At 41.1% G+C, this 57,671-nt stretch carries 54 protein-coding genes, 1 pseudogene and 1 riboswitch (1 of these 56 running past the window's edge); of the genes and pseudogenes, 33 read left to right on the top strand and 22 right to left on the bottom strand.

What is annotated here, in order from left to right; translation table 11 throughout:
- Positions 1 to 675 carry the final stretch of an O-antigen ligase gene (locus CXF81_RS09825; protein ID WP_101181192.1) on the top strand. 717 nt of this gene lie to the left of the window's left edge, so 675 of the gene's 1,392 nt are visible here — the last part of the coding sequence; its start codon lies beyond the left edge, outside the window; it ends in the stop codon at positions 673 to 675.
- A 1-nt stretch (position 676) separates the two neighbouring features.
- On the opposite strand, the gene CXF81_RS09820 is transcribed toward CXF81_RS09825, so the two are convergent.
- From CXF81_RS09820 to CXF81_RS09800, 5 genes are all read right to left on the bottom strand, one after another.
- A complete protein-coding gene (locus tag CXF81_RS09820) occupies positions 677 to 1,408 on the bottom strand; it encodes a VpsP family polysaccharide biosynthesis protein (RefSeq protein WP_157825544.1) in 732 nt (243 codons plus the stop codon).
- Positions 1,409 to 1,483: 75 nt separating this feature from the next.
- Entirely contained in the window at positions 1,484 to 2,212 is a 729-nt protein-coding gene (locus tag CXF81_RS09815; protein ID WP_101181190.1) for a tyrosine-protein phosphatase, read from the bottom strand.
- Entirely contained in the window at positions 2,209 to 4,458 is a 2,250-nt protein-coding gene (locus tag CXF81_RS09810; protein WP_101181189.1) for a polysaccharide biosynthesis tyrosine autokinase, read from the bottom strand. The genes CXF81_RS09815 and CXF81_RS09810 overlap by 4 nt, the downstream gene beginning before the upstream one ends.
- 14 nt (positions 4,459 to 4,472) lie before the next feature.
- Entirely contained in the window at positions 4,473 to 5,033 is a 561-nt protein-coding gene (locus CXF81_RS09805; RefSeq protein ID WP_101181188.1) for a polysaccharide biosynthesis/export family protein, read from the bottom strand.
- Between the two features lie 21 nt (positions 5,034 to 5,054).
- On the bottom strand, positions 5,055 to 6,266 hold the full coding sequence (locus CXF81_RS09800; protein WP_101181187.1) for an outer membrane beta-barrel protein: 1,212 nt from the start codon (positions 6,264 to 6,266) through the stop codon (positions 5,055 to 5,057).
- A 458-nt stretch (positions 6,267 to 6,724) separates the two neighbouring features.
- Between CXF81_RS09800 and CXF81_RS09795 the strand changes: the two genes are divergently transcribed.
- The 18 genes from CXF81_RS09795 (at position 6,725) to CXF81_RS09710 (ending at position 25,552) form a co-directional block, all read left to right on the top strand.
- Positions 6,725 to 8,152 (top strand): undecaprenyl-phosphate glucose phosphotransferase, encoded by a 1,428-nt coding sequence (locus CXF81_RS09795; protein ID WP_101181186.1) that lies wholly within the window; start codon positions 6,725 to 6,727, stop codon positions 8,150 to 8,152.
- Between the two features lie 248 nt (positions 8,153 to 8,400).
- Positions 8,401 to 8,922, top strand: a complete 522-nt coding sequence (locus tag CXF81_RS09790) for a TRAP transporter small permease subunit (RefSeq protein ID WP_101181185.1) — start codon at positions 8,401 to 8,403, stop codon at positions 8,920 to 8,922.
- The gene (locus tag CXF81_RS09785) at positions 8,922 to 10,295 is read left to right on the top strand and encodes a TRAP transporter large permease subunit (RefSeq protein ID WP_101181184.1); all 1,374 of its coding nucleotides are present in this window, start codon (positions 8,922 to 8,924) and stop codon (positions 10,293 to 10,295) included. Before CXF81_RS09790 ends, CXF81_RS09785 begins: the two co-directional genes overlap by 1 nt.
- A gap of 23 nt (positions 10,296 to 10,318) precedes the next feature.
- A complete protein-coding gene (locus CXF81_RS09780; RefSeq protein WP_101181183.1) occupies positions 10,319 to 11,416 on the top strand; it encodes a TRAP transporter substrate-binding protein in 1,098 nt (365 codons plus the stop codon).
- A 165-nt stretch (positions 11,417 to 11,581) separates the two neighbouring features.
- Complete coding sequence (fabV, locus tag CXF81_RS09775; RefSeq protein WP_101181182.1) at positions 11,582 to 12,775, top strand: enoyl-ACP reductase FabV; 1,194 nt, start codon at positions 11,582 to 11,584, stop codon at positions 12,773 to 12,775.
- Between the two features lie 541 nt (positions 12,776 to 13,316).
- Positions 13,317 to 14,657 carry a Na(+)-translocating NADH-quinone reductase subunit A gene (locus CXF81_RS09770; protein WP_101181181.1) on the top strand — a complete coding sequence of 447 codons (1,341 nt, stop codon included), beginning with the start codon at positions 13,317 to 13,319 and terminating at the stop codon, positions 14,655 to 14,657.
- Positions 14,658 to 14,660: 3 nt separating this feature from the next.
- The gene (locus CXF81_RS09765) at positions 14,661 to 15,941 is read left to right on the top strand and encodes an NADH:ubiquinone reductase (Na(+)-transporting) subunit B (RefSeq protein ID WP_101181180.1); all 1,281 of its coding nucleotides are present in this window, start codon (positions 14,661 to 14,663) and stop codon (positions 15,939 to 15,941) included.
- Positions 15,931 to 16,710 (top strand): Na(+)-translocating NADH-quinone reductase subunit C, encoded by a 780-nt coding sequence (locus CXF81_RS09760; protein ID WP_101181179.1) that lies wholly within the window; start codon positions 15,931 to 15,933, stop codon positions 16,708 to 16,710. The genes CXF81_RS09765 and CXF81_RS09760 overlap by 11 nt, the downstream gene beginning before the upstream one ends.
- Positions 16,711 to 16,719: 9 nt before the next feature.
- Positions 16,720 to 17,352, top strand: coding sequence for an NADH:ubiquinone reductase (Na(+)-transporting) subunit D (locus CXF81_RS09755; protein ID WP_101181178.1), 633 nt, complete (start codon positions 16,720 to 16,722; stop codon positions 17,350 to 17,352).
- Positions 17,353 to 17,354: 2 nt separating this feature from the next.
- Positions 17,355 to 17,963 carry an NADH:ubiquinone reductase (Na(+)-transporting) subunit E gene (nqrE, locus tag CXF81_RS09750; protein WP_101181177.1) on the top strand — a complete coding sequence of 203 codons (609 nt, stop codon included), beginning with the start codon at positions 17,355 to 17,357 and terminating at the stop codon, positions 17,961 to 17,963.
- 22 nt (positions 17,964 to 17,985) lie between these two features.
- Entirely contained in the window at positions 17,986 to 19,218 is a 1,233-nt protein-coding gene (nqrF, locus tag CXF81_RS09745; RefSeq protein ID WP_101181176.1) for an NADH:ubiquinone reductase (Na(+)-transporting) subunit F, read from the top strand.
- 300 nt (positions 19,219 to 19,518) lie between these two features.
- Complete coding sequence (locus CXF81_RS09740) at positions 19,519 to 20,526, top strand: FAD:protein FMN transferase (RefSeq protein ID WP_232771873.1); 1,008 nt, start codon at positions 19,519 to 19,521, stop codon at positions 20,524 to 20,526.
- 73 nt (positions 20,527 to 20,599) lie between these two features.
- The gene (gene nqrM / locus CXF81_RS09735) at positions 20,600 to 20,833 is read left to right on the top strand and encodes a (Na+)-NQR maturation NqrM (protein ID WP_101181174.1); all 234 of its coding nucleotides are present in this window, start codon (positions 20,600 to 20,602) and stop codon (positions 20,831 to 20,833) included.
- Between the two features lie 331 nt (positions 20,834 to 21,164).
- A complete protein-coding gene (gene dinB, locus CXF81_RS09730) occupies positions 21,165 to 22,226 on the top strand; it encodes a DNA polymerase IV (RefSeq protein WP_101181173.1) in 1,062 nt (353 codons plus the stop codon).
- Between the two features lie 108 nt (positions 22,227 to 22,334).
- Positions 22,335 to 23,885: a leucyl aminopeptidase family protein gene (locus CXF81_RS09725; protein ID WP_101181172.1), complete on the top strand. Its 1,551-nt coding sequence runs from the start codon at positions 22,335 to 22,337 to the stop codon at positions 23,883 to 23,885.
- A gap of 8 nt (positions 23,886 to 23,893) precedes the next feature.
- The gene (locus CXF81_RS09720; RefSeq protein WP_198556374.1) at positions 23,894 to 24,103 is read left to right on the top strand and encodes a DUF1653 domain-containing protein; all 210 of its coding nucleotides are present in this window, start codon (positions 23,894 to 23,896) and stop codon (positions 24,101 to 24,103) included.
- A gap of 88 nt (positions 24,104 to 24,191) precedes the next feature.
- Positions 24,192 to 25,055, top strand: coding sequence for an MBL fold metallo-hydrolase (locus CXF81_RS09715; RefSeq protein ID WP_101181170.1), 864 nt, complete (start codon positions 24,192 to 24,194; stop codon positions 25,053 to 25,055).
- A complete protein-coding gene (locus CXF81_RS09710) occupies positions 25,031 to 25,552 on the top strand; it encodes an N-acetyltransferase (RefSeq protein WP_101181169.1) in 522 nt (173 codons plus the stop codon). Before CXF81_RS09715 ends, CXF81_RS09710 begins: the two co-directional genes overlap by 25 nt.
- Positions 25,553 to 25,558: 6 nt before the next feature.
- Here the strand turns inward: CXF81_RS09710 and CXF81_RS09705 are convergent, their stop codons facing one another.
- The 3 genes from CXF81_RS09705 to CXF81_RS09695 form a co-directional block, all read right to left on the bottom strand.
- A complete protein-coding gene (locus CXF81_RS09705; protein ID WP_198556373.1) occupies positions 25,559 to 27,244 on the bottom strand; it encodes an amidohydrolase in 1,686 nt (561 codons plus the stop codon).
- Positions 27,245 to 27,286: 42 nt separating this feature from the next.
- A complete protein-coding gene (locus CXF81_RS09700) occupies positions 27,287 to 28,294 on the bottom strand; it encodes a serine/threonine dehydratase (protein WP_101181167.1) in 1,008 nt (335 codons plus the stop codon).
- A 128-nt stretch (positions 28,295 to 28,422) separates the two neighbouring features.
- On the bottom strand, positions 28,423 to 30,648 hold the full coding sequence (locus CXF81_RS09695) for a S9 family peptidase (RefSeq protein ID WP_198556372.1): 2,226 nt from the start codon (positions 30,646 to 30,648) through the stop codon (positions 28,423 to 28,425).
- A gap of 70 nt (positions 30,649 to 30,718) precedes the next feature.
- Between CXF81_RS09695 and CXF81_RS09690 the strand changes: the two genes are divergently transcribed.
- The 3 genes from CXF81_RS09690 to CXF81_RS09680 all read left to right on the top strand — a co-directional run bounded on the left by CXF81_RS09690 (position 30,719) and on the right by CXF81_RS09680 (position 32,481).
- On the top strand, positions 30,719 to 31,348 hold the full coding sequence (locus CXF81_RS09690; RefSeq protein WP_101181166.1) for an NAD(P)H-binding protein: 630 nt from the start codon (positions 30,719 to 30,721) through the stop codon (positions 31,346 to 31,348).
- 139 nt (positions 31,349 to 31,487) lie between these two features.
- A complete protein-coding gene (locus CXF81_RS09685) occupies positions 31,488 to 31,856 on the top strand; it encodes a hypothetical protein (protein WP_101181165.1) in 369 nt (122 codons plus the stop codon).
- Positions 31,857 to 31,941: 85 nt separating this feature from the next.
- Entirely contained in the window at positions 31,942 to 32,481 is a 540-nt protein-coding gene (locus CXF81_RS09680; protein WP_101181164.1) for a YgjV family protein, read from the top strand.
- A gap of 137 nt (positions 32,482 to 32,618) precedes the next feature.
- Here the strand turns inward: CXF81_RS09680 and CXF81_RS09675 are convergent, their stop codons facing one another.
- The 7 genes from CXF81_RS09675 to CXF81_RS20305 all read right to left on the bottom strand — a co-directional run bounded on the left by CXF81_RS09675 (position 32,619) and on the right by CXF81_RS20305 (position 41,160).
- Entirely contained in the window at positions 32,619 to 33,851 is a 1,233-nt protein-coding gene (locus tag CXF81_RS09675) for a PAS domain-containing sensor histidine kinase (protein WP_369828678.1), read from the bottom strand.
- Positions 33,852 to 33,919: 68 nt separating this feature from the next.
- Positions 33,920 to 35,332: a sigma-54 dependent transcriptional regulator gene (locus CXF81_RS09670; protein WP_101181162.1), complete on the bottom strand. Its 1,413-nt coding sequence runs from the start codon at positions 35,330 to 35,332 to the stop codon at positions 33,920 to 33,922.
- 82 nt (positions 35,333 to 35,414) lie between these two features.
- Entirely contained in the window at positions 35,415 to 36,620 is a 1,206-nt protein-coding gene (locus tag CXF81_RS09665; RefSeq protein ID WP_101181161.1) for an ABC transporter permease, read from the bottom strand.
- 8 nt (positions 36,621 to 36,628) lie between these two features.
- Positions 36,629 to 37,942: an ABC transporter permease gene (locus CXF81_RS09660; RefSeq protein ID WP_101181160.1), complete on the bottom strand. Its 1,314-nt coding sequence runs from the start codon at positions 37,940 to 37,942 to the stop codon at positions 36,629 to 36,631.
- Between the two features lies 1 nt (position 37,943).
- Positions 37,944 to 38,675 carry an ABC transporter ATP-binding protein gene (locus CXF81_RS09655; protein WP_101181159.1) on the bottom strand — a complete coding sequence of 244 codons (732 nt, stop codon included), beginning with the start codon at positions 38,673 to 38,675 and terminating at the stop codon, positions 37,944 to 37,946.
- A 125-nt stretch (positions 38,676 to 38,800) separates the two neighbouring features.
- A complete protein-coding gene (locus CXF81_RS09650; protein WP_101181158.1) occupies positions 38,801 to 40,057 on the bottom strand; it encodes an efflux RND transporter periplasmic adaptor subunit in 1,257 nt (418 codons plus the stop codon).
- A gap of 527 nt (positions 40,058 to 40,584) precedes the next feature.
- Positions 40,585 to 41,160, bottom strand: a complete 576-nt coding sequence (locus CXF81_RS20305) for a PEP-CTERM sorting domain-containing protein (RefSeq protein WP_101181157.1) — start codon at positions 41,158 to 41,160, stop codon at positions 40,585 to 40,587.
- A 19-nt stretch (positions 41,161 to 41,179) separates the two neighbouring features.
- A riboswitch (cyclic di-GMP riboswitch) is annotated at positions 41,180 to 41,259 on the bottom strand.
- A gap of 182 nt (positions 41,260 to 41,441) precedes the next feature.
- On the opposite strand from CXF81_RS20305, the pseudogene CXF81_RS09640 reads away from it, so the two are divergent.
- The 3 genes and pseudogenes from CXF81_RS09640 to CXF81_RS19885 all read left to right on the top strand — a co-directional run.
- Positions 41,442 to 41,789, top strand: a pseudogene (locus CXF81_RS09640) (transposase); the annotation flags it as partial.
- A 575-nt stretch (positions 41,790 to 42,364) separates the two neighbouring features.
- On the top strand, positions 42,365 to 42,529 hold the full coding sequence (locus tag CXF81_RS20675; protein WP_101181259.1) for a DUF2798 domain-containing protein: 165 nt from the start codon (positions 42,365 to 42,367) through the stop codon (positions 42,527 to 42,529).
- A gap of 161 nt (positions 42,530 to 42,690) precedes the next feature.
- A complete protein-coding gene (locus tag CXF81_RS19885; RefSeq protein ID WP_157825543.1) occupies positions 42,691 to 42,852 on the top strand; it encodes a hypothetical protein in 162 nt (53 codons plus the stop codon).
- A gap of 165 nt (positions 42,853 to 43,017) precedes the next feature.
- Here the strand turns inward: CXF81_RS19885 and CXF81_RS09630 are convergent, their stop codons facing one another.
- Together CXF81_RS09630 and CXF81_RS09625 are read right to left on the bottom strand one after the other, a co-directional pair.
- The gene (locus CXF81_RS09630) at positions 43,018 to 43,422 is read right to left on the bottom strand and encodes a biopolymer transporter ExbD (protein WP_101181156.1); all 405 of its coding nucleotides are present in this window, start codon (positions 43,420 to 43,422) and stop codon (positions 43,018 to 43,020) included.
- A gap of 184 nt (positions 43,423 to 43,606) precedes the next feature.
- Entirely contained in the window at positions 43,607 to 44,440 is an 834-nt protein-coding gene (locus CXF81_RS09625; protein ID WP_101181155.1) for a CLCA_X family protein, read from the bottom strand.
- Positions 44,441 to 44,634: 194 nt separating this feature from the next.
- Between CXF81_RS09625 and CXF81_RS09620 the strand changes: the two genes are divergently transcribed.
- Complete coding sequence (locus tag CXF81_RS09620) at positions 44,635 to 45,942, top strand: mechanosensitive ion channel family protein (protein WP_101181154.1); 1,308 nt, start codon at positions 44,635 to 44,637, stop codon at positions 45,940 to 45,942.
- Between the two features lie 70 nt (positions 45,943 to 46,012).
- Here the strand turns inward: CXF81_RS09620 and fldB are convergent, their stop codons facing one another.
- Positions 46,013 to 46,567 carry a flavodoxin FldB gene (gene fldB, locus CXF81_RS09615; protein WP_101181153.1) on the bottom strand — a complete coding sequence of 185 codons (555 nt, stop codon included), beginning with the start codon at positions 46,565 to 46,567 and terminating at the stop codon, positions 46,013 to 46,015.
- Positions 46,567 to 48,582, bottom strand: coding sequence for a hypothetical protein (locus CXF81_RS09610; RefSeq protein WP_101181152.1), 2,016 nt, complete (start codon positions 48,580 to 48,582; stop codon positions 46,567 to 46,569). The genes fldB and CXF81_RS09610 overlap by 1 nt, the downstream gene beginning before the upstream one ends.
- A 201-nt stretch (positions 48,583 to 48,783) precedes the next feature.
- Here CXF81_RS09610 and CXF81_RS09605 point away from each other — a divergent pair, with 201 nt between their 5' ends.
- The 4 genes from CXF81_RS09605 (at position 48,784) to CXF81_RS09590 (ending at position 52,987) form a co-directional block, all read left to right on the top strand.
- A complete protein-coding gene (locus CXF81_RS09605; RefSeq protein WP_101181151.1) occupies positions 48,784 to 49,941 on the top strand; it encodes a hypothetical protein in 1,158 nt (385 codons plus the stop codon).
- Between the two features lie 237 nt (positions 49,942 to 50,178).
- Entirely contained in the window at positions 50,179 to 50,568 is a 390-nt protein-coding gene (locus CXF81_RS09600; protein WP_101181150.1) for a thiol-disulfide oxidoreductase DCC family protein, read from the top strand.
- 58 nt (positions 50,569 to 50,626) lie between these two features.
- On the top strand, positions 50,627 to 51,412 hold the full coding sequence (locus CXF81_RS09595; RefSeq protein WP_101181149.1) for an SDR family NAD(P)-dependent oxidoreductase: 786 nt from the start codon (positions 50,627 to 50,629) through the stop codon (positions 51,410 to 51,412).
- A gap of 144 nt (positions 51,413 to 51,556) precedes the next feature.
- A complete protein-coding gene (locus CXF81_RS09590) occupies positions 51,557 to 52,987 on the top strand; it encodes a sodium-dependent transporter (protein ID WP_101181258.1) in 1,431 nt (476 codons plus the stop codon).
- A 294-nt stretch (positions 52,988 to 53,281) separates the two neighbouring features.
- Here the strand turns inward: CXF81_RS09590 and CXF81_RS09585 are convergent, their stop codons facing one another.
- Both CXF81_RS09585 and CXF81_RS09580 read right to left on the bottom strand, forming a co-directional pair.
- Positions 53,282 to 54,010 (bottom strand): glycosyltransferase, encoded by a 729-nt coding sequence (locus CXF81_RS09585; protein ID WP_101181148.1) that lies wholly within the window; start codon positions 54,008 to 54,010, stop codon positions 53,282 to 53,284.
- Between the two features lie 158 nt (positions 54,011 to 54,168).
- The gene (locus tag CXF81_RS09580; RefSeq protein ID WP_198556371.1) at positions 54,169 to 54,579 is read right to left on the bottom strand and encodes an aminotransferase class I/II-fold pyridoxal phosphate-dependent enzyme; all 411 of its coding nucleotides are present in this window, start codon (positions 54,577 to 54,579) and stop codon (positions 54,169 to 54,171) included.
- Positions 54,580 to 55,389: 810 nt separating this feature from the next.
- On the opposite strand from CXF81_RS09580, the gene CXF81_RS09575 reads away from it, so the two are divergent.
- Both CXF81_RS09575 and CXF81_RS09570 read left to right on the top strand, forming a co-directional pair.
- Entirely contained in the window at positions 55,390 to 55,614 is a 225-nt protein-coding gene (locus tag CXF81_RS09575) for a hypothetical protein (RefSeq protein ID WP_101181147.1), read from the top strand.
- Between the two features lie 36 nt (positions 55,615 to 55,650).
- Positions 55,651 to 56,289: a reverse transcriptase domain-containing protein gene (locus CXF81_RS09570; protein WP_157825542.1), complete on the top strand. Its 639-nt coding sequence runs from the start codon at positions 55,651 to 55,653 to the stop codon at positions 56,287 to 56,289.
- A gap of 73 nt (positions 56,290 to 56,362) precedes the next feature.
- Here CXF81_RS09570 and CXF81_RS09565 read toward each other — a convergent pair whose 3' ends face one another.
- Positions 56,363 to 56,914 (bottom strand): PEP-CTERM sorting domain-containing protein, encoded by a 552-nt coding sequence (locus tag CXF81_RS09565; protein ID WP_157825541.1) that lies wholly within the window; start codon positions 56,912 to 56,914, stop codon positions 56,363 to 56,365.
- A 471-nt stretch (positions 56,915 to 57,385) separates the two neighbouring features.
- On the opposite strand from CXF81_RS09565, the gene CXF81_RS09560 reads away from it, so the two are divergent.
- Entirely contained in the window at positions 57,386 to 57,625 is a 240-nt protein-coding gene (locus CXF81_RS09560; protein ID WP_101181144.1) for a hypothetical protein, read from the top strand.
- Positions 57,626 to 57,671 lie beyond the last annotated feature (46 nt).

Below are 57,671 nucleotides of genomic sequence, written 5' to 3'. Positions count from 1 at the left end.
AGTTTAGTCATCATGGTTATCGCCCTAGTTATGTCTCGTTCAAGAATGGGTAATACGGCGTTTTTCGTTGCTATGAGCATCGTGGGCTTAATCGCACTGGTTTTAGTGAAGCAGAGAAGTAAAGGCCTAACAATCTTGATAATGAGTATGTTTGTTATCGATCTTCTTATTGTAAGTACTTGGTTTGGTTTAGAAAAAGTACAGCAACGTTTGGCCGAAACGTCACTACAACAAGAAAGTAGGGATGAAGTAATACGAGATGCTCTGCCTATGGTGCTCGACTTTCCGATTACAGGCACCGGAGCCGGCAGTTTTTACAGTACCTTCCCAGCTTATAAAACAACCGACGTTCATGCTTTTTATGACCAAGCTCATAACGATTTTTTGCAAATGACAATAGAATATGGCGTTCCAAGTGTCAGCATTCTGGCTTTTTTAGTCAGCTTTGCATTCTATCAGTCAGCAAGAGCGATGCGACATAGACGCAATTCAATTTTCAAAGGAACGTCATTTGCCTGTTGTATGGTGATAATAGGGATGCTGCTGCATATGACGGTTGATTTTCCGTTACAAGCGTTTGCGAATGCGAGTTATTTTGTTATATTCATCAGTCTGAGTCTGATTATAAATAGTTTACAACTACGTCAGCGTCGAAGAGCTTACAGTAGTCGCTAAATTAACTTTTAACGCACTTTAAGATACGGTTGCTCACTGCCGCGTCCGATTCTCTCATCCATCTGCATACTGTTCTTTTGGCTGCATAATGCTCAATAGCGGCTAACACTCTGGTCTGGCTTTGAGAATTGTGAATGCCCTGCGATATTCGTTGTTTTATGTATGGCCTGAGTTCAACATAAAATGGTTTATTACTCTGATATAAAGCCAAGCCCATTTCTACAAATAAGATATTTACTTCTGCTTTTTTTGGACCGTATTTATTGGCTAACGTTAAGTAATTAATCAATTCGGCATCAAATTCATTTGAACGCCACTTATTCATCGCAAGGGAAGCATATGTTACGGGCCAAGTCGGTCGCATTTTAGCTGCTTTGATATACAAGTCTTTTGAGCTTGCAAGTGCAACTGACGCATCTTCATAACCCCCTATTGCACCCCATTCATATATTTGTGCTGAAAGGTCAGTATACAACGGATGTGCGGGGTGGAGATTGCTGGCTTTATAGGCAGACTGTGCAGCGATGTTGTAGCTTGCTTCATTCTGCAAATGGTTATCAGCGTGCCATGCTGAAACGGCATTTTGTGCAGAGTAAAAATGCAAACTAGCCAAGCCGTAGTTAGTTGCATTGTATAAACCGAGCAGCCCGATAAAACCAAATGCACACGCAAAACGGTACTTACGATACATAAACAGTATATATTTGATCCGTTGAATTAGTTTTGTTCGCACTTTATTTGTTTGCACTATATTTGTTTGCACTATATTTGTTCGCACTATGTTTTTTTGCTCTATTCATCAACAGATTTACTGCCAATTTAAGTTTTTAGAAATTATTAACGGTACATCATAAACTAGCGCATTTGCGATGTCGCTGTTGGCTATTTGTATAATCGCTTGTTTACAGGCCAACATATCATTAGGCCGACGATGCAAGTTATGCATGTCGGAGGCAACATAGGTGATGAGGTCGTCGGCAAGCAAGCGCTCTGCGACCAGTTGTACTTTTTCATTAAAGCGACCTATAAAAGCGCCAGCAGTGACTTGAAACAAACAGCCGATGCGCTTAAGCATATGTATTTTATTGTAGTCGGCAATAATATCGCGATTACGTTCAGGATGAGGAATAATGGTCTGAATGTTGTTCTTAAATAACCAGCGCACTAAATTTTCTACACCAGGGGGAATGTGGCTATGAGGCAATTCTAATAAAAGTGCTTTTTTACCTTCCCATTCACCTATAAAAGGCAAAGATTCTGCATTTATCCACTGTAGTATGTCTGGAGTGACTCTGACTTCGCAACTAAACGCCAATTTCAAATGCACTTTTTGTTCTTTAAGTGCTGACACTAGTTGCGCATAAGCGGGTGTAATAGTGGCTAAGTTGTTGTCAAATACGCCTTGATGAATATGCGGAGTGCATACCATGTGTGTTACGCCAAATTCAACAGAATGCTTCGCCATCGCGACGGCATCCTCAAGCGTTTTCGCGCCATCATCAATCCCATGCAATATATGGCTGTGCAGGTCAATCACGATTTGTGTGAATCCGTTGGATAGCTCTGGTATCCGTATTGGTCGTAAAAGCCGGAATATTCGCCAGTCTTTTTAGCCTTTTTCAAGTCAACTTGGTTTAACACAACACCATCAACTCTATGTCCAATTTGCATAAAGCGAGATAAACCGTTGTTGATTATCTTATAGCTCGTACTGTCACTTCGGACTACGTAAACTACTGAGTCACAAACCTTAGAGACAATAACAGCGTCACTTACTGCTTGGGTTGGTGCACTATCGACAATAATATGTTCGTATTTAGTTTTGAGCGTTACCATCAATATCTTGAATTGTTCAGAGGCAAGTAATTCTTGTGGATTAGGTGGCAAACTTCCCGCACATATTAAATCAATGCCTGATTTTTGGTCGGTCACAATACATTCTTCAAGCGTATGAGTACCTGCAATTAAATTTGAAAGCCCAGGTTGAAAACCGGGTAAGTCGAATTGTTTAGCCAGAGTAGGTCGGCGTAAGTCGGTATCAAGAAGCAATACTTTGCTAAGTTGGCCCATGGCAAATGCTAAGTTAATTGAAACGGTGCTCTTACCCTCATGAGGCACGCTAGAAGTGACCAAGATTGTTTGCGAAGGCTTGTCTAAATTCAACAACTGTAGGCTTGTTCTTAAGGTCCTCACTGACTCGCTGAACATATGATGATTGTTGTCGAAGAAATGACGTAATGGTAACTTTTGTTTTTTCCTAAGTGTTTGCCATGGGATGATACCCAGCATACGCTGACCGAGTTTTCGCTCAACATCATCAACTGACCGAATACCACTATTCAGTGCCTCGAGCGACAGTGCTAAGAATACACCTAAAGCTAAACTCATCACAAAAGCAGCAGCGATAATTAACCCTTTTTTAGGTTTCGCAGGATTATCAGGAAACGTGGCGGCATCAAGTACTCGGGCATTTGCCGATTCAAAACCGCCTAGTTGGTCGGTTTCTTTTAAACGTGTAAAAAACGAATTATATAATTGCTGGTTGATATCAACATCACGCTGTAGTGTCTTACGTTGATTCTCTAAGCTAGATAACTTACGAAACTCACTCTTTGCAGCCTCAACGTCTTTTTTAAGCCCAGCAACTTTTTTTTCAGCAATGCGAAATTCGGTAGTGATCCCTGATATTAAAACCGTAATTTGGTTACGAGCACTATTTTTAATTGAATTAAGTTCGGCGTTAGCTGCAATCATTATGGGGTGTTTCTGGCCGTACACTTCTTTAAGTTCAGATACTTTACTTTCAGCGACCACTTCTTCTCGTTTGATATTTTGAATTGAAGGGTGGTTTAGCACTTCTGGCAAGCTAGAGAGTAACGTAAAATCGGCTCCTGACTGGTTGACTTGCCCGTAAATAGTAATGTTTCTTTGCAACATTACTTGTGCATCAATAAGTTGGTCACTGAGTTGCTGAAGTTGTTCTGAAGCCAAACCTACAACACCATCAATATCGACAAGTTGCTCACGCTCATAAAATTCAGCTAAGCTTTTTTCAGCGCTATCTAGCTTTGTGCGTAAGCCTTGTAAACTTTCATTTAGCCAAGTTGTTGCCTTTGCGGTCATGTCCAACTTACTTTCCAAGTAGTTTTCTATATACACGTCAGATAAGGTATTCGCTACGACTGAAGCAAGCTTACGGTCCGGACTTTCAAATGAGATATTTACTACCTGTGTGTTTCTCAGTGGAGTAATACTTGAAAATTCCATTACTTGAGATACAGCATAAGAGCGTCTTGCCAAGAGTCGCTCCTGTTCGGTTTTTACTTCTTCTAGTTGTTGCGGTAAAAAGGGTAATGAATTTTTTAAAAAATCTATTGCTGCATCAACTGACTCAACGAAACTGCTTCTATTTGCTTTACTAATATCTAGGTTATAGAGATCGTTGTCGTACAAACTAAGCTCATCAACTACTTTCTCGGCTATATGACGGGAGCGCAATATTTCGTATTGTGTTTCAAAGTATTCTTTTCTACTTGAATCCAATCCATACACTTCTTCAATAGAGAGCACATTAGCCTGCTCGGCTTCAATCAGAAGAGACGCTGTCGCAATATAACGCGGTGTCATAGACAACACGATAAGCGAAGCTAATGTGGTTAGCAGAAGAGCCAAACCGATAATCCGCCAGAGGTAGCTCTTAACCGTGCCCCAATACTGAACAACATCGATGATGTCCGTATCATTTGATTTTACTTCAATTTGTTCGTTTGCGTGCAAGGTCATATAGGTCTCTATATTTAGAAAAAGCGTTCTTGCACAGTCACGATATCGCCGGGCAATATGACATCTGAGGCATCAGCTTCAATGGTGGTTTCAACGCCAATAATTTTTCTAACGATGATAATTTTTTCTCGTGACGCACGCTCAGTAAAACCACCAGCCAATGCTGCTGCTTTATTCACCGACAACCCAGGTTGATATGGGTAGCCACCCGGGCGATTTACAGCGCCATCAATAAAGAAAGGCCTATATTCAAGCACAGTCACCGATACTGACGGGTTCACTAAGTAATCGCCACGCAGTCCGTCGTCAATTCTATTCTCAACTTCGTTGACCGTGAGCCCAACTAAATTAATGTCACCGAGGAAGGGGTAGTTAATAGCACCGATATTTGATAGTCGAGTTTGCACGGACAAGTCCTTTTGACCAAATACCGTTATTTTTACTACGTCACCCGAACCCAATTTGTATTGGCTTAGGTCCGCGTTACCTTGCGCCCGGGCAGTCGCACATACAACAAAGATATAAACAACAAGCAGTGTTAAATATCTTAACAGTGACGGTAACTTTAACGTCATAAACACCTCACTTTTTTAGCACTATAGCGTGAATAATGCGCTGATTATAAACTGATTTCGGTCGTACTCAATGGCAGTTCGGTTACTGTCACGTTCGTCATAAATATAACCTACTTCGATGTTCATATAACGACGAAACTGATAGTACAAAGAAGCTCTAAATCTAACGAGGTCATCTTCACGAATACCAACATCACTTATTTGACCTTCATAACGGTCAGTACCCCAAGTATAGGAAGTTGAGCTTCTTAATTTATCTGCTAACCAAACATGGCGCCATTCTAAAGCGTAATCGCGGCCTCGAATAAAGTTGCCCTCACCATTTGTTTCATCCGTATCGTTGCTTGCCGTGAAGTTGAATGTAGAGTAAGTAACAGGTTCCCACAAAATACCAGCAGCCCAATCTATGCCTTCAAAATCTTCACGCAAAGGCGAGTCAAAGTTCTTTTCTTGATAACCAATTTTAGCAAATCCAGAAGTTCGAGCGGTTGCCTCCCACTCTAGACCAACAAGGTAAGAGATTTCCTCACTGTCTAATAGTGACATCGCATTTAAATCGAATTTGTAATTAACATCTCTATAAATAATATCAAAAGTAGCGTCAGTAACCGCCCCAATACGATAAAAGAATGTACCACCAACATTAGTAAACGATCTATCGCGTGCGCGATACTCAGGTGTATCTATATCGTAATCGCGATTAGTAATATTGAAGTTAATATCCAAACGACCGTCTGCATTAAAAGCCCCATATGAATACAGCATATCAAATTCGCTATGCTTAAAACTATCAGGCCTACTTAAAGGTTCAGCGTTACCAATTGAAAAGCCAGTACCTCGGTCCTCGTGACCGTCGGTGAAGTCGATACCTACATCGAACCGATTGCGTGAATTAAGCTCAAAATCAACGGCTGCATTGAAAAAGTGATCAGTGTAGTTGTCTTCTGAACTACTAAAAAAACGCTCGTTACGCAAACGATAACCAACCCGCACTTGGCTTGCTCCAAAGCTGTCTAACATAACGATTTGTGGTGAAACTATTTGCGACCAACTGTTTATTTTATTCACGTTTGAGCGAATGACGTTATCGTCATAACGCAAGCCAAAATCGACAGTTGGAGTGACGTCGAAACTACCGAACTCCACACTCGCCGGATTTTGAAACTGTTGTGCACTAATATTTATGCTACTAATTACCAACACAATTACGCAAGTAACTTTTAATACTTTCATTCCGTTGTCCTTTTTGGTGTAGTTATTTATAGAATCCAAATAAATATAAAGTAACGCTATTTTTTAGCTCGTTTTTAAGTTCTTTTGCTGCCTGCAAAAAGACCATTTCTATGGTCTTTATCAATTCTTTGCAGGCCATCTTTTCTTATGCTTATATTATTGCTCGTGTGTAAAGACAACTTATACGATAATATTGTATCCTATGTATTATGTCTAAAACAATGAACAAATACTAACCACCTAAAATTGTGCGCAATGTATCTGCTGCGAAGATGTTGTCAATTTTTATTCAAGGTGACCGTGATATGTTAAGTAATAAATCTGAGCTTGGCTGCTTGATGTGAAATTGCAAAAGCAAAAAGCACATCGCTAAACTAATAAAGAACACCTTATATTGCGATATTGCGGAAAATAGATAGGCTCAACAAGGTATTGTAAATAATTGCGCAAGGGTTGTAATGAAAAAACCTACAAAAACCGGTAGATACAGAGGTGCAGGGATTATTCAATCGAACAAGAGTAGTTTTTCTACTGTGTATCGGCTTGTCGATCTTGTTACTATTTCACTGCTCTACTTTCTAATCTTAATTGTTCGCCGAGTTGATATTGAACCCTCAAGTATGATCGTACTATTTATTGGCATTATCGGTTTTAACGTCACCGCAGAAGGTCTCGATTTATATAGATCTTGGCGAACACAGTCAACCACTTTGCTGATTAAATACACATTTACTGCTTGGACAATAACCGGCATTGGTATCATAGCGTTTGCGTATTTCTTTCCCGCATTAGCTGCCTACGGTGAAATAACAATATTAATGTGGCTAATTGCTACCTATCCTGCGTTATCTGCTTGGCGTATCGTGTTTCGTGAGTTCTTGTTTGTTTTGCGTAAAAAAGGTCGAAATTCTCGTTATGCTGCGATCGTTGGGGCAACCCCATCGGGTTATAATTTATTCCAACAAATCACTGATAATGAACATCTCGGTATTCGTTTAAAAGGTATTTTTGATGATAGAGAAGCCAGTCGATTACCCAATGAATTGCAAAGCAACGTGGTAGGCACTATTGAAGATGCATTAGAGGCGGCCAATAGAGGTGAAATTGATTTTATTTATGTTGCAATGCCCATGAGCGCTGAAAATAGAATCATGGATATACTAAATCGCTGCAGTGATACCACTTGCAGCGTTTATATTATTCCTAATTTCTTTATTTATAATCTGTTAAATGCAAGATGGCAAACCGTCGGTTCCGTGCAGACTCTCAGTGTATTTGATACGCCCTTTCAAGGCGCTAATAATGTATTAAAACGAGCTGAAGACATGATACTTAGTGCTTGCATTTTAGTACTGATAGCAATACCCATGTTATTCATCGCCATCGGCATAAAAGCAACCTCAACAGGTCCCATTATTTTCAAACAAAGTCGTTATGGTTTAGACGGTCGTCAAATAAAAATATATAAGTTTCGATCGATGCTCACTGAAGATAACGGAGAAAAGATAGAACAAGTAACAGTGGATGATAAACGAGTAACTCCGTTTGGTGCGTTTCTGCGTCGCCGGTCCTTAGACGAACTCCCTCAGTTTTTTAATGTATTGCAAGGCAGAATGTCGATCGTTGGTCCTCGTCCGCATGCCGTTGCGCATAATGAGCAGTATCGCAAGTTGATTGAAGGATACATGCTGCGACACAAAGTCAAACCTGGCATTACCGGCTGGGCGCAAATTAACGGTTTTAGAGGAGAGACAGAAACCGTTAATAAAATGGTCAAACGAGTCGAATATGATCTGGAGTATATTCACCGCTGGTCAGTTTGGTTGGACATAAAAATCATTACAGTGACTATATTTAAAGGATTTGTTGATAAAAACGCTTATTAGTTGTTTAACAATATTGGAACAGTATAATTCTGTCTTTTGAGATCTTAATTTCTATTATATTAACTTGCTTCTGGATCAAGCCATCGTTGGTTTAAAATAAGCACTCATATTTTCTCCGAATTGGTTCACAAAGTGTGCGTGTAAATCACTCTATCAAGACAAAAAAGACTTAACGTCAGGCGTTTATATGTGCCAGAATACGTTCATTAACATTTTATTAAAGAATGACCAATAGGCGAGGGTATGCCATGTCGTTAGTCGGCGCAGTTTCATCCGTATCAGCAACAATTGACGTCATTAATAAAAGAATAGGCGAATGTGTCAGTTATTTTACGTTCTTAATGGCTGCAGTTACGTTCGCCGTGGTGGTTTTACGCTACGGCTTTAATCTTGGCTGGATAGCCATGCAAGAGTCAGTTGTTTATCTGCATGCCGCCGTTTTTTTGCTTGGTAGTGCTTACACCCTGCAACATGATGGCCATGTTCGTGTTGATGTATTTTATCGAGGCTTTAGTCATCGGCGAAAAGCACTGGTTAATCTAGTCGGCACATTATTTTTGCTATTGCCGGTGATGACTTTTATTACTGCTGTTAGTTGGCATTACGTATTCGAATCATGGCGAACGCTCGAAGGTTCTATGGAGTCTGGCGGTCTTCCTTTTTTGTATGTGTTGAAGTCGTTCATTTTATTATTTTCATTTACCATGTTTTTGCAGGGTATATCAGAAGCAATTAAACAAAGCTTAATATTGGCTGGCGTGTCCAAATAATGGAAATTCTCTCTCTGGTCCTGTTTCTTGTGGTTTGTTTGTTCTTGTTGATTGGTTACCCTGTCGCATTGACTCTTGCTGGCACATCCCTAGTTTTCGCCGGCATTGGTATTTTTTTTGGCGTGTTTGACGGTAGTTATTTGCTAGCAACACCAAGCCGTTTATTCGGTATTGTGAAAAATCAAACTCTTATTGCGGTTCCGCTATTTGTTTTTATGGGGGTTGTGCTAGAGCGCTCCAAAATTGCGGAAGACCTGTTAGTCGCAATGTCAGGTTTATTGGGTCGCTTTAAAACGGGCCTCGGTGTATCGGTTGTATTAGTCGGTATGTTACTAGCAGCCAGCACTGGTATTGTTGGTGCTACAGTAGTAACAATGGGCTTGCTGTCATTGCCTACGATGCTGAAAAGAGGTTATTCGCCGTCTCTAGCTACGGGAACTATTTGTGCAACGGGTACGTTAGGGCAAATTATTCCGCCTTCTATCGCACTCGTTCTGCTGGGCGATGTGTTATCTAGTGCATATCAAAAAGCACAGCTTGATATGGGGATATTTTCGCCCGACAGTGTCTCTGTAGGCGACTTATTTGTCGGTGCTATTGTTCCGGGGCTCATTCTGGTTATTTTTTACTTACTGTATTTATGGGGTGTCAGTAAGTTTAGCCCGTCGCAAGTGCCAGCGCATGGCCAAGAAAGTGAGCACGCTAACGTAAAATCACTTCTTCTTGCGTTACTGCCTCCGTTATTGCTGATTATTGCTGTATTAGGGGCAATATTAACGGGCAAAGCAACACCCACAGAAGCTGCCGCTGTTGGCGCTATTGGTTCCGTTTTTCTGGCGTTATTGAAGAAGAAAATCAATGGTAAGAATACTCAATATGTGGTGCGCGAAACCACAAAAATCACATCAATGGTTTTTTTAATTCTAATTGGCGCATCGATATTTTCCCTCGTCTTTCGTGGTTTTGGCGGTGAAGAGCTTTTACAAGCATTCTTTGCCGATTTACCTGGCGGCGTATTTACCGCTGTGTTGTTAGTAATGGTGGTTATTTTTCTACTTGGCTTTATTCTCGATTTTATTGAGATTACCTTTGTGGTAGTCCCAATTATTGCACCTATTTTACTTATGATGGGGCTCGATCCTATCTGGTTAGGCATTATGATTGCAGTCAACTTGCAGACCAGTTTTTTAACACCGCCTTTCGGCTTTGCATTGTTTTATCTTCGAGGTGTCACATCACATACTGTCAAGACAGAACAAATTTATAAAGGCGTGATCCCATTTATTATCATTCAGCTTTGTTTGTTGATTCTAATGGCAATTTGGCCCGGTATTATCACATGGTTGCCTTCAGTCCTTTATGGCGCCAACTAATCTTATTTGAAAGGAGAGACAAAATGAAAAAATCGCTTAGTTTATTATTTGTTGCTGCGGCTATGTTCGCTATTACTTCTTGTAGTGGTAAAAATGAAGAAAATACCTCAATCGCAGCCGTTAAAGCGCCGGTTGAAAGCATAAAGTGGAAGCTTGTTACCGCATGGCCGAAAAATTTCCCAGGCTTAGGTAAAGGACCAGAGACCTTCGCAGAATATGTGAACGAGATGTCTGGTGGTCGCTTGGAAGTGAGAGTTTATGGCGCTGGGGAGCTAGTTCCGGGGTTTGAAGTATTTGATGCAGTGTCTGGTGGTAGTGTAGAAATGGGTCACGCAGGCGCCTATTACTGGAAAGGTAAAATGCCAGCTGCGCCAATTTTTAGTGCCATTCCATTTGGCATGAATGCCACCGAAATGAATGCTTGGTTGCATTACGGCGGTGGTATGGAATTATGGCGCGAGCTATATGCACCTTATGGCGTTATTCCATTCGCCGGTGGCAGTTCGGGTACTCAGATGGCAGGTTGGTTTAAAAAAGAAATTAATAGTTTAGAAGATTTCCAAGGCCTAAAAATGCGTATTCCTGGCTTGGGTGGCGAGGTGTTTAAAGAAGTCGGTGGTTTACCTATAACGCTTACTGGCGGTGAGTTGTTTACGGCTTTGCAAACCGGTGTGATAGACGCAACTGAGTGGGTCGGTCCATATAATGATTTGGCTTTTGGCCTGCATAAAGCCGCAACTTATTATTATCATAGCGGTTGGCATGAGCCAGGAACATTGCTTGAATTTATTGTCAACAAAGCTGCATTTGAAGCGTTACCAACAGACTTACAAAAAATAGTCGAAGTAGCCACACGAGCAACAAATCAAGACATGTTAGATGAATATACAGCTAGAAACCCGAATGCACTCAAACAACTCGTAGAGTACGGTACCGAACTGCGCGCACTGCCTAAAGATGTCCTTGACGCATTAAAAGTGGCAACAGCAAAAGTAATTAAACAAGAGCGCGCAAACGATGCAGATTTTGATCGAATTTACGCCTCGTATGATGCTTTTTTCCAAGAAGTAAAAGCCTATCATAAAGTGTCAGAGCAAGAGTATTATGAAAATAGAGAATAGATTTTCTATCTGATCTGATTTGTTTATTGGCCGAATGGCACTAGAATGCTCGCGTTTGTTAGATATAACCGTTAATTTTGAGTAGAATGTGTTGCTAGAAGCACTACTAGATTAGCCAATTCATCAATCGCGCGTTTATTACGCGTGATAAAAAAGGAAGTTATTATGGTCATTAAGCCAAAAATTAGAGGTTTTATCTGTACCAATGCTCACCCTGCGGGTTGTGCAAAGAGTGTTGAAAACCAAATTACCTATGTGAAGTCGCAGGACGTGTTGGCCAAATCTGAACTTGCTGGTCCTAAAAATGTACTGGTTATTGGTTGTTCTACTGGGTATGGGTTAGCGTCTCGAATTACTTCTGCATTTGGCTATGGTGCAAAGACCCTTGGTATCTGTTTTGAAAAAGAGCCTACAGATCGCAAAACAGGCACGGCCGGTTGGTATAATACGGCGGCTTTCCATGACCAAGCGAAAGCGACCGGTTTGTATGCTCAAACGATGAATGGTGATGCGTTCTCTGATAATATGAAAATAACCGTTATTGATAAAATAAAGAAAGACTTAGGTACAGTTGATCTGATTATCTATAGCTTAGCGTCTCCAAGAAGAACTGATCCAGATACTGGTGAAGTTTATAAATCTACGTTAAAGCCTGTGGGTCAAGGTTACACCACCAAAACCTACGATACTGACAAAGATAAAGTTCATGAAATAACGCTTGAACCCGCTAATCAAGACGAAATCGACCAGACTGTAAAAGTCATGGGAGGGGAAGACTGGGAGCGTTGGTTAGTTATGTTGAATAACGCTGGTGTGGTATCAGAAAACGCGAAAACAACAGCTTATACTTATATTGGCAAAGAACTTACATGGCCTATTTACGGACAGGCAACCATCGGTTTGGCAAAAGAAGATTTAGATCGTGCTGCGTCGGCTATTATTGCTAAATTAAAAAGTAATAATGTGAGTGCAAACGTATCTTCTTTGAAGGCATTAGTTACCCAGGCAAGCTCTGCTATTCCGGTCATGCCTTTATACATATCTCTAATTTACAAGGTGATGAAAGAAGAAGGCACGCACGAAGGTTGCATTGAGCAAATAGAGGGGCTTTACACTCGTTGCCTTTATGCATCCAATCCTGCAATGGATAATATGCATCGTTATCATATGGAAGACAAAGAGACCAATGATGCAACTCAGTCTAAAATAAAGGCATTGTGGGATGAGGTGACTCAAGAAAATTTCCATGATTTGAGTGATTATGCCGGTTATCACCACGAATTCTTAACTCTTTTTGGGTTTGACATTCAAGGTGTTGATTACGAAGCCGATGTTGATCATGTAGTAAATTGGTCGTAATCGTCGTCCAAACAGCGATGTCTGGTATCGCGTTTACTTAGCCAGTATTAAAAGCGTTAGATTTGAAGCTACCATAAGCTCTGCATGAGTAAATAGTAGCTCCATTCGATTCCGAGGTGGAAAATTTTGTTCACAATACAGCAATTAAATTGCAATTTTTGGTACTAATAGCATAGCCTTTTAACACTCATTAATGCTAAAATCCGCTCGTCACATTTCTAGTTACAAAAACAGCAGTTTGTTTTCTTTACTAATACTATCTCAGTGTTTCTGAGTTTACACATAATAATTATAAACCACGGATGAGCGTAGACCTTCTTACAGGCACTACTCACTTTGTTATGTGAAACCTTTAACAGTGGGGTGCAGCACTTTAGATTTTGTGCAGCGGTAAGCGATTGAGTTAACTGATTTAGTGATAAGATGGCAGCGATAACTTGGTCAATAATATAAACAAGATACAAATTTTAATCGGCTTTTAGACAGATAAGTCGACAGGCTGATTAAAATTAGTATTTTAAATTAGAGTAGTCAATTACGTATGATAAAAATCAAGAAAGGCCTAGATCTTCCTATTGAAGGCGCGCCGGAGCAGAAGGTCCATCCGGGGCCAACTGTAACCAAAGTCGCCGTCCTTGGAGAAGAATATAACGGCATGCGCCCTACGATGCATGTTCAAGTTGGTGATGCTGTCAAAAAAGGGCAGTTGCTTTTTGAAGATAAAAAAAATCCCGGTGTTAAATTTACGGCTCCTGCTGCGGGCGAAGTTATTGAGGTAAATCGGGGTGAGAAACGCGTTTTGCAGTCAGTGGTTATTAAGCTTAAAGGCGATGATGAAGTTACCTTTCAGACATTTAATGATGCATCACTGGCAACGGCTGAACGTTCTGCGATAAGCGAACTATTAGTCGAATCAGGTTCGTGGACCGCTATTAGAACTCGCCCATATAGCAAAAATCCTGCAGTAGGCTCGACACCTGCTTCAATTTTTGTTTCTGCAATGGATACTAATCCGTTGGCTGGCGACCCACAAATTATCATTGCTGCACGCAAAGAAGATTTTGCTTTTGGCTTAAAAGTATTGGCTAAACTAACCGCCGGTAAAGTGTTTGTAAGCAAAGCGCCTGGTGCAGAGATTTACACTGGCGACGCGATTGTTGATGTCAACGAGTTCGCAGGGCCACATCCCGCAGGTCTTGTGGGTACTCATATTCATCATCTTGATCCCGTTGGTATGAAAAAGTTCGTTTGGCACGTGGGGTATCAAGACGTTATTGCTATCGGATCGTTGCTTAAAACAGGTAAGTTAGACACAACTAAAGTGTTGTCAATTGCCGGTCCTGCAGCAAAATCGCCTAAATTAGTGAGCACTTTGTTGGGTGCAAGCATTGATGAACTCGTTGCTGATCAGAAAATTGATGGTCCTGTTAGAGTTATTTCAGGCTCCATTCTAAATGGTACTACCGCACGAGGCCCCCAAGCCTATGTTGGTCGTTATCACAACCAAATATCGCTTTTGGTTGAAGACAAAGAAAAGAAGTTATTTGGCTGGGCCAAGCCAGGCTCAAATCAACACTCGGTGACGCGGGCTTATTTAGGCCATTTGTCGCCTAAAAAACTTTTCAACATGACAACAACAACGAATGGTTCTGATCGTTCTATGGTGCCAATCGGTAACTATGAACGTATAATGCCATTAGACATCATTCCTACCTTGCTGTTGCGCGACCTATTGTCGGGTGATAGTGACGGTGCAAGCAGCTTAGGTGCTTTGGAATTAGATGAAGAAGATTTGTCGCTATGTACCTACGTATGCCCTGGTAAATATAATTATGGGCCAGTGTTGCGTGAATGTTTGACCAAGATTGAAGAAGAGGGTTAAGTCATGGGATTAAAAGTTTATTTAGAAAAAATTGAGCCTGATTTTGAACCAGGTGGTAAGTATGACAAGTTCTATGCACTTTACGAAGCTGCTGCGACTATCTTCTACACACCGGGTAAAGTAAACGTAGCTAATACGCACGTTAAAGACAGCATCGATTTAAAACGCATCATGATCATGGTCTGGATGGCAACATTCCCAGCTATGTTTTATGGTATGTATAATGTTGGTGTGCAAGCATCTTATGCCATCGAAGCTGGTGGTGCGTTGTACGATGGTTGGCAGGCTGGTTTATTTTCGGCGTTAGGTGGAACGCTGACCGGCGATTCTGGCATATTTTCGATGTTACTTTACGGTGCGTGTTTCTTTGTTCCTATTTATGCAACAACTTTTATTGTTGGCGGATTCTGGGAAGTACTATTTGCATCAGTTAGAAAGCATGAAATTAATGAAGGTTTCTTTGTAACCTCAGTCTTATTTGCCTTGACATTGCCATCGACTATTCCTCTGTGGCAAGTTGCTCTGGGGATTACCTTCGGTATTGTTATCGCTAAAGAAATCTTTGGTGGCACAGGCCGCAACTTCCTAAATCCAGCGTTATCTGGTCGTGCTTTCTTATACTTCGCCTATCCAGCTCAAATTTCTGGTGATCAACCCTGGATTGCGGCTCAATTAGCGGATGGATATTCTGGCGCGACTTGGCTCAGCAATGCGGCGAATCAAACCATGAACTTTGGAGATTCAGTCAATTTTGCCTCCATGCAAGTCCTAGATGCATCAGGTAACTTAGTTAATCAAACAATAAGCGAGGCCGACTTATGGATGAATTCATTTATAGGCAATATTCCCGGCTCTGTAGGAGAGGTCTCTAGTTTGCTGATTATGGTAGGCGGACTGTTCATCATTTATCTGGGTATTGCGAGCTGGCGTATTGTTTCAGGCGTAGGTCTCGGCGTTATATTCTTCAGCACATTGCTTAACTTTTTTGCCAGCGATCCAACATCAATTTACGCGATGCCTTTCTACTGGCACTTTGTAATAGGCGGCTTGGCGTTTGGTATGTTCTTTATGGCAACTGACCCAGTGTCAGCCTCATTTACCAATCAAGGTAAGTGGTTTTATGGCTTCTTTATTGGTTTGATGACGGTGTTGATTAGGGTCATTAATCCGGCATTCCCGGAAGGGATAATGCTAGCCATTTTATTTGCGAACTTGTGGGCGCCATTATTCGATTATTTCGTAGCGCAAAGCAATATAAAGCGGAGGGTTGCTCGTGTCGGCTAAAAAAGAAACTTTAGGTAAAACGGTCGGTGTTGTTGTTGCTGTTTGTTTAGTTTGTTCCATTATTGTTTCCGGAGCCGCGGTTGGCTTGCGCGAATTACAGCAAGCTAACGCCGCACTCGACAGGCAGTCAAACATTTTGGCTGCGGCTGGTCTGCTTGGCGAAGCTAAAACAAAAAAAGAAATTGGCATTGTTTATGATGCAAGAGTCGTGGAGCGCTTCGTTAATCTAGCAACCGGTGAATATGTCGCTAATCCTGCTGAAGGTGAGTTAAAACCTTACGATATGTATGGAAGAGTTTCAAAAGCCCCAGAGACGAGTACGAAAGCAGAAGGCAGTCCCGCCGGTTTCTCTAGGCGTGCTAACGTTGCCAGCATCTTCCTAATCAAAGATGAAGTCGGTGTTGTGTCACGTATCATTCTGCCAGTTCATGGCAGTGGGCTGTGGGATTTAATGTTCGGTTTCCTAGCGCTTGACAGTGATGGTCACACTATTCGTGAACTGATTTTTTATCAACACAAAGAAACGCCAGGATTGGGTGGCGAGATTCAAAATCCAGAATGGCAGGCTAAGTGGAATGGTAAACAACTTTTCAGCAACGGTGACGTGGCTATTGAAGTTAATAAAGGAGACAACCGAGATGACCAATATGCGGTTGATGCATTATCAGGGGCGACGCTAACCAGCAATGGGGTAGAAAACACATTGCAGTATTGGGCTGGTGATAATGGCTACGGTAATTATCTTAAAAAGCAATCTTGGAAATCATAAGGGACCACAATGGCTGACACTAAAGAAATGAAAAAAGCCCTGTTTGGGCCTATATTAGACAGTAACCCGATTGCTTTGCATGTACTTGGTATTTGTTCTGCATTGGCTATTACAACAAAACTAGAAACCGCATTGGTAATGTCTTTGGCATTAACCGCAGTAACCGCGTTTTCTAGCTTGTTTATTTCACTTATACGTAATCAAATACCGTCAAGCGTGCGTATCATTATACAGATGACCATTATAGCGTCATTGGTAATTGTGGTTGACCAAGTCTTGAAAGCTTACTCTTACGAAATTTCTAAGCAGCTGTCAGTGTTTGTTGGTTTGATTATTACAAACTGTATCGTAATGGGTCGAGCCGAAGCTTACGCGATGAAGTCGCCTCCTCTGATGAGCTTCTTAGACGGTATTGGTAACGGTTTGGGATATTCATTTATTCTGATTGTTATTGGTACAATTAAAGAGTTAGCGGGGTTTGGCACCATTCTTGGGTTTGAAATATTACCGTTGGTTACTAATGGTGGTTGGTACCAAGGTAATGGCCTTCTGATACTTCCATTTAGCTCATTCTTCCTGATCGGCGGTATGATTTGGTTTATTCGTACTATTCGTCCAGAACAAGTGGAGCCTAAGGAATAATCATGGAACATTACGCCGCATTATTTATTAGAGCAGTATTTGTAGAGAACATGGCATTGTCATTGTTTCTAGGTATGTGCACCTTTCTAGCTGTATCAAAGAAAGTCAAGACATCAATGGGTTTGGGTGTTGCCGTTATCGTGGTATTAGGTATTTCAGTACCTGTTAACCAAGTTATATTTGTAAATATTCTTGCCCCTGGGGCTTTGGGTTGGGCTGGCTTTCCAGATGCCGACCTTAGTTTCTTAAGTTTCTTGACCTTCATCGGCGTAATTGCTGCTCTGGTTCAGATACTGGAAATGACACTTGACAAGTTTTTCCCGGCTTTATACAACGCGTTAGGGATCTTCCTACCGCTTATCACCGTAAACTGTGCCATATTCGGTGGTGTTGCGTTTGCAGTTCAACGTGAATACAACTTCACCGAAAGTATCGTATACGGCATTGGCAGTGGAGCAGGGTGGGCAATGGCCATTATTTTGCTTGCTGCGATACGTGAAAAACTAAAGTATGCCGATATGCCTGATGGTATTCGCGGATTAGGTTCCGTGTTTATGATCGCTGGTTTAATGGCATTGGGCTTCCAATCATTCACAGGTATTTCGCTGTAAAGCGAATAGGAGAATAGATAAAATGAATCCAACTGAAATCTATCTCGGTGTAGGCATGTTTATCGCTATTGTATTAGCGTTAGTATTGATCATCATGTTTGCAAAATCGAAATTAGTGCCTGAAGGTGATGTTGTAATCACGATTAATGGCGATCCATCTAAAACAATTACCACCTCTCCAGGTGGAAAGTTACTAGGCGCGTTAGCCGACTCGGGCATTTTTGTATCTTCAGCATGCGGTGGTGGAGGTTCTTGCGGTCAGTGCACTGTTGACATTAAATCAGGCGGCGGTGAAATATTGCCCACTGAGCTTGATCACATTTCAAAGCGAGAGGCTAAGCAAGGCTGTCGTTTGTCTTGCCAAGTATCAATCAAACAAGACATGGATATTCAATTACCTGAAGACGTGTTTGGTATTAAGAAATGGGAATGCGACGTTCTTTCGAACAGTAACGAAGCAACTTTCATCAAAGAGCTTAAGTTAGGTATTCCTGACGGCGAGAGTGTACCGTTCAAAGCGGGTGGATATATCCAAATTGAGGCGCCACCTCACCACATAAAATATAAAGACTTTGATGTGCCTGCTGAATACCGTAAAGACTGGGAACATTTTGGATTTTTTGATGTTGAGTCAAAATGTGACGAAGAAACTATTCGTGCTTACTCAATGGCAAACTACCCAGAAGAAGAAGGTATTATTTTGTTGAACGTGCGTATTGCTACGCCGCCACCTAAAAACTTAAGCTTGCCTGCTGGTAAGATGTCTTCGTTTATATGGTCTTTGAAGGCAGGTGACAAAGTCACCATATCTGGTCCTTTCGGCGAGTTTTATGCCAAAGAGACAGATGCAGAGATGGTGTTTGTTGGTGGTGGTGCCGGTATGGCGCCAATGCGTTCACACATATTCGACCAACTGCGTAGACTAAAAACACCTCGTAAGATAACGTTCTGGTACGGTGCTCGATCGTCACGTGAAATGTTCTATGTGGAAGATTTCGATATGTTGGCGAAAGAAAATGACAACTTTGAATGGCACGTTGCATTGTCTGACCCACAACCAGAAGATAACTGGACTGGCGATACGGGGTTTATCCATAATGTATTGTTGGAAAATTATTTGAAAACCCATCCAGCACCTGAAGACTGTGAGTTCTATATGTGTGGTCCACCTATGATGAACGCAGCAGTAATCAACATGCTTAAAGAACTCGGTGTAGAAGATGAGAACATCATGCTAGACGACTTCGGTGGTTAATTTGTAACAAGTAAGTAGAAGATTAGATTAGGCGCCTTTGGGCGCCTTTTTGTCTTTCAAACATGGTGTTAGTGGTGCAATACGCTTGCACAAAGTATGCTTTTCTAATAGGAATTTACTATAGTCCAAGAGGGTAATTATTTTTTAGTTTTTGTTACATCCTCTGTCTTTATATTTTACCCATTTTTTTATATCACCACAAATTCATGTATAATCTGTCGTAACGTTAAGTCGCCCAGCACATAAGAAAAATTCAGTTCATATTATGTGCTTATCAATTTGTAAATCGCGAGGATAGCATTGAAATTCTTACTCCCCTTTTTATTATTATTCATCGTCTCTTGTGCGCCAAGCAAACCCACTGAAATTATTATTTCAGGACAAACTATGGGCACCACATATTCGATAAAAGTTGTTCAACAACCCGAAACACCCATTGACGTAAAAGCGCTTCAAGGTGAAATAGATGACGCGCTAATACAAGTCAATGCTTTGATGTCCACCTACGACCCGGATTCAGAATTATCAAAGCTAAATGAAGCTGAAGCTGGACAACCTTTTGCGATTTCCAAACCAACCGAATATGTGCTAACAGAAGCCATCAGACTGCATAATCTAAGTGGTGGTAGTTTAGATGTGACCGTAGGTCCTTTAGTCAATTTGTGGGGATTTGGGCCAGATAAACGAGCCGAAGTTATTCCTACTAAATCACAGTTACTGGAAATCGAAGACTATGTTGGTATGGATAAGTTTGAATTGAACTCAGGTGTTGTAACGAAGTTACACTCTAAGTTATATATCGATTTATCGACGATAGCAAAAGGGTATGGTGTTGACGTTGTAGCTGATATAATCGAAGGGAACCAAATTGGCGATTATCTTGTCGAAATTGGTGGTGAAATGAGAGTCGCTGGCAAAAAAGCGAATGGAAGCGATTGGCGTATTGCCATTGAAAAGCCGATAAGCAATGAGCGGGCGATACAAAAAATTATAAGTATTGGCAATAATGCGGTGGCGACCTCAGGTGATTACCGCAATTATTTTGAACAAGATGGGGTCCGTTATTCGCATTTGATTGAACCGACAACTGGATATCCGATTACTCATAATTTAGTGTCAGTAACTGTCGTACATGCCTCATCCATGACCGCCGATGGTTTAGCCACAGCGTTAAATGTAATGGGAGCAGAAAAAGCCAAAGAGCTTGCACACAGAAATGACTTAGCTGTTTTTATGATCATGAAACAAGGTGAAGATTTTATTGAATATACCTCACCTGTTTTCGACAGGGATATACAACAAAATTAATCATTCATATGCAGAGCATGCAATTGTCTTGTCGGTTACATATTGTAATAAATTGAAATTTTGAGAGGTAAACGTGAGTACATTTATATTAGCATTTGCACTTTTCTTATTGATGGTGCCAGTCATGGCTATTGGTTATATTTTACAAAGAAAAACAATAGCCGGAAGTTGCGGCGGTTTAGGGGCTTTGGGCATCTCTAAGGCTTGTGACTGCCCAGAACCTTGTGATAGAAAAAAAGCCAGAATGGAGAGAGAAGAGAAAAGACAGATAAAAATAAAAGAATGGCAGGATAATCAAATTCTTTGATTGCTGAGTAGCATTTTATTTTAATTACCCACAGCCATATTGAAGGTCTACTTTGTTACAGTAGTTTTTAAATCCTACAAACATCACTTCAAGATAAAACTATTTTTTACCTTTTCGCAATCTTAATGTTAGACATTTCTAAAAATCAATATCTCTGCTTTTAGAGTTTCTCCCCACGCACTATTACCAACTAAAATTTGCTTAATGATGTCAATGGAGACATCAAACAAGCCGATGATTGATTGGTAAATGCCAAATATTGTTTTATACTGTATTTGTATACAGGCTGTTCAATTGAAGGTCCATATTATGCTGATGTTAAGTTTATTCAATGCGTAAGTTTATTCATATCGACATGGATTGCTTTTATGCGGCCGTCGAAATGCGAGATGACCCCACATTACAGCATAAACCAATAGCTATTGGCGGCAGTGCCGACCGCCGCGGAGTCATTGCTACCTGTAATTATCCCGCAAGAAAATTTGGTGTGCGTTCGGCTATGGCGACAGCAACAGCTCTACGACTTTGTCCAAACCTCGTGTTAGTAAAAGGTAGAATGGATGAGTATGTAAAAGTGTCAGACCAAATAAAAGCAATATATTTACGTTATACCAATGAAATTGAGCCACTTTCGTTAGATGAAGCCTTTTTGGATGTAACCGAAAGTGATTTATTTGGTGGCAGTGCTACCTATATAGCTGAAGACATTCGCCGCACTATATTTAAAGAGACTGGTCTAACCGCATCAGCGGGTGTTGCTCCCATCAAATTTGTTGCTAAAGTTGCTAGTGATGAAAATAAACCGAACGGTATATGCGTTATAACCCCAGCACAATTAGATGAATTTGTGAAAGGCCTGCCATTAAAAAAAATTCCAGGAGTGGGTAAGGTGACACTCGAAAAATTAAACAACTTAGGGCTTTACAAGTGTGAGGATATTCGTTCGTTTCCGATTGAAAAGTTGCATAAATATTTTGGTAAGTTTGGTGCATCATTGTGGAAAAGAGCACACGCAATTGATGAACGAAGGCTTTCGATTAATAGGAAGCGAAAGTCAGTTGGTGTTGAGAGAACTTTAGATACCGATCTTGTTAGCTTAGATGAATGCAAAGCGGTTGTTATTCGGCTTCTGCCTAAGTTATGTGAGAGAATAGATATAAAAAAACATAGCCCAATCAAATCACTAGGTGTAAAGCTAAAGTTTGACGACTTCCAACAAACAACGGTTGAACAACAATCGCAAGTAGTTAATGAACAGTTATTAATCGAGTTATTAGCTAAAGCTTTTGATCGAGGAGAAGGGAAAAAAGTCCGTTTGGTCGGCCTTCACGTCGCCTTGATAGATAATTTGAATACAGATCAATTGGATTTGCCCTTGTTTAGTGCCGAATAATCCCTATACTTTGCGAGAAATAATAATAAAATTTGCGAGAAACATACTTGTGGTGTGAACGTAGAAATCTATTGTTTTTTCAGCATGCAAATCCTAACGGAGACATAAATGCCCTTTCCTAAAGCAGTTTTAGAAACAAACACGTCGCAATTAAGTACTACTTATGATGCCTACGTGCTGATAAGTAACTCATTATCAAGTCTGCACTATCCTCATATTCAAACAATTTTGGAGCAGCATCAATCAATAGACGAACGCGTTGGTATAACCCCAACACTCTTAGCTGCAGATGTAGCAGGAAAAAGATTGTTGCAAGTTCCTGTGGGTCAATTAACTCGAGATTATGACGATGTTCGTCGAATTTTTGATGCAGCGCGACATACCGCCCAACTGATTCTTGATTCGGGTATCCGTAAGCCACTACTAGAAGTTAATTTGGCGGGTTTAACTGCAAACCAAGCAGCACAATTTGAAAATGCTATTGAGGCCGCTTATCTTGGACTGTGCCAAGGGTTATGGCAACCGCTTGAGGCAAGACAAGCACTGGATGAAGATGTAATAGAGCCTATCCATTGTGTTGGTTTGATTGAAAGTAAGGGCAATGTTGATGTTCAGCGCTTAAATGCCTTAGAAGCCGGGAAACGACTTGCTCGCGACCTTTGTGGTACAGAACCGGAACGCATGGCACCGCCAGGCTTTGCTGATTACTGTGTTGACGCATTCAAAGGCTCGAATGTTAGCGTTAACGTTATCACCGATGATGCCCAAATTAGACATGAATACCCACTTTTGCATGCGGTGGCTAGAGCCTCAATTGAGGTCAAAAGACACCGTCCACGTATTATTCGTATGGTTTACGAACCGGTTGGTGAAGTCACTAAAACACTATTATTCGCCGGCAAAGGTATTACCTTTGATACTGGTGGTGCAGACTTAAAGGTCAACGGTCACATGGCGGGCATGAGTCGTGATAAGGGCGGCGCCGCAGGCGTTGCAGGTTTTATGAAAACACTTTCATTACTTGCTCCCAAAGGCATTAAGGTCATTGCCGAACTTGGCGCTGTGCGAAACAGTATTGGCGCAGATGCATTCATCCCAGATGAAATTATTACCAGCCACGCGGGTATTAGAGTCAGAGTTGGCAATACTGATGCTGAAGGTAGAATGCTACTCGCCGATTTACTTTCACATTTGCGCGAAGATGCAGTCAATGCGATTAACCCTGAATTGTTTTCTTTTGCAACATTAACAGGCCATGCAGCGATTGCGTTCGGACCTTACACTGCACTGGTCGAAAATAAACCGGCCCGAGACCAAGGTATTGCCCAAAAACTGTTTGCTCATGGCGAATTGTGCGCTGATCAGGTAGAGCAATCATTGTCGCGTCGTGAAGATTTTGACTTTGTTAAACCAAGGACAAAGGCAGATGATGTCATATCGTCGAACAATGGACCTTCCGTTACGACAATGCGAGGCCATCAATTTCCAATGGCATTTTTGACCATCGCTTCTGGTTTGGATAAACATGAGGCCAATTCAGAACTACCTTTGCCGTTCACGCATGTCGATATCGCAGGTAGTGGTATAGAGGACCTTGATTGGCAACATGGTAAACCAACCGGTTCGCCAGTTAACGTGTTTGTAAACACTTACTTATAGGTGTCAATTTGAAAACTGGATTATATAAACACTATAAAGGCAACACTTATGAAGTCATCGGTGTTGCAACACATTCTGAAGATGAAACAGAACTAGTTGTATACAGACCAACTTATGGTGAGCGTGCTTTATGGGTTCGTCCTTTAGTCATGTTTACTGAAACCGTAAACGTTAACGGCCAAGCAATACCACGGTTTGCGTTTGTCGCAGAAACCTAATTGATTATCGAAGGCTGCTTTATCGAACTACGGGTCAAAAAAGAATGTGGTAACGGGCCATATAAAAATAAACACTAAGGATTAATAAATGAAAAAAATGATTTGGAAAAGCTTCTTAGCGCTATCAATAGCTGGTTTTGTTGCATCCACGGCATCGTCGCAAGGTCGCTTTGATGATGTCGAAGTCAAAGCCCAAGCGGTCGGCGGGTCCGTGTATATGTTAGTGGGAGCAGGCGGCAATATCGCTGTTTCTGCAGGACTGGATGGCTTGCTAATTGTGGATAACCAATATGCCGATTTAGCTGATAAAATTGCGGCAAGCTTAGCTGACATCAGTAAAGAACAAACACGCTACGTGATTAACACTCATTTTCATGGCGACCACACCGGCTCTAATGCATTTTTTAGCAAGCATAAAAATGCCACGATTTTTGCTCATGAAAATGTACGCGTTCGCTTGTCATCAGGCGAAGAAACCGACCCAGCAATGCTTCCTGTTGTGACATATGAAAAAGGCGTTAAGTTTCACATGAATGGTGACACGGTGCATGTATTCCATCTGGCTAATGCACATACAGATGGCGATAGCGCGGTTTGGTTTGAGCAACCTGATGTAATGCACACCGGTGATTTATTTTTTAAAGATTGGTTTCCCTTTATTGATTTAAACTCAGGTGGGTCCGTTGCTGGCTACATTGCCGCAGTTGAGACTTTGTTGGGCATGATTGATTCTGACACCAAAGTTATTCCAGGGCACGGTGCGTTGGCTAACAAGGCCGATTACGTGCGCTTTCTTGATATGATTAAGCAAACCTATGCCTATGTTCAAGCAAAAAAGGCAGCCGGTATAAGTGAAGATGATTTAGTTGAAGCTGGTCTTGAAGAGAAGTGGAAAAACTGGTCATGGAATTTTATCACTGAAGAACGATGGATAAGAACGATATACAAGTAGGTTCGGATCTCGAACTAAAGACAGCCGCAAAAGATGATTTTGCGGCTGTCGCCAATTGGTTTGTTTGTATGAAATCAGTCTCTGCATCACAAACCAGTAAATTTGTACGTCAATGGGCTGGCCCCAATATTGTTTACCCGTGCTCCGCTAATCAATTAGCACTTCACGTAAGAACAGGCAAATACCAATCATTTGTTCTTAACCAGCATACAAATATTATTGGTTTCGGCCAAATTCAATTGATAAAGCGGCGCGCGCATTTAGCTCGCCTCGCGATCAATCCTAACGTCAGGGGAAGAGGACTCGCGAGACGGTTGTTGTCAGAATTAATTGAGAATGCGCAACAGCAAATCGATTTAAAAGAAGTGTCTTTGTTCGTATATAGCGAGAATACAATCGCGATTGCTTGCTATGAAAAGTTCGGTTTTGCAGAGTCTGCAACGCCAACTGGCATTAATGCCGTTGTTGGTTGTCGCTTTATGACTCTGCGCTGTTAACAGCCTCTACAGTGTTTTAGAAAACACTTGTTGCCCATTTATCCAGGTTTCTAATACTTGGGTATCTCGAATGTCTGAAGCTGGGCGTTTAAATATATCTCTGTCAATAAATATAAAGTCGGCTCGCTTACCTATTTCCAATGTTCCAAGTTTGTCATCTTGAAAAGCGGCGTAAGCTGCATCTAATGTAAAGCCACGAAGCGCATCTTCAATAGATACTTTTTCTTCAGGGATCCAACCCATATTTGGTTCGTTCTCTGCGGTTTGGCGCGTCACTGCTGCATGCAGTCCGTGAAATGCGTTAGCAAGTTCCACCGGGAAGTCAGAGCCGAATGCAACTCTTGAACCCTGTTCTAAGAAGGTTTTCCAAGCATAAGCTCCTTTTAAACGGGCCCTGCCAATGCGATCTTCCGCCATATTCATATCGCTAGTTGCGTGAGTGGGCTGCATAGAGGGAATGATACCCAGTTCTTTGAATAAAGGAATATCTTCAACGGCGACGACTTGGGCGTGTTCAATGCGATGACGCCCAGTGTTTTCTGGGTATATTTTGAAGGTTTTAGCAAACTGCTGCAATGCCAGTCTGTTTGCTCTGTCTCCAATCGCATGAAAGTTAAGCTGAAAATTAGCGGCAAGTACTTGTGAAAATAAACTCGGCAAGCTTTCTTGTGGAGTGACTAGCAAACCGTGATTATCTTTGTCATCAGAATAAGGCTCAATTAATGCAGCACCCCGACTTCCTAAAGCACCATCACCATAAGCTTTGACGCTTCTAATGCTTAGCATATCGTCTTCTGTCTTGATATGTCCTTTTGTTAACATATCATTAATTTGCGGATCAGTGGCAGCGATCATCGCGTAAATCCGGAACCTCAGCTGTCCTGTTTGTGCTTGTTGTTGATAGAAGTCGTAAACTTGTTTGCTAATACCGGCATCGTGCACACTAGTAATGCCCAACGACAATAAATGGTCAGATGCAGCATTGAGTTGCGCAGATAATTGTTCAACATCCGCCATTGGAATTAACTTGGTCACCAAGTATTCGGCGTTATCTATTAACACACCAGTAGGTTGTCCATCTTTATCTTTTACGATTTCGCCGCCAGCAGGTGAGGGAGTATTAGCATCGATGCCTGCCAATTTCAGCGCTGCGCTATTGACCCAAACAGCATGCCCATCAATTCTGGATAAAACGACTGGGCGATCCTTTATCGCAGCATCTAAGCTGGCTTTATTTGGAAATGCTTTAGTTGGCCATAAAACTTGATTCCAGCCGCCGCCAATTAACCATTGTGTGCCTTCTTTTTTTGACGTTTTTATCGATAATGAGTTAGCGCTTACAAACTCTAAAACACGTTTAATTGAATCGTTTTCAGTTTGACTGCCTCGTAAATCAATTTCCAGCAGGTTTCGGCCTAAACCTAAAATATGCCCATGCGCATCTATTAAACCAGGTAACATTACGCGGCCTCCGCCATCTATTTTGGTGACGATCCCTCCTGGTTCTTGGGTGAGATCCATGCCAATAATAAATTCATCTTCAAACGCAATATTGGTAAATGTGATTAACTTGCCTTGTTGGTTTAATGTATAGCCCTTTACGTTATCTATAAACGTAAGTGAGGAGACTGAAGTCGAGGTTAACGCCAGCACTAATGTTATTGACAACAGTAATTTATGCATCGAGTTCATTTCCTATCCTTTTGATTTCAATTTTATAGTGAGTATAACAAGTTAAGCATCTGGATTCATTATTGGGGGTTGTGTCAGATAATCCTGTTGCCATATTTTGAGCATTGATGCCTGACTGATATTACCTCCAGACAACAACACTAGCACCTTCTGGTTAGGTGGCTTATCATTTAACCAAGCTGCAACGGCAGCCATGGTCATAGCGCATGTCGGCTCTATATGTAACTTTAACAAATGATGTAGCCATTGAGTCCAATATGCTATCTGTTCTTCTTCTACTTCATAAAAATCATCAACGGTTTTCAATATTTCAAACGTATGCGGACCTATAGCCGGGGTCGCTGCGCCATCAGCTAATGTATTCGGTGTGCCGTTTAAGCGCTCAATTTTACCGCTTTGTAGACTCCGAGCAGCGTCATTTGCATTCAACGGCTCAGCACCGACGACTTCAGCATTGGGCAAACGCGCGTTTGTTGCAATAATAGCCCCAGATAATAAACCACCGCCGCCACAAGGAGCAAATACGGCATCAGGTTCAACCCCAGTCTCAGCAAGTTGCTGCAAAGCTTCCAATGTAACTGTGCCTTGACCTGCAATAATATCTGGGTGATTAAAAGGCGGTATCCATAGGGTTCCTTCCTCATGGCCCGCTTCCTCCACCGCTAAGTCAGCTTCTTCTCTGCTTGCAAATACCTTTATTTTTGCGCCATAAAACTTGGTTGCGGCAGCTTTAATTGGCGAAATAGTGTCGGCACAATAAATTGAAACTGGAATACCAAATTGCGCACACGCAAATGCAACTGCTTGCGCATGATTGCCTGATGAGTTAGCCACAACGCGCTGGGGCAATTCTCCTTGCTCATGTAACTTAGCTAGAATATTGGTTGCGCCGCGCAGTTTAAATGCTCCAGTTCGCTGCAAACACTCGGCTTTAAAATAAATTTGATGACCTAGCCAATGATTAAGTAAACGTGATTCAAATATTGGTGTCTGTTTTACTATATTACTAATCCGTTTTTGGGCTGCTTCTATATCAGCTATTGATACCATCTAATAAATATCCTTGTACGAAAACAAATTGGCTTAGTCCAGCCTTAGTCTAAACGTATCTTGTTTTGATTTGAAGGCGCATCGTAAAGCACATGTTTTTAGTGCCAATATTTTGTTAGTAAAAGTAGCTACTCGCCGGTATTGACGGGCTGCAAATGCTTATCAAAGAAGTTAGTAATTGTCTTATATAAATGAATTCCTGTATTTTTACCTCGAATACTATGCTTCTTGCCTGGGTAGTCCATTACCTCGAACGGCAACGCTAAGTCTTGCAAATGTTTATACAACATCGTGCTATGTGTAAATAATACATTGTCGTCAGCCATCCCATGGTAGATGAGTAAGTCACCTTTTAAATTCTTTGCGTATGGGAATACCGAAGAGTCAGTATAAGCTTGGTCATCAGTTTTTGGATTACCCATATAGCGTTCGGTATAATGAGTATCATACAAACGCCAATCTGTTACCGGTGCGCCTGCTACTCCGGCCGCAAAATAATCACCGCCTTTGAACATCGCCATTAGTGTCATATAGCCACCGTAGCTGTGACCATGGATGCCAATTCTTTGCGGATCTACATAATCTAATGTACGTAAAAACGTCACACCGGTTATTTGATCATCAACTTCAACAAAGCCCATTTTCTTAAATATAGGATCCTCAAAAGCTTTACCTCGGTTATAAGACCCGCGATTATCAAGGGTAAATACAACGTAACCTTTATTAACCCAGTACTGCATTAATAAACCACGATTATCACCCCAACTGTTAGTTACCATTTGTACATGAGGCCCACCATACAAATAAACAATAACCGGATGCTTACCTCTCAACTCTTTGGGTTTATAAAGACGATATTGCAGGTCACTGCCATCTTGTGCTTTTATGCTACCAAACTCAGGCTTAACCCAGTCGTCGGTAAAATTATATAGCGGGTGGTTTTGGTCTACTTTATTTTCGTCAAGCCAAGTGATCATGCTGCCGTCTGCGCCGTGCAGGCTGACTTGAGCGGGAGTGTTTGCAGTTGAATGTGAATCTACGTATACCGAAGCGTCTGAGCTGAATGTCGCACTATGGAATTGATCCGCTTTACTTAATCTAGTGATATCAGAGCCGTCCAGTGCCACCGAGTAGACGTGGCTTTCAAGCGGTGTGTCTTTGCGCCCTTGAAAATAAATGAGCCCTTTTGTCTCGTCAATTGCATTAATGCGCTCAACAACCCAGTCGCCTTTGGTGATTTGACGAACTAGTTCGCCATTGTTGCGATATAAGTAAACGTGTTTAAAGCCATCGCGTTCTGATGCCCATACAAAATGTTTATTATCTGATAAAAAATGCAAATCAAAATTCAAGTTAAGCCAAGTATTACTACTTTCTTGCAATAATATCTTTTGCTTGCCGTTATTAATATTAATGGCATTCAAGTTAAGAATTTGCTGATCGCGAGACTGCGTTTGGTAAGTGAGTGTTGATTCATTCATCCATTTAGCACGAGCTAGGTAAATATCTTTATTGTCGCCTAAATCTACCCAACGCACTTGACCGTTATCGAGGTTGGCGATGGCAAGTTCAATATGTACGTTATTTGTGCCAGCTTTGGGATATTTCTGCTCAATAGTACTAATGGAATCGGCATATATTTCCGAGCGCACAATATCATCCACGGGGCCTTCATCAACTTTGGTAAAAGCGATGTGTTTTTCATCCGTAGACCACCAATAGCCGGTCATGCGATTCATTTCTTCTTGCGCAACAAATTCCGCCATGCCATATTTAATATCGCCACCGCCTTTTGTTGTGACCGCTTGCTCTTTTCCTGTTTCTACATGCATAACATATAAATTTTGTTCACGAATATAGGAAATAAAATTTCCTTTGGGTGAAAACTTGATATCGGTTTCAAACGCATCTGTTTCCAATAGACGCTTGGCTTTCTTGTCACCAATTTTAAAGTAGTATACATCACCTGCTAATGGGAAAAGCAATGCACTGCCGTCGTGCGACCAATCATAAGTAATAATACCACTACCATAAACACGCATCCGCTCGCGGCGCGCTCTCTCCTCATCGGATAAAATTTCAGTCCCAGTATGTAAATCGTCTGAATCAAATAGAATTTGTGTTTTTCCGGTAGGGATGTGATATTCCCACAGGTCATAACGATTGTAATTGGCCGCTTTGCCTCTCAGGAAGGTCACTCGTTGACCATCTGGTGATATTTGGATATTTATTGGTGCACTGCCTGATAATGAGGGTGACTGATGAATGCGTTCAATGCTGAGGCTCTCCGCATTTGCATTTGAGGATAAGTTGAACCCAAATGCGCAAGCTAAAGTAATGATTAGTCTATTCATAATAAATTGATCTTCTTTTAGATTATTATTGTTTTAGCAAACAAAAAGGGTATCACAACCTAGGGGAAATATGACTGCAAAATACAAAGCTTTAGTGCTTGGCGCGTCAGGTTTAGTTGGCAAAGCGCTGGTAAATCAATTGTGCCAAGACGAACGTTATTCCCAAGTGACCTGTTTAGTGCGCTCGCCGTTGTCTAAAGTGCAGTACCATGACCCATTAAATAAAATCCAAGCTATTGTAATCGATTTTGAAGAGTTACAAGATTATCAAGGTTACTTTTCAGTTGAACATGTTTATTGTTGTCTAGGCACCACGATTAAACAGGCTGGCTCACAGTCCAATTTTCGGCGTGTCGATTTTCAGTTTGTGCATGTTGCAGCCCAATTGACCAGAGCGCAGCGTGCTAAAAGCTTTGTTTGGATTTCCTCGGTTGGTGCTAATGCTAAAAGTAGAAGTTTTTATTTAAAAGTTAAAGGTGAATTAGAGAATGCTATACTTCGAATGCCGCAATTAGACAACGCAGCGGCTGTCCGACCCAGTTTTTTACTAGGACATCGAGCCCAAAAACGTACGGCAGAAAGTGTAGGTATTAACATCGTTAAATTACTTTCTCCAATCATGCTTGGATCTTTGGCTAAATATCGGCCTGTAAGTGCAAATCAAGTAGCTTATCAGATGACACAACTTCAAGTTTTCTGAAATAGGACTGGTGGTGTACAAAGATAATTATTATACTCGCGCCGAATTTTAGCTAAAGTTAATCTTAGTTTGCATTGATAACCTAAATAGGGACATACTGATTATGTCCCTTTTATGAAGTTTTCGGAGGCAATTCATTATGGCTACAGCTATTCCAACAGATGTTGAAACACTGATAGAAAATATAAGAATTGAGCAGTTTTGGTGGGACGGGGTGCAAATTAAAATCCCTTTTCATTGTGTGTACGCATGCATTCCCAATCCAGTAGCTGATGAATGGAAGCGGATCAAAGGCGTTAGCGTGCCTTTGATCCGTGTCGACAAGTATCTAATCCCGCTTTGGGATCCTTTTCATCAAAATATGTCTGGTATGCCGAAGTTGGCAATTGTCATATCGCATCATAAGGGTAATCAGTTTGGATTATTTGCTTATCCGGCTGACCATATGGATGAACATATTATACTGTCATACGACGAATGGTTTGAAACTCAATCTTCGTTCCAATAACGTTTTATTGCCTACTCTATATGCTTCTAGCTGTGTTTCTGGTTCTACCCTGACAGTGGGTTAACAAGTAATTTACGGAGAACACATGCTACCAGTAGCAGAAATTTTTGGCGCAATAGCCGTTGTTTTTAATTTTATTGGGTACCGACAAAGCGATATCAATCGATATCGCTTTATATCTGCTATCGCGCTTCTAAGCGTTAGCATTCATTTCTTTTTGCTAGGTGCAATGGCTGCAGGGGTCGGCTGTATGCTCGCCTGTATTCGTAATATTGTTGCTACTAAATATCGCGGTTTAACGGTACTAATCATCTTTGTTATGGCTAATTTAGGTTTCTTCTTTTTTGAACTATTTTGGCTCGATCATAGTTGGACGATTATAATTGCGTATGCGTCATCGCTTATTTTTACGGTAGGTTCAATTTCGTTGACGAGTGCGAAGAGAATCCGTCAATGGTTTATTTTGGCTGAAGTTTTGGGTTTAATTTACGCAATTATGGTTGGCAGTATATTCGGTACGATATTTAATATTACTAATCTACTCAGTATCTTTTATACCCTTTATCAAGATGCAGCTACCGAAAAGAAAGACTTGGCTGTAAAGACGACTCTACCAAAGGAATAATTAGCAGTTTTGAGCAAAAAAACACTGCATTGAGCTGGGCTGATACGAAATTTGGGATCTAATTATTTAGATCCCTTTTTATTTTTACAATTAGACATATAGATACAATCTAAAAATATGTTAGCTTAACGTAGTTTTTATCCAGACTGGGAAGGCAGCACAACTCTAACAACCAATCCACCCTCATCTCTGTTATATAATGCTATTTGGCCATGATGAGCGTCGGTGATTTCCCGGCATAAAGCGAGACCTAAGCCACTTCCCGATGCCTTGGTTGAATAGAATGGGATGAGTGCGCTTGCCATCACTGTGTCTGACATGCCCTTTCCTTTGTCCATCACCATTATGCAAGAATCAGTTTTGCGTTGCGCTAGCAAAATACTCACATCTTCGGGGTTTGAGCCCGACTCATGTGCATTTTTTAATAAATTGATAAGTAACTGCTCAAGCTGCACTGGGTCAGCGTGAATCGTCTGGTCAGGTTCGGATAAGTCAACGAATTGCCATTGTGAAGCTAGCTCACTAAGTAAGTTAGTCCAATCATTGGCTTGAATTTTAGGTTCCGGAAGTTTGGCGAATTTACCATAGCCCTGCACAAAGTCACTCAGATGTTTGATACGTTCATCAATCGTCGAAAATACTCTTGCTAAACGAGCTTCTTCGAGGTTTTCACTGAGTATTTTACCACTGTGTAGCATCGACGAAATTGGGCCTAAGGAGTTATTCAGTTCATGGCTGATCACGCGAATCACTTTTTTCCAAACGGCCACTTCTTGTCGGCTTAGTTCACGCGTCATTTGTTTTAGAATGAAAAGTGTATGTGCTTGATTGTTTAAGGTGAAACTGCCAGTCGACATATACCAAGTTTGAGGCTCATTATCGTCAACAGCAAGTGTAAATAAACCTTCTTTTCTATCCGATATGGCAGCTCCAGCACCTTTCGGCGCTGTGTTTAATAGATTATCGATAAGCTTGCCATCTATGCCTATTGGACAATTGAAGAATCGCCTTGCGGCTATATTGCTGAAAATTACTTGTTGTTGATCATTGACTAAAAACAGCACTTCAGGGGAACTTTGAGTTACTTTGTCTAACAATAACTCGCGTTGATAAAGCCAGTGTTTTTCTGACCTCAGTTTCAAGGCAGTGTCATTATATAGCTCACAAAGCTTGCCCAGTTCATCCTTATTTTGATATGCCAAGGTTGTCGCGTATTCGCCATCCTTCAGGTTCAGTAACCCCAGTTCTAAAGCCGACAAGCCTTCTCGAATATCGCGTAAAAAATACCTTGTTAACAGTAAACTCAGGACAACAATACCAAACGCAGCAAGCAGGGCTTGGTCAAAATCTACGAGTTCTAACAAAAACAAAGGTAGCGTGCATATTGCACTGATTGTTCCAACAATAAGAAGGATACGAGAGAGCACGTTTGAGAACACTAGTATGCAATGCCGAGTTTATCTAAACGTCGATACAAAGCTTGTCTGCTCAATCCAAATTGCCTAGCAACCCGAGCGACAACACCCTGATGTTGGCGCATGGCGGTCTCCAGTTCGTCCTTTGTTGGTTCTGCTGCAGGGGTTTGATTTGGCAAACTTAAGTTTTGAGGTCCTTGCATGCCTCGCGCTGAAGAATCGTCCTCAGAGCTTGATGCTGGAATTGAAGTAGAACCTATATTTAGTTTCTCCGAAAACGCAAAGTCTTTGGCTTCAATAACACCTTCAGGTGAAAGCACTGCGACCCGCTTGCAGGTATTTTCAAGTTCACGAACATTACCCTGCCAAACATGTTCAATTAACTCTTTTTCCGCACTTAGACTGAGCTCACGATTGGGGAGAAAGTGATTTACTAGTGGCATGATGTCATCAACTCTTTGATTCAAGGGGGGCACTTGCAGTTCGATGACATTTAATCGATAGTACAAATCTTCACGAAACTTCCCTGCCGCAATGGCGTCTTGCAAATTGCTGTTAGTCGCTGAAATCACTCGTACATCAATTTTGATTGTGCTGCTGGAGCCTAAGCGTTGAAATTCGCCTGTTTGCAGTACTCGCAATAATTTGGTTTGACCTGAGTAAGGTAAGTTGCCAATTTCATCCAAAAATAGCGTTCCACCATTTGCCGCTTCAAATAAGCCTATACGTTTTTTATTCGCGCCTGTGTAAGCTCCGGCTTCGGCTCCAAACAATTCAGCTTCTATTAAGTCGGCCGGCAATGCACCACAGTTTATTTTAATAAAAGCTTGTTTGGCTAAGGGAGAGTTTGCTTGTATAACTTCAGCTATTTTTTCTTTTCCGCTACCGTTAGCGCCGGTTATAAGAACCGATATATCCGATTTTGACACTTGAACCGCCATGTCTATAACGCGCTGCATAGCTGAACTGGCATAAATTAGCCCGACAGTATCAGCCGCATTTTGTGTATCTACAGTTTCTTTTTGCTGACGCTCAAGTTTTTCGCTGGCCCTGTTAGCTTTACCTAAAGCAACCAAATTAACGATAGTATTGACTAGCTTTTGATCATCCCAAGGTTTGGCGATGTAATCAACCGCGCCTGCTTTGACCAACTCAATTGCTTGTTCGAGGTCGGTCCAAGCAGTTATTAATATGACTGGCAGGTGCGGGTTAAGCTCGCGCATTTGATAGAACAAGTTTTTGCCTTCTTCGCCAGATGTAGTGTCGCCTGTAAAGTTCATGTCTTGAATAACTAGCGACACACGTAACTGATTAACGTAATGCAATGCTTGCTCTGGCGAGGTCGTTGTGACCACGTCATAGCCATGAATTTCTAGCAGTAGTGACAAGGCTTGCAGCACCGCTGGTGTGTCGTCAACAATTAATATCTTGTCCATTTTCCACTCATTGCTTGAATCTGTTGCGTCGTTTTTATGTGATAAAAAATTGGTCTTTCGATTAGCGTATCAACATCCATGATCAAATACTACGGGTTGCGATACTTGGCGAGATATTCGCTGCTTTATTGGCTGGCATTAGCACCGACAACAAGCTAATAGCGATTACAAATAAGGCGGTAGAAAGGATATACATATTGTCTAATGCTGGTATCGAATAGTGCTGCAGTAGCACTCGGCCCAGAAAAAAAGCACCGATAGAACCGATGGTAACGCCGACACTACATATCATCGCATTCTCAACTAAAAAGTAGTTGATGATAGCTGACTTTCTCGCCCCTAAGGCACGGCGAGTGCCAATCTGTTTAGTGCGTTTGTTGATGTTGAAAACGGTTAATCCGAAAATACCTAATGCAGTTACTAGTAACAATACAATAATTAACACCATTAACATGCGCAGCATAAGTGTATCAGATGCATTATATTCTGCTTTTTTCACATCCATTGCGTTCAGTCCAATAATCACACGCTTGCTGTGATCTTCTAGCATTAAATCTTCGATCTGACGCATAATAGCTGCGCGCTGCTTGGTCTGGGTTCTAACAATAATATGTTGAAATGTTGATGCGCTAACAAAGGGTATTATAGCGACATTGTCAGGCTTGCTGTCTTGTAACCAAGGGCCTTTCATAAGTTCCACGATACCCACTATTTTTAGAGGGTCGCTGCCAAAATAAACGGTTTGACCTAAGGCATCACCTTTAGGAAACAGCTCTTTTGCTAGCGTTCGCGTTACTATCACGACTAGTGGGAAGACGCCTCTGGTTTGAGATACGATGACTTCGTCCGCTCTGAAATTACGCCCTTGTGATACGCTAATGCCTAATATATTGAGTGCGTTCTCATCCGCTTGATAGTAGGCAGCTCTTACATCAGGGCCGCGCTCGCTGGCAGGTGCTAAGCTCAAGCCAGTGGCCGAACCACTTCCTGATAATGGAGAGGCATTGAATAGTCCTGCATTTTCCACTCCTGGAATGTTTCTTAGCATGGTTTCTGTTTCTTCAAATTTTTGTGAAAGATCCAGATTAGGGTCAAATGACTTGACGGTAAAACTGAATATTTCGTCTTCCGGGTAGCCAGTCTCTTGTGACAGATAATCGATTCGGTCATTGATAATAAAAGCAGCATTACTGACGATCGCTGTTGTCAGTGCAATTTGAATCAACAACATCACAGCGCCGGCTTTAGAACGAAGTAGGGCATTAAATACAGGTTTAATTTCTAACATGGAAGCCTCTATTGTGTTTTTAAATAAATGGCAGGTTGTGTTCTACACACTAACCACGCTGGGTAGATACCTGCTAAAATGCAGGCGCTAATGGCAATAGCGGGAGCGGCTAACAACATCTTGATATCCATGGTCGCAAGTGAAGCATATTCGTTACTGGTGAATCGCACGCCCCACAAACCGAGTTGGGCAATCCCGATGCCGATAACGCCACCTAGCAATCCCAACATTGATACTTCAACCAAATGCTGTATAAAAATTTGGCGTTTACTTGCACCAAGTGCTCTGCGAACACCGACTTCAGGTGCACGCCTTAAAAACTTACCTAATAATAGTCCTAAGATATTTGCCAAACAAACGGCTAAAAATAAGAAACTGAGGCCGACTAACACTTTGTTGTCTGCAGATACCACCTTGTTGTATTGCATCCATTCGTTTACGTCTTTTAGATTGAATTGAGGAATTTTACGTTCGAATCTACTCTTGGTTCCTTGCTCTACAAGGTATGCCTGTATGTAATCTCTATAGTTTTGAAGCTCTTCTGCTGTATTTAGTTCTACCCAAAACTGTAGCCAAAACAATTCAGATTGAAGGCGCTCTTGGAAAGTATTGATTTCCTCATATTTCCAACCGTTAGTGTTTCCCATATTCTGAATTTCCAATGGAGCAATGAGTGTTATCGGCATGAATATTGACTCAGGTGAATTGAACGCCCCGTTATTCAGATCGTAGTATTTTGTATGGATGCGCCATTGCTTGGTTACACCAACTATCCGAAAAGCGGTGTCGTCTAAATAAATTTGTTTGCCAACTGAGTTTTCACCACCAAATAAACGGTCGTTTGTTTCCTCATCTATTACCACCACTGGTGTTGCTGCTGCTTCTTGCTCGCTTGTCCAAGCTCCGCCATATAAGAAAGCGAGCTCAAACATTGTAAAGAAATCATGGCCAATGATACGAGTACTGGCTAAAAAGGGCTTAACCTCTTGATTATTCATGTGCACAGTAAACAGAGCGCGTACAGAGGCTGTTTTGCTTTCTGGTGTGTCAGCATTGTGCAGCGCCATCGCATCTTTATAGGTTAGCTGCAATGGCACATCGTCTTCTGTCCACCAATTATTACCGTCGTCTGTCGTGTTTAACTGCACGGAAAATAATTTGTCACTTTTATGCGGAATGGGGTCCATCGACATCATGTGATAAACCGACAAACTGGTCATGGTGACGCCTATACCAACGGCTATTGCTAATATCATTAGCATTGAAACCAATGGGGTGCGCTTCATGCTGCGCCAGCTTAAGTCAATGTAATGTAAAAACATGTTACGCCTCGATAGCAGGTTGACCTGCTTTTGCAGCAATCTCGTCCATCGCCTTGTTTTGATAAAGAGTAAAGTCAGCAAGTTGGCCATCGACGACTTGAATGTTGCGAGGTGCACGGCGTGCTAGCTCAGAATCATGCGTTACCATAATAATGGTTGAGCCTTCACGGTTAATCTCTTCTAGCAGCTCCATGACTTGGCGTGCCATTAAACTATCTAGGTTGCCTGTTGGTTCATCGGCTAGTAAAAATCTTGGTTTACCAGCCAAGGCTCTGGCAATCGCGACGCGCTGCTGTTGTCCACCTGATAGTTGTTGCGGCAGGTGTTTTGCTCTGCTGGCCAAGCCGACTTTTTCTAAACATTCTTCAATACGGCGTTTGCGTTCTGCTGATTTAATACCCCGATAACGCAATGGAACTTCAATGTTTTCGTATAAATTTAAGTCTGGAATAAGGTTAAAACCTTGGAATATAAAGCCAATTTTTTGATTTCTTAAGTCAGCACGCTGATTGTCAGACAAGGTTCCTACGTTTACGTCGTCAAGCATAAAGTCGCCACCAGTGAAAGGTTCTAGCATACCAGCGATATTTAAAAAGGTGGTTTTCCCTGAACCTGATGGGCCAGTAACTGCTATGAATTCACCTTCATCAACGTTTAAATTGAAGTCACGTAAGGCGTGTGTTTGGACTTTTTCAGTTTGGTAAACCTTACTGATATTTTTCATGCTTAACATACACGTTTTCCTTTATAGTGTTGCATTCTAATAGGCCATTTTTTGATTAGTCTTACCGGCATATTTATAGTTAAATTGGTTAATTGCATGTCGTTGTAATTCCGCAGTCCTTAATTCAGGAGTGACTAATTTAGCAGCACCTTGTCGATATCAATGAACTCGTCATAATTAGAGATGATAATTTCGTCATTAGGGTTTAAACCAGCGAGTACTTCAATCTCTAGCATACTGGTGGCGCCTAATTGAATATCTATTTTGGTTGCTATATCGCCCTCTAACTTGAAGGCAACAAAACCACCTGAATTGATAAAACTGCCGCGACGTACTTTTACCACATTGGTTTTGTTTTCGAGTAAAACACGTGCTGACACTTGTTGATTTTGACGAATACCGTCTAATGCCTGTTGGTCGAAACGAACGCGAGTGCTTACTTGGCGATTTTTTACTTCTGGCGAAATAGCGGATAATTTGCCCATAACCTTTTTACCCGAAATGGTGATTTCCGTTTGCATCCCTATTGCGAGTTCGTTGGCGTAGCTTTCCGCGACATTCAATTCAACTTCATAAGCGCTTAAATCAACCAACGTCATTAGTGCATCGTTTTTGCTTACCAAAGCACGAGGCTGCACAAGTAAATTGCCTACTACACCGTTAACCGACGCTAGAATATCAAGCTGATAAATTTTGCGTTCTAACTCTTCAACCACTAAAGCTTGGCGTGACACTGTGCTTTTGGCGCTTTTAAGTTCAAAGACCAAACGGTCTTTTGCAATTGCCACTTCTTCTTTTGCGTGCTTTTGGGTTAGTTCGGCTCTAGCAAGATCATCCACAGCTTTCTCAAAATCGATTTGACTAATAAGGTTATTTTTCATTGAAGCATGAGCGCGTCGATTTTCACGTTGTGCGGCTTCTAAGTCGACCTGAGCCAGATCTAATTGTTTGGTTAACTGCAACTTCTGACTGCGAGCATCTAGCTCTTGGCGGGCAAGTTCGCCTCGTAATCTGTCCATTTCAGAACGTTGTTGCTTAAGCTGGTTGTCTAATTCGGGGCTGTCCAAAATAGCCACTATTTGACCGATAGTAACTTCATCACCAGCTTTAACATTAAGCTTCACAAAGCCTTGTTCGGGGCTATAAATTTGTGGCGCGTTGGCTGCAACAATGCGTCCATTGGACATAATGTCTCGAACTAAATCACCGATTTCGACTCTTGCTAGCTGCACTGAAGCGCGATCAATTGAGCGACTGGCAGAAGGTGAAGTCAACGATGCATAGGCAGTAAAAGCGATGACGAGTAATATAATCAAAAATATGACTAGATTACGTTTGTTGTTGTTTTTAGCTTCAACCACAGTGTCGGTTGCACTTGTGTCCTTAATCATATTGAACGGTCCAGCTGTTTTGGCCACTAAAATAAGATTCGGCAATACTTAGCATGCCAGCCAGTAGCAGGATGCAAATGGGTGATAAGAACAAGTAAATAGCTAACATAATATTCTCCCGAGACCTTAATTTATCTTCAATATTAAAATGCAGTTGTTGCTGGCATCAATAGTGTTAAGTACGTATGTGTAATAGTAATGCTAGGTTTGTGCCAATACTTAAGTGATTGATTTTATGCATTTAATGTTACTTGGGTGTGGGTTTAAAGTGTCCGCGGACAAGGAAAGTGTCCGCAGTGGACACTTTTAAACAAGCGGTAAAAGGCGTTTTACAAGATGCTGTTTGTCATAGGGCCTATAACAGAGACTGGGTATGGAACAGACTACTCGCGGTGAGAAGGCTTACTTCGGTAGTTGACGTTTTGCACGGGCTGGTTTGTTGTTACCGCCGTTTTGTTAAGAAAAAGCCGGGGTTGTTAATACACCCGGCTGTCATTTAAAGCGTTGACTACGTCAATGCTACATACTTACTTGGCGCGACGTCGAGCGGCACCTAAACCTATTAAACTAAGGCCTAGCAAGGCCAGTGAACTTGGCTCTGGCACGTCATTGACAGTGAGTCGTGAGCCTTTGAAATAAAAGTCACCTTCAGTCACTTCCATAGAGTACTTAAGTTTGCCGTCCCACCATATATCAGTTAAAACCGCTATATCGCCCAATCCTCCGTCCCAAGTGAAGGAGTATATTTCTGAGTCAACAAAGAACGTTTCCCAAGAACCAAAACCTACCTCTACAGAGCCGAGATTGATATTCCAAGAGAACCAGCCTGTGTCATCAATATTGATATCGGCGGTTTCATGACCCCCATACCAACCATCCCATAAGTCGTCTACAAACCAAAACTCGAGAGTTGCATTAAACACAGGGTTGGATAACTTACGTGGATCAAACCCATCATCGGTGATGTCATGGGTGTTAGTGATAGTTTCACCAGCGCTTACTTTATCAGGGGCCCAAATAGTATCAATATAAGCGGCGTTTACTAAGCTGGAAATACTCAGTGTTGCAGTCAGTGCAGCAACTTTTAATAGTTTAGTAATCATAATAAATATCCCTTATCATTTATGGAACCCGGCTACCTGATTTACATTAGGTCCGTGGCTTTCCGTCCCATCTTCACAGAAGGTTTGGCATTTTTTTTATAAAACAAAGAGGTTCGGAATGAACTCTCTATACATGATTAGCATAAATCGGGCCAAAACAGTAAAATCGTTATTATTCAATATTTTACGTGTTATACTAATTTTTTTTAATCAGCTAGTGTAAATTATATTGACGGTTAAATAGTGACCAGGTCGGGTAGATATTTATACATAAGTACCAAAACTGTGGTGCTATTGGAATGGCCGAAAGTGCGGCATTTTTGGTAGATGATGTATTACCCCAGTAACTGGATTAAGATTACCCGATCCGCCAGTGGGTGTTGAGCCTGTCCATTCCACTTTGATTGCTTTTGGCGAGCTATCCCAATGAATCAATCTAAGTCATGGAAATTATTCACCGTGCCATATCCACGCACATTGTGAGTCTAGCTGGCTTTACAAATAAACAAGCGAAGACAGGTTCTGTCACTATTATTCAGCATTTTGGTAGTGCCCTAAATCTAAACATCCACTTCCACATGCTATTTTTAGAAGGCGCGATTAGGGCGAATAACTGGGGTGGAACCTAACGGCAATCTGAGAGCGTAAGTCACTTCATCTAAACGGGGAAAACATAGTCCGAAACTTGCAGGTAAAGAAGACAATCAGATAGATAACTAGCAGGTAATCTGACTCATCAAGCAAGGAGCATGAGCTGGCTAGCATGGACTGCACAGCACAGCACAGCAAAATTAGTGGCTGTTGAATAGGTCAGGTATGTCGTTTATCCTACTTATACTCACATGTAACTATTGACCTGTTGTTGGGTAATGGTTTTCCAGTCGTATCTTTCTCTTGTGAAATAGACATAACTGAGTGTACCAAAACCGGCCATCTTAATCGTCGGGTCCGTCAAGCTAATTATCGTCTAATAATTTACACCTATGGTCTTTAGTCCTTGAAAGCAACTCGATTTTGTCTGAGTTATCAATAGAGAGATTGTATTCGCCTTATGTTGATGATTGTGTCGTACTTCTCCATAGGGTTAACATTCCTTCCGGCACAATTATGCTATCTCCTGCCAATCGTTGGCACGAATTGATGGTCATTTATCAAGGGATTTTTCAGCAAACAGCGGATTCTTGCGCCAAAGGCTCAGTAAGCTATAAAAGAGCCGTCACTATTCTTCATCGAAACATTAACTGACGTTGATGTTTATAAGTGCAATATATCTTTTGTCATAAGTGCTTTTAACATAGGTATAGTTACAAATATCATTTCTATTTGGTTTAAAGCTTGGGTTTGGGCTTTTGCTTCTCACTCCAACTAGATCAGGCTTTGATCCTATTTATAAAAAAGTCTCTTCTCTACCAAAAGCTTGATGATTTTTTAGAAAATATTAAAAAACTCATAACCAATTTTTTTATAATGATTAAATAGAAAAGTTATAAAGAATAATTTGATATATAGCTAAATTAAGCAACAACCTAAATGTCAGTAAATGATGAGGTAACATCCGAATTGTGGAATGTGCGTGGAATTATGAACGCTGATATTGATGAAATAGCCGATATCGTAGTATTTTTGTGTTCAGAAGCCAGTTATCTATTCGTTAAAAATGACAAACTCAAAAAAATGCAGTTAAGTTGCTGAATAACTAATCTTACTATTTGACTTTATAACTTATTAGTTGAATCTAGTTGTTTCAACTTATTGTATTTGTAAAATCAATAAAAAAAGGGACCTAAATTTAGATCCCGAATTTCGTATCGACCCAACATTGAGCCGCGTTCTTACAATTTATACAGTAACTTACAATTAATCTTCTTTAACTAACACCGATATTTTCGAAATACCAGCCAATTTGACCTGATCCATTACGCTTACAACAACCCCATGTTCGGTGTCTTCATCCGCTTGTATAGCAGCACTGTCAGTATCATTATTTGCTAAGTAAGTTTGCGCATTTGCAACTACTCGACGAATATCGACAATACGACCTGCCATAAGAATTTGACCAGATGCATCAATTCTAATAGACAATGATTTACTCGGTGGGTTTGGCGTATCGCTCTTCGGTGGACGTGTTGGAGTCAACCCTTTCTCAGATGAGAATGTCGTCGTTACGATGAAGAATATCAACATAATAAACACGATGTCCAACATTGGCGTCATGTCTACTGCTGCGTCGTCATCACCGGATGTATGTTTTTTTCTTTTCATCTTTACATTCAGTCCTTCTAATTCTGCTCTATAGCGAGTCTTTATAGTATAATGGCTTAATAGAAAAAGCATAGAGTTTTGTAAACGAATTTAACAAAAAATGTGCGTTTACTCTGTCAATTACTTTGAATATCAAGGCTAGCCCCGCGAAAATGAGCATTTTTTTGATTTTCTTATGACAAGACTACTCGTCAGGCGGACTATGATCAAGGGCTTTACCCAACCAATTGAAATAAGTTGCCATTTGAGCTGCTATATTGCTTAGTTGTTCTCCATTAGGATAAATACCTAACTTAGCTTCTGCACTTTGTTTAGTCCCTTGTACTAAAAACGCATTTTTAATCGAGTGATCCTGAATACAGGCTTCAAAAGCTCTTGCGGCGACCTCTTGTGGCCGTGCGTAGTAAAAACTTTTTAATTGATGATCAACAAAAACACTCTTTTGCATCAATTCACTCGGTTCAGCGCCATTGTTTTGTAAAAAAATATGTTTGAAACAAAGCGCCAACTGATTGTTCAACGCATGCCTATTTAACGGCGCGTTTTCGTTTAGCCAAATTTCTGAAGCGAAAAGATTACTCCCAGACACCGCAAACATTTTACTTGCAATGTAATGGTCAAAGGCGTGAAACCATTCGTGAGCTAAGGCGCCAGCACCTGCATTCTTGGCAAGAGATAGTTGTTTTTTTGCACTATTGTAATGTGCACTCGCGTGTTTTTGTCCGCCAACCCCAAATCCTAGTGATAAAGTACCATTTAGAGAAATCACATTTTCAGGCACTTGCAATATATCCATTAGATCGCACAGGGCATCAAAAAACAGATTTGCCGCTATCCTTTTTTCTTCTTGCGTTACCCATTTACCAATTTCAATTGAGCGGAATCGGAATAAGCGCAATATGTCTTGAAAGTTAACATCGGCTCCCCCTCGATGCTCGTCACCATTTCGATAGAATTGATTATAAAGTCTACCTTTCTTATTTTTTTTCTCGCCTTGTTGTGATTTAGTTTGATTCATTAGCTTCAATTTTCACTGGGTATCCATGGCGTTTATCTTTATACTTAAGGACTTACGAAGGTTATCATTTTTTAATTTTTAATTCTGATGCCAAATGTAAAAATATATTGGCATCACTTTGCTCTTGTGTAAGCATGCCTGAAAAAGCTCTGTTCTGGTATCGTTTCGGGCAATTTTGTAAAGGAAGTCTAGCTATGGATTACTCGTCAGTTTTAACCTTCATTAATGGCAATTATCAAAAAGGATTTGAACTGCTATCGAGCACACAAACTTACGTGCAGTTAGCGATGCTTATTATTATTTACACTGTTGCATTTGTGATTGCGTATAAAGTGCGCCATAGCGTTGCGACACTGCGCAATGAACCTGATGAACAAGCGCATCCAATACGCAAATTTGCATTTAGAATTGGTGGTGTGTTATTTCCACTTATTGCTATTTTTCTGTTACAAATTTCGCGTAAAACGGTTGAAAACTTTGAATATTCACAGTGGGTAATACAAGTGGCGTTGTCTCTCGCGATATTGTTGTTCTTCAACTCTATTATTCGTGCCTTCGTTACCCATTATTACGCCGCATCTTTATTTAGGTGGGTTGGTTTACCTATTCTGTTTTTGCATTTGGTCGGGCTATTGCCATCTATAATAAGCGCCTTGGAAGAAATATCAATCAAGGTCGGTAATGTCGATATTTCTGCCTACGGCGTTGCAAGAGTTCTCGTTTTCGGTGGTTTTCTATTCTGGCTGGGTCGCGTATCAAGTAGTTTTGGCAAGGCTGTCATTAAGCGTCAAGAGAGTTTGGATATACCGACTAAAGAGGTGTTTTCGAAGTTATTCGAAGTCACGTTATTCTGTATTATTATATTGCTTTTATTAAATGTAATGGGCATCAACCTGACAACGCTTGCGGTTTTCGGTGGCGCAGTCGGTGTCGGCATTGGTTTAGGCTTGCAGTCTATCGCTTCTAACTTCATATCGGGTATTATAATTCTTCTCGATCGCTCCTTAACTGTTGGTGATTTTGTTGAATTAGGCGATGGTCAAAAAGGCTTCGTACGCGAATTTAGAATGCGCTATGCAGTAATTGAAACCTATGATGGCAAAGACATTCTTGTACCCAATGAAAAATTTATTTCAGACCTTTTAGTTAACTGGACACATAAAGATCCTAAGCAACGTTATCGTGTCGACTTTTCGGTGCCCTATGCAACAGATGTGCGCAGTATGGTTGAACTTATAAAAATCGCGGTTTGTAAGCATCCACAAGTTATCAGCGGTGAAGGGGTGCCTTTTGAAGAACGCCCTGATTGCGAAATAGATAGTTTTGGCGATTCAGGTGTCAACATGTTCGTGGAGTTTTGGATGTTAGGTGTTGATGATGGTAAAAATCGTGTTGGCGGTGACTTAATGCTCATCATTCTTGAAACACTGAAAGAAAATGGTATCGAGATCCCATTCCCTCAACGTGAAGTTAGAATTCTTAATCCGCAGCAGCAAACATAACCTTGCTGCGCCTAATTTGAAAAGTAAAACAACGGAATAAATGGATTAATGCTTGTCTTGCTCAGCGAGCTTAGGCTTGAGTCCACTCTTCAATAATCTGAGAACACCACTGTTTTACGCGCGCATCAGTTAGATCATACTGATTTTCATCATCTAACGATAAACCAACAAAAAAGTCACCATCCTCAGTTAGCGCTTTGGACGCAGTAAACTCATAGCCTTGATTGGGCCAATAACCGATAATATCACAATCCAATACTATTAATTCATCATGTAACATGCCCAAGGCGTCTTGAAACCAATCGGCGTAGCCGAGTTGGTCACCTAAGCCGAAAATAGCGACAGTCTTGCTTGCCAGATTCAGTGTTTTTATATCATCCCAAGTTGATTCCCAGTCTTCTTGTAATTCACCAAAATCCCAGGTTGAAATGCCATATAGCACCAGATCATACTGGGTTGATTTTTCCAGAGTATGTTCTTTAATGTCAAACATGTTTATCGTGGCTTGGATCCCTTGCTCGCGGGTCATAGCCTCCAATTCAGATTGTATTTTCTCACTCGCCATTTCTGTATAGCAGGTTGTAGAACCATAAAAAATGGCAATTTGTTTTGTTGCTAAATTCATTACTCTGTTTCAGCCTTCGTAAGTGATTCTGCTTCTAGCGTTGCTGGTGTTTTAAATCGGCTCTTGGTTTTTGAAAAGCTGATATAGCTACCATCGCTGCATAACAGAGCGCAGTCTACCTGACTTGCATCATCATTCAAGGTTAGCACTCCAATATTGCAATTATTGACCAACGTACCGCTGTGATCAATCGGTTCTCGTTGCCTAACAGACATGTTCCGACGCTTTGTTAACCAGTTGAGAGGCGAGCGATGACCATAAAGCCATCTATTTAAGCGGTCAAACCACCTTAGCAGGCTTGGCGGAAATTCGTTATGTAATCCACTACTGGTGAATTGGGTAATGTGCGGACTGTTTCGGCGAAAACGCAAGCTCACATCATAAACAAAGGAATAGTGAACATCCCCCGATAAAATAATAAAGTTTGGTGGGGTTTTAATATGTCTGAATATATTCAGCATCACACTGGCGGTGCCTCTATGCGCCATCCAATTTTCCGCATCCACGACTAATGCACCACCAAAAATAGTAAATACCTTTTGTATCGTTTCTATAAACTTTACTCCGTACACCGGTGCTGGCGAAACCATAATAACTGATTCTTTGCCGATGATAGCCTGCTGTAGTTCACACAAGGCTTCCCAGTCCATCAGCCCGGACGGCTTGTTAAGCGATGACTCGGAGCGCCAACGCTGCGTTCTGGTGTCGAGCACATGCACTGGAGGTTGTGTTGTTAGTTCATAATGCCATTGGTCAAACGCAAATAAGGTGTCGATAAGTTCGCTATGCGAAGCTCCATAAATCGCAAGATTGCTGGTCCCGAGGGCGTCTTCAGTAAAGGCGGCTATTGAGAATACGTTACTGAATTCACTAAATAAAGACCTCAGTTTTGCTCTAGGGTTACCGCAACCTTGGCATAAAAAGTAGGCAGTAATAGCGTTACCAATGATTCGCTTTGAAAAAGGATGTCCATAAATTTGTTGTTCCCAGCCTCGGGTCAGATTCCAATCGTCGGTAACATCATGATCATCGAACATCATGTAGCTTGGTACGTGAGCAAGCGCTCGATGAACTTTCGCCAAGCCCTCTTGAAATGACTCTATATTGTGTTTTTCTTGGTCGTAAGTCGCTTGTTTATCCTGGTTTAACCCTGACTTGTTCAAATCAACAAATTGCCAGAGTAATGGCGACCAAGTCAACAAGTACATTGCTAACATCTCGGACAGTGCTATAAGATGATTCTTAGCATTTACTGAGGTAAAAATGGGTTTGCGCTTTGCGGCGAAAAACGCCTTAGTTAGCTTATCATTAGCCTCAACAGCGGGTAATAACAATTCCCTTTGGTAAAAACTATGTTCATGCGACATCAGTGTTATTAAATCATCAACAGTGGCACCTTCGAATCGCTCGTTGTGCAGTCCCAGCAATAAGATGACTTGATGAATCGCGTGTAACATAGGCCCTGCGACATCATCAACATATACTTGGTCTCCAGTCATTAACATTAAATCGGGGCGGTTTATGCTCGTTGTCTCGCTAGTTTTCGACGCATTAACTTTATTCGCTAACTCATCTGCGACTAAATTATCGAGTTGTGGTAATGCATCTCGACCATGGAAATGGGGCTTGCGGCAAGAACCTTGTGTGACTTTGGTCAAATGTTGATTAAATCGAAAGTTGGGTCGTTGATACCCTTCATACACCAAGTGAGGTATATCCTTTAAAATACTGGTCAGATCATCTAATAAATCATAATGATATAACGCACCAGATTGAATTAATGGTTTTTTGGTAGTTGCTTCCAAGCTAATTAACTGGATGAATGCGCGCTGCCCGACACAAAACGTTTCCTGGGTCGCTTTCGCATTTTGCAATTCGATTACCTTGTTATGCGCATCAGCTAACAATGGTTTTATATCAATAGCGGCGGAAGTAACCAGCCACCAAACAATACGCTGATTATCAGTGTGACGTAAAATAGGACCTGCGATGACTGTGGGGAGTAATTTTGTCAAGTTTCTCGTGTTCCCTTGCGTCGGCCAGTACCGTGACCTTTGAGAATATAATAGTATTGATCATTTTTAATAAAGGTAGTCTATACAAACCAGATTAACACTACACATTACGTAAATTATGGTAAATAAGTTTGCATGCAGCATGTATACTTTGTGCGCGCTGTGTATTCATCAACAAAAATATAATTAAAAGGACAGTCAATGAAAAAGCGAATGACGATAGTTGTTGTCTCGATAATTATAACTTTCTGTGTTGCTTGCGTGCCAGAAAAAATCGAAGCTACCTCTGCGGTGAATCCTCCTGCTATGACTATTACGCCCTTATTAGGTAGCTGGATTCTTGATCTTGATGGTGACGTGATGTTAAACCCGCAAACCTCAGGATTGAAATACGACAACGGATATTTGTACTCATTATCCGATGCAAGTGCAGATATAAGCCAAGTATTAAGACTGCACCAAATTTCGATGAAAGATAGCCGAGTAGTTAACAAATTTGGACCAAGCGTATTTAGTGAACGGGTTAAGCGCAGTTGTTTTTTTGACTATCTGGTTAACAAACCTGATTACGAAGGGCTTGCACCGATTGCAGGTGAAGACGGGGCTTGGATATTTGTGACTGAGGATGCGAGCCGTTCAGAGCAGCTTAGCGAAACATGTCAGCAACAATATGCAAAAACTGGCTCTACGGCCTTTCCGACGCTACTGGTGCGCTTGCAACTTATGGATAAAAAATTAGAAGTAACGCATGTGCGTCCAGTTCAATTTCCGGCAGCAGCCGAAGTCGGTGATTTCCCAAATGATGGCATAGAAGGGTTAACATTTACCAAGGATAAACGATTATTATTGGGATTAGAAAGAGACGCCAATAAACAACCAAGAGTCTTTGAAATAAGTGTAGATGATAGTTTTTGGCAAGAGTCAGGTTTCGCTCAAGTGCGTGACAGCCAACTATTGTTACCTAGTTTTGAGCAAGGTAACCATCCTATCAACGGGATGGATGTGTTCTATCCGACATCCAGTAGCCACGGTTATTTGTTAGCAGTAGCGCGCAACGATAATGAACTGTGGATTATAGACTTAGCTAAACAGAAGCCAACTAAACGTATAAAGCTCGCATTTTCTGCACCTTCGAATATGACTCAAAATACAAATGAAAAGGTATGTGAAGCTACTCATTTAATGAATAATGCTTCAATTGAGGGCGTGACTGTTGTGAATGATTATGTATGGATGGTCAATGACCCGTGGAAAATGAATTATCGTAAAAACGTTGTGTGCCCAATGGATAAATATCGATATCAGAAAATGGCGCCATTGCTGTTTAAAATAAAAATTGATGATAGTTGGTTTGACTAGGACAGCAAGTTTACAAAACAGTTGTTACACCTTCAACGGTATTAAGCGCTAATTCTACGCATCAAAAAGATCCTCCACCCAATGTGATGGTTTGTGAATTGATTATTTATGCTATTGCGTGCGTATTTCATGTCGTGGGTAAATTAAGTGCGATTATCTAGCCAGACCAAATCTCAAGTCATCTATTCCTAACTAATTTACGTACAAGGATTATAGAGTTAAACAAACGAGGCTAGCATGGCATTTACGCTCTTTTATGATGGATTATGTCCATTGTGCGAAAAAGAAATGACTCATCTGATAAAGCGTGACAAAGACAAGAATATTATCTTTGAGGATATTTCCTTACCGGATTTTCCACAGCGTTATCCCAAATTATGTTTGCAGGAACTGAACGCGCGTATCCACGGTCAATTAGATGACGGCACCATGATCACTGGACTTGATGTTACGCACAAAGCATGGAGTTTGGTGGGTGTTAGTTGGTTATATGCGCCGCTTCGCTGGCCGGTGATCAGGTGGTTCGCGGATAAACTTTACTTGGTGTTTGCTAAACATAGATACAAAATTTCATATTGGTTGACAGGAAAAAAAAGATGCGAGAGTAATCGCTGCAATTTAAAATAATAGCGCAGTGGTAAACGTGTCAACGAATAACATTATCGAACAGAATTGAAGGATTAGCATGCAACAAACAGGAAGCGAAAAAAAATATGCACTTATTATCGGCGCAAATGGCGGGATTGGCAGAGAAGTGGTTAATCAGTTAAGTGCCCAGCAACAATTTGACGTGATTTTTACGCTGTCTCGCAGCGAAGCATCTTACACCCTCAATACTACAACAACTGCAGCGCAGGTTATCCACAAAGTCATGGATACAGCAAATGAAGTTGCTGTAAAAAGCTTCGTCAGTGAGTTAAAAGAGCAGGGGATCAAACTCAGCTTAGTTATCTGCACCACCGGGATATTGCATCAACAGTCAATCTCAGCAGGTACTGACGATGTTGTGACATTAAAACCAGAAAAACGCTTGGAAGATATCCATGAAAGACAACTCATCGAATACTTTCGGGTTAACAGTATTTTGCCTGCAATTTGGCTACAAAACTTAGCCAATGTTGTTAATAAACAAGGAGCAAAAATTGTCTTCTTTAGTGCACGGGTTGGCAGTATTAGTGAAAACGCGTTAGGTGGTTGGTATGGATATAGAGCATCTAAGGCCGCGCTGAATATGCTAGTGAAAACGGCTGCTGTTGAATATAAACGTCGAGCTCCCAACACGAGTTTGCTTTGCTATCACCCGGGAACTGTGGATACTGGTTTGTCCAAACCGTTCCAAGCAAATGTAAAACCTGGTAAATTATTTACACCCGAGTTCACCGTTAGTCAACTTTTGAGCATATGCAAAAATCTACATTCAGAAGAAAGCCCATTTTATTTAGATTGGAAGGGTGAAACTATCCCCTGGTAATTGATTGCACGGAACGTGATGTATTTACAATAGCCGGTTTTGACCGGCTATTTTTATTGCGTTAAGCTCAAGACTTTTTGTAAATACACTGTTAATATCTGCCGCTAAACATCATAAAAACAAAAATAAAAAGAAGGATTAATGATGAGTGGTTCAAGAGAGCAATTTGGCTCAAAACTCGGTTTTATTCTTGCTGCGGCAGGCTCTGCGGTTGGTATTGGTAACCTTGTTGGTTTTCCTGTTGGTGCTGCTAAAAACGGTGGTGGTGCTTTTCTGTTAATGTATGCCATTTTTGTGGTTTTCATCTGTCTCCCTGTTATGCTTGCCGAAATGTCGGTTGGTAGAAATAGTCAAAAAGATCCACTAGGGGCTTATTCTTTACTGTCTAACCGCTCAGGTGGATGGCGCATAGCCGGCTGGTTGTCGGTAATTACGCCTTTCATGATTGCGGTTTTTTACCTGGTGATTACCGTATGGATCTTCGGTTACTTGCTGCAATCAATGATCGGAAACCTAGACGAGTTAGCTAATGCGGACACCTTTGGCGCATTTATTAGCGGCAATAGTATCTTTATTTACATGATTGGCGTGCTGTTGGTAGTTTATCTCATCTTACAAGGAGGGGTTAAACAAGGTATCGAAAAAGCGGCTAAAATCCTCATGCCTGCACTCTTTTTTATGTTGATAGTACTGGTTATTTTCGTTCTAACGCGCGACAACGCAATGGCAGGTGTTGAATTTTACTTGATACCTGATTTCTCTAAAATTGATGCTTCAGTTGTTAATGGTGCGCTATCTCAAGCTTTTTTCTCGCTGTCTTTAGGAATGGGGATTATGATTACCTATGGTAGTTATATCGACAGCAAAGCTGATGTGCCGACGTCTGCGAAGTTGGTTGCATTGACCGACACTGCCGTCGCTTTTACCGCCGGCTTAATGATACTGCCCGCAATCTTCTCGTTTAATCCAGATATTAATCCGGAAGATCTAAGTGAGTCGTCGGTAAGCATGATCTTCTCATATCTACCGCAAATATTTTTAGAATTACAAACCAGTATCGGTTATATAGGAGCGAGCACGGTTGCTAGTGTTTTCTTTTTGTTAGTATTTTTTGCCGCAATTACCTCATTGGTCTCTATTTTTGAAGTTCCCGTTGCATCGCTAATGAGTGAGCAGGGTTTTGCAAGAAAACCATCGCTCCTTATTTGTGGTTCGTTGTTGATCATATTTTCAGTAATGTGTGCTCTGTCGTTTGGCCATTCTGAGTTTTTTACCAACTTCATTACCTATGCAGGTAACGATAACTCGTTTTTCACGGTAGTTTACGACGTGTTCTACGACACAATATTGCCCTTAAATGGGTTCTTGATCTGTATTTTTGTTATGTACCGTTGGAAAAAGCATAACTTTAATGCAGAGCTCGACAAAGGTGCACCGAAGTTCAAAAAGAGCTTATTTGAGCGCTATGTAAACCTCTCGGTAGGCACTTTCATTCCGGTCATCTTATTAGTTATTTTTGTTAATACGGTGGCAGTAAAATACTTTGGCGTGTCCTTGCTGACTGAGCTTTTTTAATCTAAAACGCGGCTTTTAATCTGTATATAGCAGAGTAAAAAAGTGTCAGAAAACCTGAACAATAGCACTTAAGGTTCAGGTTTTTTGATGTGCGAACGCATCTAAATAACCACTGATACTGACTGGCAAGCGCAAACGGCGCAATTGTATTAAAGTATCAGACTATACGTATCGAGCATGCCGCTGAATTCGTAGCTTCACATCAATACACGGATCTAGTTTTTTGGAGACGCATTACCGCTGTGCACCGCTGTTGCTGATGGCATATCTACCAAGCTATAGGGAACTAACGTGTTATTTTTTATTTTTTATTTCTGGGCGCTTATACCATAAATCGCAAAATCGTTTACTGCGCACCAGCCATGGACAAAATATCATTGGAAGGACCTGCCAAAATAATTGCCACGGACTAAACCATTCCATTTTTCTGGCTGATGTTTGTATTGGTATCGACACTATTATAAATTTCTGATGGCGTTTGCGGGCTAACTTTTTTAGTTTTCGACCAAACCAGATTTCTTCACTAGCATAAATTTTTTCGTTAAAGCCGCCAACGTCTATGAAGTCTTTTTTATGGCAAAAAATATAAGCTCCGCAAGCGACTTTCATTTTTCTGGTAAATACATTCCACCATTTGCTTAACCTTTTAGTGTGCAAGTCAGCGTTAATAAATTCTACAAGTGCTCCACCTGCGCAAACATCCCCAGAAGCCATTAAGTCCAAACTCTTTTCAATCAGTTCGCGACTTATAATCGTGTCTGCATCTATAAAAATAAGGTATTTACCTCTAGCCGCTCTTGCGGCAACATTGCGACTTCTTGAAATTTGCTGAAAAGATTCAAAAACCACCTTAGCCCCATATTCACAAGCAATCTCTGCTGTTCGGTCGGTAGAATTATTGTTTGTAACAACAACCTCACCAGAGTAACGAGCAATACCTGCCATTGCTTTATTAATTGCTTCCAACGTTTTAGGCAACAGTTCTTCTTCATTGTAAGCAGGAATAATGATGGAATAGTGCATAAATTGATAAACCTTTTTGAATAGATCGTTGTGTATATAAAAGCCATGCCTCAGAAAAAGACCGAGGTCATGGAAGCAAACATCAGCGACAGATCGATTTTCGTTTTTTCAACGAACACCCATTCTTAATATGACTGATCTGCAGGGATTTGGACAATCTACCTTATTAGATGTTTAGAACCTATGGAACTCAATTTGGCAATTGCTTTTTCTCGATTTCCTAAAGTTGGATGGTTAAAATTCAAACGCATAAAATGAGTGAAGTTTGGTGCAAGACTAAATAAGGCTCCAGGCGCTATTATAATTTTTTGAGTTGCGGCAGCATTGTATAAATCACCCGTATTTATTGTTGAATCAAGTTCCAAGTAAACAGTTAGACCACCATTAGGTATGGTAACCTTAAGTTCATTTTTCCAATCTTTGTTAAGTGCTTGCACAAGCTGATCTCTTTGCACTAACAAGGTGCCTGTTTTATAAGTAAGGTGCCTTTTGTAGTCTCTATCTTGCATAAACCTAGCAAGCGCTGCTTGCATTGCCTGACTAAAAGCGAGGTTACTCAGCAACTTCATCTATACTGTCCTGTAAACTTATACTGGCCAATTAATGACCTTCGAACAATTTTTATAACAGCCATAAAAGCCGTTCGCTTCGCTAGTTATGAATTTCAGAAAAATAAGCACATGCCTAATCTATGCAACAGAGTAGGTTTGAGCGAGTAAACAACGGTAACATACATACTGGCGATATCATCGAATATACTTGAAGCTGCAAATAGATATTTTTATCGTGTCAACGCTAGTGAAATAGACTATTCGTTGCAAAAAAATCAAACCGTAAGGAGCATTTGCTAGTTTTTATTTAGTGTTGTCGGCTGTGACCATATCTCTTTAAATTATTTCATTGTGACCAGATTGCGACCATTTGGGACACTTGGGCTACCTTGTTGTCATTATCAAAAATAGTGAAATTACAAAGCGATTTTTTCTACCCGAGTGCTTAGCAACGCGATTGTCAGTGCTTTAGTAACTATGCAAGTTAATTAAAGTTTCAAACTCACACTAACATTATGAAACCGCTTTCAAGTGGTTTTGGTTTTATGATTTGTTTGGTTAGCTAAATCATTCTTAACAACTATAAAGCACGATTAAACAATTGACAGAAAGTGCTGCTTAAGGAGACGGCCAGATTCTTTTTGATCATTCCCGCTCTAATCTTATTGCGGATCGTCGAGCATGTATCTCTGACGGTCGGCTCTACGGCAAAACCTGCCGTTCGCCGTTCAAATTTGTACGGGAAGAATCCGCCAACACCAGTCATTCAGCTTTTCTAAAAACAACCTAAGTTTGTTCACTTACCAGCCATTCAGCTATGCTTAAGCCATGCTAGATGCCAAACATGTTTTCACCGAAGTCACTCTCGATACCGCTTATTTATGGCTGTGTAAGCAGCGACGTAACTTTCCCGCCAATGCCGACATTTGGCATCTGCGTTTTCACTGGCATACGGTTCGTGGTGAGCTGCTGCAAACACTCAACAAACAAGATTACACCTTCCTGCCACTGAGCGTGGTCTCCAAAGCCGATGGTGAAACCCTTCATTTGTAGTCATCACAAGATGCATTGGTATTAAAGATGTTAGCAATGGCCTTACCAGATGCATTGGCATTATCGCCACATTGCACTCATATCAAAGGGCATGGAGGTTTAAAAACCACCGTGAGTGCCTTGTATGCGGCCCTGCCTGATTATCGCTACGTGATGAAAACCGATGTGAAGCGCTATTATGAGTCGATAGACCATACGATATTGCTCAAGCAACTGGATGAAGACATTACCGACCCGTTTATTTGGCACTTGTTAGTGCAATTTGTAAAACGCAGCGTTGAAAGGGGCGGTACGTTTAAGTCCATTACTTGTGGTATATCGCGAGGTTGCCCCTTATCACCGGTAATCGCAGCTTACTACTTAACATCCTTAGATAAACAGATGGAAGGTGACCCACGCTATTTTTATCGCAGGTACATGGATGATGTGATTGAATTAGCCAAAACTCGCTGGCACCTTCGCAAAGCGGTGAGGACAGTCAATCAACACTTTCATCAATTAAAAGTGGAGCAAGCGCCGGATAAGACCTTTATTGGTAAAATCAGTCGGGGCTGGGATTTTCTCGGTTATCATTTTGATGGCAAACAATTAACCGTCGCAGCAAAGACGGTAGAAAAACACGTTTTACACTACAGGCAGCTTTATGAGCAACTAAGAAAGAAAAAAGCCACCTAAGATGAGATGGCTTTGGTCTTAGGTTGGTATGTGAAACGTTGGCAGCAATGGGCTGCCGCAGGATTGCAAGGGTTTAAGATCGACGTCTACGCGCAAATCCGATACCCGCGAGTCCTAACGCAAATAGGGCGATGACTGAAGGTTCTGGGACAACAATATCTCGCACCATCGCATAACCGTGTAAATCGTTGCCACCTCCGCCACCGTAATTGCCGGGTTGATAACCAAACAATATATGCTTGCCTTCAACATTTACTCCAAACAAACCCGTACCGGCAACTGCAACGTAACTCCTAGAGTCGGGTACCGTGAACTTAAACTCACTAGCAAATTCGTCAATCCTAATCTTTAATAAGTCTCTGCTAAATGAACAATTACAAGGGTCTGAAAACACTTCGCCAAACCAACCTACCATTAACGTATATGCTTGATCCGAAGTTGCCAAACGAAAACCATACGATGACCATGTAGAAAGCGCGGTGGACGAACTCATACCGTCGGTGAAACTGAAATGTAACCATTCCAAACTACCGTCATCGTAAACATCTGATGAATTTATTATTGGCGATGCATTAACCTGGAACCCTGCAAATAAAAACATAAGGGGTAGTAACTTCTTTAACATAAATATATTCCTAAAAGTTATATGTGAGCTCCCACAAGTGTCCCGCGCCTGAGACATTTATGAGGAAGAATATTCGTCCTAAAACATTCTAAAATAGTTACGTAGACACGTATTACAATTCACTACTTAAAGTCATTTGGCAATATTTATAATGTGTAGATGTAAATTGTTTAGCCTACTTAGAACTATTTTATTTATTCCTGAGGTAAGGACTTCAGATTAAGAAAGACACAGCACAGAGGGTGCTTAAGAATAACGGATCGGAAGAGGCTATTGCCTACCCAACAGAATAGCAAAATTCATGCCGTAAAATTTAATTGATTAAAAACAGTACCTTACATAAAAATGGTTAATTAAAAAAATCAATTGTGTAAAGAAAACTAACACAATAATCACTAAGTAATAGAATTAGTTATCACACCTTATATCAAAAAATGTGACTTCTACGCAGGTTACAGCATTAAATAGGCGATGAATCATCAATTTCAAGGGAATATTCCAGAGTTAAATTATGTAAAGGAACCTGACAGTGCGTCGCTCAAAGCATACATACTCAAAATCAAGGGGGGCACAGCTCTTGAAAAGGCGTCGATTGATAGTCCGCTAACGCGGTGTGACCTTGCTATATTGTACCGCCTAGACGTATGTCCGGCGATTACGCTCACAGCAGACATCAGTGCAAAGAAAGCTAACAGTCCGCTATCACAGTAAACCAGTGTTAGCCGCAAAAGTTTGCGACCGTCTCTTGATCGCTCTT

The sequence above is a fragment of the Glaciecola sp. 33A genome (genome assembly GCF_002836745.1).
GTDB lineage: Bacteria > Pseudomonadota > Gammaproteobacteria > Enterobacterales > Alteromonadaceae > Glaciecola.
This window is presented reverse-complemented; position numbering and strand designations above follow the sequence as displayed.

What these genes read in the sequence shown, in the direction of transcription:
- CXF81_RS09650 (WP_101181158.1), bottom strand. Translation starts at nt 40,057, where the DNA reads ATGATTAAGGACACAAGTGCAACCGACACTGTGGTTGAAGCTAAAAAC.
- CXF81_RS09595 (WP_101181149.1), top strand. Translation starts at nt 50,627, where the DNA reads ATGCAACAAACAGGAAGCGAAAAAAAATATGCACTTATTATCGGCGCA.
- CXF81_RS09660 (WP_101181160.1), bottom strand. Translation starts at nt 37,942, where the DNA reads ATGTTTTTACATTACATTGACTTAAGCTGGCGCAGCATGAAGCGCACC.
- nqrE (WP_101181177.1), top strand. Translation starts at nt 17,355, where the DNA reads ATGGAACATTACGCCGCATTATTTATTAGAGCAGTATTTGTAGAGAAC.
- CXF81_RS09810 (WP_101181189.1), bottom strand. Translation starts at nt 4,458, where the DNA reads ATGACCTTGCACGCAAACGAACAAATTGAAGTAAAATCAAATGATACG.
- CXF81_RS09605 (WP_101181151.1), top strand. Translation starts at nt 48,784, where the DNA reads ATGAAAAAGCGAATGACGATAGTTGTTGTCTCGATAATTATAACTTTC.
- CXF81_RS09800 (WP_101181187.1), bottom strand. Translation starts at nt 6,266, where the DNA reads ATGAAAGTATTAAAAGTTACTTGCGTAATTGTGTTGGTAATTAGTAGC.
- CXF81_RS09710 (WP_101181169.1), top strand. Translation starts at nt 25,031, where the DNA reads ATGGATAAGAACGATATACAAGTAGGTTCGGATCTCGAACTAAAGACA.
- CXF81_RS09630 (WP_101181156.1), bottom strand. Translation starts at nt 43,422, where the DNA reads ATGAAAAGAAAAAAACATACATCCGGTGATGACGACGCAGCAGTAGAC.
- CXF81_RS09725 (WP_101181172.1), top strand. Translation starts at nt 22,335, where the DNA reads ATGCCCTTTCCTAAAGCAGTTTTAGAAACAAACACGTCGCAATTAAGT.
- CXF81_RS09790 (WP_101181185.1), top strand. Translation starts at nt 8,401, where the DNA reads ATGTCGTTAGTCGGCGCAGTTTCATCCGTATCAGCAACAATTGACGTC.
- CXF81_RS09805 (WP_101181188.1), bottom strand. Translation starts at nt 5,033, where the DNA reads ATGACGTTAAAGTTACCGTCACTGTTAAGATATTTAACACTGCTTGTT.
- CXF81_RS09575 (WP_101181147.1), top strand. Translation starts at nt 55,390, where the DNA reads ATGCTAGATGCCAAACATGTTTTCACCGAAGTCACTCTCGATACCGCT.
- CXF81_RS09590 (WP_101181258.1), top strand. Translation starts at nt 51,557, where the DNA reads ATGAGTGGTTCAAGAGAGCAATTTGGCTCAAAACTCGGTTTTATTCTT.
- CXF81_RS09765 (WP_101181180.1), top strand. Translation starts at nt 14,661, where the DNA reads ATGGGATTAAAAGTTTATTTAGAAAAAATTGAGCCTGATTTTGAACCA.
- CXF81_RS20305 (WP_101181157.1), bottom strand. Translation starts at nt 41,160, where the DNA reads ATGATTACTAAACTATTAAAAGTTGCTGCACTGACTGCAACACTGAGT.
- CXF81_RS09795 (WP_101181186.1), top strand. Translation starts at nt 6,725, where the DNA reads ATGAAAAAACCTACAAAAACCGGTAGATACAGAGGTGCAGGGATTATT.
- CXF81_RS09600 (WP_101181150.1), top strand. Translation starts at nt 50,179, where the DNA reads ATGGCATTTACGCTCTTTTATGATGGATTATGTCCATTGTGCGAAAAA.
- CXF81_RS09585 (WP_101181148.1), bottom strand. Translation starts at nt 54,010, where the DNA reads ATGCACTATTCCATCATTATTCCTGCTTACAATGAAGAAGAACTGTTG.
- CXF81_RS09705 (WP_198556373.1), bottom strand. Translation starts at nt 27,244, where the DNA reads ATGAACTCGATGCATAAATTACTGTTGTCAATAACATTAGTGCTGGCG.
- CXF81_RS09655 (WP_101181159.1), bottom strand. Translation starts at nt 38,675, where the DNA reads ATGTTAAGCATGAAAAATATCAGTAAGGTTTACCAAACTGAAAAAGTC.
- CXF81_RS09665 (WP_101181161.1), bottom strand. Translation starts at nt 36,620, where the DNA reads ATGTTAGAAATTAAACCTGTATTTAATGCCCTACTTCGTTCTAAAGCC.
- CXF81_RS09770 (WP_101181181.1), top strand. Translation starts at nt 13,317, where the DNA reads ATGATAAAAATCAAGAAAGGCCTAGATCTTCCTATTGAAGGCGCGCCG.
- fldB (WP_101181153.1), bottom strand. Translation starts at nt 46,567, where the DNA reads ATGAATTTAGCAACAAAACAAATTGCCATTTTTTATGGTTCTACAACC.
- CXF81_RS09715 (WP_101181170.1), top strand. Translation starts at nt 24,192, where the DNA reads ATGAAAAAAATGATTTGGAAAAGCTTCTTAGCGCTATCAATAGCTGGT.
- nqrF (WP_101181176.1), top strand. Translation starts at nt 17,986, where the DNA reads ATGAATCCAACTGAAATCTATCTCGGTGTAGGCATGTTTATCGCTATT.
- fabV (WP_101181182.1), top strand. Translation starts at nt 11,582, where the DNA reads ATGGTCATTAAGCCAAAAATTAGAGGTTTTATCTGTACCAATGCTCAC.
- CXF81_RS09695 (WP_198556372.1), bottom strand. Translation starts at nt 30,648, where the DNA reads ATGAATAGACTAATCATTACTTTAGCTTGCGCATTTGGGTTCAACTTA.
- CXF81_RS09565 (WP_157825541.1), bottom strand. Translation starts at nt 56,914, where the DNA reads ATGTTAAAGAAGTTACTACCCCTTATGTTTTTATTTGCAGGGTTCCAG.
- CXF81_RS09560 (WP_101181144.1), top strand. Translation starts at nt 57,386, where the DNA reads ATGAATCATCAATTTCAAGGGAATATTCCAGAGTTAAATTATGTAAAG.
- CXF81_RS09670 (WP_101181162.1), bottom strand. Translation starts at nt 35,332, where the DNA reads ATGGACAAGATATTAATTGTTGACGACACACCAGCGGTGCTGCAAGCC.
- CXF81_RS19885 (WP_157825543.1), top strand. Translation starts at nt 42,691, where the DNA reads ATGTCAGTAAATGATGAGGTAACATCCGAATTGTGGAATGTGCGTGGA.
- CXF81_RS09785 (WP_101181184.1), top strand. Translation starts at nt 8,922, where the DNA reads ATGGAAATTCTCTCTCTGGTCCTGTTTCTTGTGGTTTGTTTGTTCTTG.
- CXF81_RS09755 (WP_101181178.1), top strand. Translation starts at nt 16,720, where the DNA reads ATGGCTGACACTAAAGAAATGAAAAAAGCCCTGTTTGGGCCTATATTA.
- CXF81_RS09780 (WP_101181183.1), top strand. Translation starts at nt 10,319, where the DNA reads ATGAAAAAATCGCTTAGTTTATTATTTGTTGCTGCGGCTATGTTCGCT.
- CXF81_RS09690 (WP_101181166.1), top strand. Translation starts at nt 30,719, where the DNA reads ATGACTGCAAAATACAAAGCTTTAGTGCTTGGCGCGTCAGGTTTAGTT.
- CXF81_RS09620 (WP_101181154.1), top strand. Translation starts at nt 44,635, where the DNA reads ATGGATTACTCGTCAGTTTTAACCTTCATTAATGGCAATTATCAAAAA.
- CXF81_RS09570 (WP_157825542.1), top strand. Translation starts at nt 55,651, where the DNA reads ATGGCCTTACCAGATGCATTGGCATTATCGCCACATTGCACTCATATC.
- dinB (WP_101181173.1), top strand. Translation starts at nt 21,165, where the DNA reads ATGCGTAAGTTTATTCATATCGACATGGATTGCTTTTATGCGGCCGTC.
- CXF81_RS09625 (WP_101181155.1), bottom strand. Translation starts at nt 44,440, where the DNA reads ATGAATCAAACTAAATCACAACAAGGCGAGAAAAAAAATAAGAAAGGT.
- CXF81_RS09680 (WP_101181164.1), top strand. Translation starts at nt 31,942, where the DNA reads ATGCTACCAGTAGCAGAAATTTTTGGCGCAATAGCCGTTGTTTTTAAT.
- CXF81_RS09700 (WP_101181167.1), bottom strand. Translation starts at nt 28,294, where the DNA reads ATGGTATCAATAGCTGATATAGAAGCAGCCCAAAAACGGATTAGTAAT.
- CXF81_RS09685 (WP_101181165.1), top strand. Translation starts at nt 31,488, where the DNA reads ATGGCTACAGCTATTCCAACAGATGTTGAAACACTGATAGAAAATATA.
- CXF81_RS09580 (WP_198556371.1), bottom strand. Translation starts at nt 54,579, where the DNA reads ATGAAGTTGCTGAGTAACCTCGCTTTTAGTCAGGCAATGCAAGCAGCG.